The sequence below is a fragment of the Glycomyces rhizosphaerae genome, assembly GCF_042647865.1.
In the GTDB taxonomy this organism is placed as follows: domain Bacteria; phylum Actinomycetota; class Actinomycetes; order Mycobacteriales; family Micromonosporaceae; genus Glycomyces; species Glycomyces rhizosphaerae.
The window spans coordinates 111449-166386 of sequence record NZ_JBHRWO010000010.1 but is presented as its reverse complement, the minus strand read 5'-3'; the positions used below and the strand labels follow the sequence as shown (position 1 = coordinate 166386).

57 protein-coding genes and 2 pseudogenes (1 of these 59 cut by a window edge) are annotated in these 54938 nt (G+C 70.2%); 25 read left to right on the top strand and 34 right to left on the bottom strand.

Annotation, left to right across the window (positions count from 1 at the left end):
* Positions 1–360, bottom strand: the 5' portion of a protein-coding gene (locus tag ACFO8M_RS10395; protein WP_387974330.1) for an amidase. 1008 nt of this gene lie to the left of the window's left edge; the window shows 360 of its 1368 coding nt (coding positions 1–360); it begins with the start codon at positions 358–360; its stop codon lies off the left edge, out of view.
* A gap of 62 nt (positions 361–422) precedes the next feature.
* Complete coding sequence (locus tag ACFO8M_RS10390) at positions 423–1568, bottom strand: cystathionine gamma-synthase (RefSeq protein WP_387974328.1); 1146 nt, start codon at positions 1566–1568, stop codon at positions 423–425.
* 93 nt (positions 1569–1661) lie between these two features.
* Between ACFO8M_RS10390 and ACFO8M_RS10385 the strand changes: the two genes are divergently transcribed.
* Positions 1662–1925: a hypothetical protein gene (locus ACFO8M_RS10385; RefSeq protein ID WP_387974325.1), complete on the top strand. Its 264-nt coding sequence runs from the start codon at positions 1662–1664 to the stop codon at positions 1923–1925.
* A 94-nt stretch (positions 1926–2019) separates the two neighbouring features.
* Here ACFO8M_RS10385 and ACFO8M_RS10380 read toward each other — a convergent pair whose 3' ends face one another.
* Complete coding sequence (locus tag ACFO8M_RS10380; RefSeq protein ID WP_387974322.1) at positions 2020–2403, bottom strand: VOC family protein; 384 nt, start codon at positions 2401–2403, stop codon at positions 2020–2022.
* 65 nt (positions 2404–2468) lie between these two features.
* Between ACFO8M_RS10380 and msrA the strand changes: the two genes are divergently transcribed.
* The 5 genes and pseudogenes from msrA (at position 2469) to ACFO8M_RS10355 (ending at position 5218) form a co-directional block, all read left to right on the top strand.
* Entirely contained in the window at positions 2469–3074 is a 606-nt protein-coding gene (msrA, locus tag ACFO8M_RS10375) for a peptide-methionine (S)-S-oxide reductase MsrA (RefSeq protein WP_387974319.1), read from the top strand.
* Positions 3075–3247: 173 nt separating this feature from the next.
* Positions 3248–3500, top strand: a pseudogene (locus ACFO8M_RS10370) (sigma factor); the annotation flags it as partial.
* Positions 3501–3738: 238 nt separating this feature from the next.
* On the top strand, positions 3739–3963 hold the full coding sequence (locus ACFO8M_RS10365; RefSeq protein ID WP_387976323.1) for a fasciclin domain-containing protein: 225 nt from the start codon (positions 3739–3741) through the stop codon (positions 3961–3963).
* 45 nt (positions 3964–4008) lie between these two features.
* Positions 4009–4458: pseudogene (locus ACFO8M_RS10360) on the top strand (deoxyribodipyrimidine photo-lyase); the annotation flags it as partial.
* Positions 4459–4759: 301 nt separating this feature from the next.
* Positions 4760–5218, top strand: coding sequence for an FAD-binding domain-containing protein (locus ACFO8M_RS10355; RefSeq protein WP_387974316.1), 459 nt, complete (start codon positions 4760–4762; stop codon positions 5216–5218).
* Here ACFO8M_RS10355 and ACFO8M_RS10350 read toward each other — a convergent pair.
* Positions 5191–5694, bottom strand: coding sequence for a MarR family winged helix-turn-helix transcriptional regulator (locus tag ACFO8M_RS10350; protein ID WP_387974313.1), 504 nt, complete (start codon positions 5692–5694; stop codon positions 5191–5193). The two genes, ACFO8M_RS10355 and ACFO8M_RS10350, sit on opposite strands and share 28 nt — an antisense overlap.
* Before the next feature lie 105 nt (positions 5695–5799).
* Between ACFO8M_RS10350 and ACFO8M_RS10345 the strand changes: the two genes are divergently transcribed.
* The 4 genes from ACFO8M_RS10345 (at position 5800) to ACFO8M_RS10330 (ending at position 13474) form a co-directional block, all read left to right on the top strand.
* Complete coding sequence (locus ACFO8M_RS10345) at positions 5800–7893, top strand: MMPL family transporter (protein WP_387974310.1); 2094 nt, start codon at positions 5800–5802, stop codon at positions 7891–7893.
* 142 nt (positions 7894–8035) lie between these two features.
* Positions 8036–8272, top strand: coding sequence for a hypothetical protein (locus tag ACFO8M_RS10340; protein ID WP_387974307.1), 237 nt, complete (start codon positions 8036–8038; stop codon positions 8270–8272).
* A 28-nt stretch (positions 8273–8300) separates the two neighbouring features.
* Positions 8301–11438: an AAA family ATPase gene (locus tag ACFO8M_RS10335; RefSeq protein ID WP_387974305.1), complete on the top strand. Its 3138-nt coding sequence runs from the start codon at positions 8301–8303 to the stop codon at positions 11436–11438.
* A gap of 500 nt (positions 11439–11938) precedes the next feature.
* Complete coding sequence (locus ACFO8M_RS10330) at positions 11939–13474, top strand: multicopper oxidase family protein (RefSeq protein WP_387974302.1); 1536 nt, start codon at positions 11939–11941, stop codon at positions 13472–13474.
* Positions 13475–13568: 94 nt separating this feature from the next.
* Here the strand turns inward: ACFO8M_RS10330 and ACFO8M_RS10325 are convergent, their stop codons facing one another.
* From ACFO8M_RS10325 to larB, 4 genes are read right to left on the bottom strand one after another with little or no spacing between them, the layout of a single operon-like run.
* Positions 13569–13943 (bottom strand): PH domain-containing protein, encoded by a 375-nt coding sequence (locus ACFO8M_RS10325; protein ID WP_387974300.1) that lies wholly within the window; start codon positions 13941–13943, stop codon positions 13569–13571.
* Complete coding sequence (locus tag ACFO8M_RS10320; protein ID WP_387974297.1) at positions 13943–14317, bottom strand: PH domain-containing protein; 375 nt, start codon at positions 14315–14317, stop codon at positions 13943–13945. The genes ACFO8M_RS10325 and ACFO8M_RS10320 overlap by 1 nt, the downstream gene beginning before the upstream one ends.
* Positions 14318–14358: 41 nt before the next feature.
* Entirely contained in the window at positions 14359–15753 is a 1395-nt protein-coding gene (larC, locus tag ACFO8M_RS10315) for a nickel pincer cofactor biosynthesis protein LarC (protein ID WP_387974295.1), read from the bottom strand.
* A gap of 22 nt (positions 15754–15775) precedes the next feature.
* Complete coding sequence (larB, locus tag ACFO8M_RS10310) at positions 15776–16498, bottom strand: nickel pincer cofactor biosynthesis protein LarB (protein WP_387974292.1); 723 nt, start codon at positions 16496–16498, stop codon at positions 15776–15778.
* Between the two features lie 192 nt (positions 16499–16690).
* Here larB and ACFO8M_RS10305 point away from each other — a divergent pair, with 192 nt between their 5' ends.
* From ACFO8M_RS10305 to ACFO8M_RS10290, 4 genes are all read left to right on the top strand, one after another.
* A complete protein-coding gene (locus ACFO8M_RS10305; protein WP_387974290.1) occupies positions 16691–17422 on the top strand; it encodes a glycerophosphodiester phosphodiesterase in 732 nt (243 codons plus the stop codon).
* Positions 17423–17540: 118 nt separating this feature from the next.
* Positions 17541–17942 (top strand): ATP-binding protein, encoded by a 402-nt coding sequence (locus ACFO8M_RS10300; protein ID WP_387974287.1) that lies wholly within the window; start codon positions 17541–17543, stop codon positions 17940–17942.
* 243 nt (positions 17943–18185) lie between these two features.
* Complete coding sequence (locus ACFO8M_RS10295) at positions 18186–19535, top strand: glycosyltransferase 87 family protein (protein WP_387974284.1); 1350 nt, start codon at positions 18186–18188, stop codon at positions 19533–19535.
* A 55-nt stretch (positions 19536–19590) separates the two neighbouring features.
* The gene (locus tag ACFO8M_RS10290; RefSeq protein WP_387974282.1) at positions 19591–19845 is read left to right on the top strand and encodes a TFIIB-type zinc ribbon-containing protein; all 255 of its coding nucleotides are present in this window, start codon (positions 19591–19593) and stop codon (positions 19843–19845) included.
* Between the two features lie 43 nt (positions 19846–19888).
* On the opposite strand, the gene dnaB is transcribed toward ACFO8M_RS10290, so the two are convergent.
* Positions 19889–21370, bottom strand: a complete 1482-nt coding sequence (gene dnaB, locus ACFO8M_RS10285; RefSeq protein ID WP_387974279.1) for a replicative DNA helicase — start codon at positions 21368–21370, stop codon at positions 19889–19891.
* 301 nt (positions 21371–21671) lie between these two features.
* Here dnaB and ACFO8M_RS10280 point away from each other — a divergent pair, with 301 nt between their 5' ends.
* Positions 21672–22061 (top strand): hypothetical protein, encoded by a 390-nt coding sequence (locus tag ACFO8M_RS10280; RefSeq protein ID WP_387974276.1) that lies wholly within the window; start codon positions 21672–21674, stop codon positions 22059–22061.
* Positions 22062–22339: 278 nt separating this feature from the next.
* Here ACFO8M_RS10280 and rplI read toward each other — a convergent pair whose 3' ends face one another.
* The 4 genes from rplI to rpsF are packed head-to-tail and all read right to left on the bottom strand — an operon-like array spanning position 22340 to position 23958.
* Positions 22340–22801 (bottom strand): 50S ribosomal protein L9, encoded by a 462-nt coding sequence (rplI, locus tag ACFO8M_RS10275; protein WP_387974273.1) that lies wholly within the window; start codon positions 22799–22801, stop codon positions 22340–22342.
* A gap of 15 nt (positions 22802–22816) precedes the next feature.
* Positions 22817–23062, bottom strand: a complete 246-nt coding sequence (gene rpsR, locus ACFO8M_RS10270) for a 30S ribosomal protein S18 (protein WP_030160643.1) — start codon at positions 23060–23062, stop codon at positions 22817–22819.
* 53 nt (positions 23063–23115) lie between these two features.
* Positions 23116–23628, bottom strand: coding sequence for a single-stranded DNA-binding protein (locus ACFO8M_RS10265; RefSeq protein WP_387974269.1), 513 nt, complete (start codon positions 23626–23628; stop codon positions 23116–23118).
* A gap of 39 nt (positions 23629–23667) precedes the next feature.
* The gene (rpsF, locus tag ACFO8M_RS10260) at positions 23668–23958 is read right to left on the bottom strand and encodes a 30S ribosomal protein S6 (protein WP_270116453.1); all 291 of its coding nucleotides are present in this window, start codon (positions 23956–23958) and stop codon (positions 23668–23670) included.
* Positions 23959–24210: 252 nt separating this feature from the next.
* Between rpsF and ACFO8M_RS10255 the strand changes: the two genes are divergently transcribed.
* The gene (locus ACFO8M_RS10255) at positions 24211–25872 is read left to right on the top strand and encodes a fumarate hydratase (protein ID WP_387974266.1); all 1662 of its coding nucleotides are present in this window, start codon (positions 24211–24213) and stop codon (positions 25870–25872) included.
* Positions 25873–25973: 101 nt separating this feature from the next.
* Here the strand turns inward: ACFO8M_RS10255 and ACFO8M_RS10250 are convergent, their stop codons facing one another.
* The 4 genes from ACFO8M_RS10250 to ACFO8M_RS10235 all read right to left on the bottom strand — a co-directional run bounded on the left by ACFO8M_RS10250 (position 25974) and on the right by ACFO8M_RS10235 (position 29860).
* On the bottom strand, positions 25974–27203 hold the full coding sequence (locus tag ACFO8M_RS10250) for a glycosyl hydrolase family 18 protein (protein ID WP_387974263.1): 1230 nt from the start codon (positions 27201–27203) through the stop codon (positions 25974–25976).
* A 169-nt stretch (positions 27204–27372) separates the two neighbouring features.
* On the bottom strand, positions 27373–27774 hold the full coding sequence (locus tag ACFO8M_RS10245; RefSeq protein WP_387974260.1) for an ArsR/SmtB family transcription factor: 402 nt from the start codon (positions 27772–27774) through the stop codon (positions 27373–27375).
* The gene (locus ACFO8M_RS10240; protein WP_387974257.1) at positions 27771–28424 is read right to left on the bottom strand and encodes an SRPBCC domain-containing protein; all 654 of its coding nucleotides are present in this window, start codon (positions 28422–28424) and stop codon (positions 27771–27773) included. The genes ACFO8M_RS10245 and ACFO8M_RS10240 overlap by 4 nt, the downstream gene beginning before the upstream one ends.
* A 71-nt stretch (positions 28425–28495) precedes the next feature.
* Positions 28496–29860, bottom strand: a complete 1365-nt coding sequence (locus ACFO8M_RS10235) for a cystathionine beta-synthase (RefSeq protein WP_387974254.1) — start codon at positions 29858–29860, stop codon at positions 28496–28498.
* Between the two features lie 164 nt (positions 29861–30024).
* On the opposite strand from ACFO8M_RS10235, the gene gndA reads away from it, so the two are divergent.
* On the top strand, positions 30025–31455 hold the full coding sequence (gene gndA, locus ACFO8M_RS10230) for an NADP-dependent phosphogluconate dehydrogenase (protein ID WP_387974251.1): 1431 nt from the start codon (positions 30025–30027) through the stop codon (positions 31453–31455).
* A gap of 214 nt (positions 31456–31669) precedes the next feature.
* Here the strand turns inward: gndA and ACFO8M_RS10225 are convergent, their stop codons facing one another.
* The 6 genes from ACFO8M_RS10225 to ACFO8M_RS10200 form a co-directional block, all read right to left on the bottom strand.
* Positions 31670–32188, bottom strand: coding sequence for an NUDIX domain-containing protein (locus ACFO8M_RS10225; protein WP_387974248.1), 519 nt, complete (start codon positions 32186–32188; stop codon positions 31670–31672).
* Between the two features lie 10 nt (positions 32189–32198).
* The gene (locus ACFO8M_RS10220; RefSeq protein ID WP_387974246.1) at positions 32199–32717 is read right to left on the bottom strand and encodes an NUDIX domain-containing protein; all 519 of its coding nucleotides are present in this window, start codon (positions 32715–32717) and stop codon (positions 32199–32201) included.
* Positions 32714–33280 (bottom strand): NUDIX hydrolase, encoded by a 567-nt coding sequence (locus ACFO8M_RS10215; RefSeq protein WP_387974244.1) that lies wholly within the window; start codon positions 33278–33280, stop codon positions 32714–32716. Before ACFO8M_RS10215 ends, ACFO8M_RS10220 begins: the two co-directional genes overlap by 4 nt.
* Positions 33281–33319: 39 nt before the next feature.
* Positions 33320–33826, bottom strand: coding sequence for an NUDIX hydrolase (locus tag ACFO8M_RS10210; protein WP_387974241.1), 507 nt, complete (start codon positions 33824–33826; stop codon positions 33320–33322).
* 131 nt (positions 33827–33957) lie between these two features.
* A complete protein-coding gene (locus ACFO8M_RS10205; protein WP_387974238.1) occupies positions 33958–34377 on the bottom strand; it encodes a DUF6220 domain-containing protein in 420 nt (139 codons plus the stop codon).
* A complete protein-coding gene (locus tag ACFO8M_RS10200) occupies positions 34370–35374 on the bottom strand; it encodes a DNA-binding protein (RefSeq protein WP_387974235.1) in 1005 nt (334 codons plus the stop codon). The genes ACFO8M_RS10205 and ACFO8M_RS10200 overlap by 8 nt, the downstream gene beginning before the upstream one ends.
* Positions 35375–35596: 222 nt before the next feature.
* On the opposite strand from ACFO8M_RS10200, the gene ACFO8M_RS10195 reads away from it, so the two are divergent.
* A complete protein-coding gene (locus ACFO8M_RS10195; protein WP_387974233.1) occupies positions 35597–36784 on the top strand; it encodes a sensor histidine kinase in 1188 nt (395 codons plus the stop codon).
* Entirely contained in the window at positions 36781–37443 is a 663-nt protein-coding gene (locus tag ACFO8M_RS10190; RefSeq protein ID WP_387974230.1) for a response regulator, read from the top strand. Before ACFO8M_RS10195 ends, ACFO8M_RS10190 begins: the two co-directional genes overlap by 4 nt.
* Here ACFO8M_RS10190 and ACFO8M_RS10185 read toward each other — a convergent pair.
* The 5 genes from ACFO8M_RS10185 to ACFO8M_RS10165 form a co-directional block, all read right to left on the bottom strand.
* The gene (locus ACFO8M_RS10185; RefSeq protein ID WP_387974228.1) at positions 37440–38315 is read right to left on the bottom strand and encodes a YihY/virulence factor BrkB family protein; all 876 of its coding nucleotides are present in this window, start codon (positions 38313–38315) and stop codon (positions 37440–37442) included. The genes ACFO8M_RS10190 and ACFO8M_RS10185 overlap by 4 nt on opposite strands.
* A gap of 69 nt (positions 38316–38384) precedes the next feature.
* Positions 38385–38822: a DUF7144 family membrane protein gene (locus ACFO8M_RS10180; protein WP_387974225.1), complete on the bottom strand. Its 438-nt coding sequence runs from the start codon at positions 38820–38822 to the stop codon at positions 38385–38387.
* A gap of 167 nt (positions 38823–38989) precedes the next feature.
* The gene (locus tag ACFO8M_RS10175; RefSeq protein ID WP_387974222.1) at positions 38990–39580 is read right to left on the bottom strand and encodes an anthranilate synthase component II; all 591 of its coding nucleotides are present in this window, start codon (positions 39578–39580) and stop codon (positions 38990–38992) included.
* Positions 39581–39624: 44 nt separating this feature from the next.
* Positions 39625–39849, bottom strand: coding sequence for a hypothetical protein (locus tag ACFO8M_RS10170; RefSeq protein WP_387974219.1), 225 nt, complete (start codon positions 39847–39849; stop codon positions 39625–39627).
* Between the two features lie 67 nt (positions 39850–39916).
* On the bottom strand, positions 39917–40975 hold the full coding sequence (locus ACFO8M_RS10165; protein ID WP_387974217.1) for a class E sortase: 1059 nt from the start codon (positions 40973–40975) through the stop codon (positions 39917–39919).
* A 240-nt stretch (positions 40976–41215) separates the two neighbouring features.
* Here ACFO8M_RS10165 and ACFO8M_RS10160 point away from each other — a divergent pair, with 240 nt between their 5' ends.
* Entirely contained in the window at positions 41216–41479 is a 264-nt protein-coding gene (locus ACFO8M_RS10160; RefSeq protein ID WP_387974214.1) for a cell division protein CrgA, read from the top strand.
* Positions 41480–41672: 193 nt separating this feature from the next.
* Here the strand turns inward: ACFO8M_RS10160 and ACFO8M_RS10155 are convergent, their stop codons facing one another.
* Positions 41673–42830 carry a thiolase family protein gene (locus ACFO8M_RS10155; protein ID WP_387974211.1) on the bottom strand — a complete coding sequence of 386 codons (1158 nt, stop codon included), beginning with the start codon at positions 42828–42830 and terminating at the stop codon, positions 41673–41675.
* Positions 42823–43341, bottom strand: a complete 519-nt coding sequence (locus ACFO8M_RS10150) for a YbhB/YbcL family Raf kinase inhibitor-like protein (protein ID WP_387974208.1) — start codon at positions 43339–43341, stop codon at positions 42823–42825. The genes ACFO8M_RS10155 and ACFO8M_RS10150 overlap by 8 nt, the downstream gene beginning before the upstream one ends.
* A 345-nt stretch (positions 43342–43686) precedes the next feature.
* Between ACFO8M_RS10150 and ACFO8M_RS10145 the strand changes: the two genes are divergently transcribed.
* Complete coding sequence (locus ACFO8M_RS10145) at positions 43687–44808, top strand: aminotransferase-like domain-containing protein (protein WP_387974205.1); 1122 nt, start codon at positions 43687–43689, stop codon at positions 44806–44808.
* Between the two features lie 432 nt (positions 44809–45240).
* Here the strand turns inward: ACFO8M_RS10145 and ACFO8M_RS10140 are convergent, their stop codons facing one another.
* Positions 45241–45603, bottom strand: coding sequence for a hypothetical protein (locus tag ACFO8M_RS10140; RefSeq protein WP_387974202.1), 363 nt, complete (start codon positions 45601–45603; stop codon positions 45241–45243).
* Positions 45604–45719: 116 nt separating this feature from the next.
* Here ACFO8M_RS10140 and ACFO8M_RS10135 point away from each other — a divergent pair, with 116 nt between their 5' ends.
* Entirely contained in the window at positions 45720–46232 is a 513-nt protein-coding gene (locus tag ACFO8M_RS10135) for a peptidylprolyl isomerase (protein WP_387974199.1), read from the top strand.
* Positions 46233–46242: 10 nt separating this feature from the next.
* Entirely contained in the window at positions 46243–47211 is a 969-nt protein-coding gene (locus tag ACFO8M_RS10130) for a rhomboid family intramembrane serine protease (RefSeq protein ID WP_387974196.1), read from the top strand.
* A gap of 372 nt (positions 47212–47583) precedes the next feature.
* Here the strand turns inward: ACFO8M_RS10130 and mobA are convergent, their stop codons facing one another.
* A complete protein-coding gene (gene mobA, locus ACFO8M_RS10125) occupies positions 47584–48198 on the bottom strand; it encodes a molybdenum cofactor guanylyltransferase (RefSeq protein ID WP_387974194.1) in 615 nt (204 codons plus the stop codon).
* Between the two features lie 185 nt (positions 48199–48383).
* Complete coding sequence (locus ACFO8M_RS10120) at positions 48384–49433, bottom strand: DUF4192 domain-containing protein (RefSeq protein WP_387974191.1); 1050 nt, start codon at positions 49431–49433, stop codon at positions 48384–48386.
* 302 nt (positions 49434–49735) lie between these two features.
* Between ACFO8M_RS10120 and dnaE the strand changes: the two genes are divergently transcribed.
* A complete protein-coding gene (gene dnaE, locus ACFO8M_RS10115; RefSeq protein WP_387974189.1) occupies positions 49736–53278 on the top strand; it encodes a DNA polymerase III subunit alpha in 3543 nt (1180 codons plus the stop codon).
* Positions 53279–53450: 172 nt separating this feature from the next.
* Entirely contained in the window at positions 53451–53831 is a 381-nt protein-coding gene (locus ACFO8M_RS10110) for a hypothetical protein (RefSeq protein ID WP_387974187.1), read from the top strand.
* Between the two features lie 34 nt (positions 53832–53865).
* Here ACFO8M_RS10110 and ACFO8M_RS10105 read toward each other — a convergent pair whose 3' ends face one another.
* On the bottom strand, positions 53866–54735 hold the full coding sequence (locus ACFO8M_RS10105) for a hypothetical protein (protein ID WP_387974185.1): 870 nt from the start codon (positions 54733–54735) through the stop codon (positions 53866–53868).
* Positions 54736–54938: the final 203 nt, after the last annotated feature.

Genomic DNA, 54938 nt, shown 5'->3' with positions numbered 1-54938 from the left:
TCCGAATGCGACGATCACGGCGCCGGCGCCGCGGATGCGCTGCACCGCTTGGTGGTCGGTGTCGGCGATCGGGAGGACGGCGGCGTTCGAGCCGAGCCGCGGGGCGTGACCGGTGACCGCGAGCTGTTCGCACACGGCCACGGGAACGCCTGCGGCGGGCAGGGAGTCGCGGTTCTCGATCTCGTCGACGGCCGCGGCCTCGGCGAGCGATTCGATCTTGCGGACGCTGGTGAGGGCGCCTTCGGCCTCGCGGTGGTCCTCGATGCGGCGGAGGTGGTGGTCGACGACGATCGCGGCGTCGGCGTCACCGCGCCTGACCGCTTTGGCTATCTGCTGCGCGGTGGTTCCCGACCAGCTCACTGCACGTCCTTCTTTCTTGCGGGGGACAGGGCTTCTTGGCGACGAGAGGAGGCCGGTGCCGTCTAGCGCAGGGCCTGGCGCAGGTCGGCCAGGAGGTCGTCGGCGTCCTCGATGCCGACCGACAGGCGCACGAGGTCCGCGGGGACCTCGAGGACGCTGCCGGCGGCGGAGGCGTGGGTCATGCGTCCGGGGTGCTCGATGAGGGATTCGACGCCGCCGAGCGATTCGCCGAGCGTGAACACCTCGGTACGGGCGCACAGGTCGACGGCCGCTTGCTCGCCGTCTTTGTGGCGGAAGGAGATCATGCCGCCGTAGCGCTTCATCTGCTTGCCCGCCACGTCATGTCCGGGGTGGGTCGAGAGGCCCGGGTAGCGGACCTCGGCGACCTTGGCGTGCCCGGCGAGGAATTCGGCGACGACTTCGGCGTTGTCGCAGTGGCGGTCCATGCGGACTCCGAGGGTCTTGATGCCGCGCAAGGTGAGGAAGGCGTCGAAGGGGCCGGCGACGGCGCCCATCGAGTTGTGGTGGAACGCGATCGCGTCGGCGATCTCGCCGTCCTGCACGACGATCGCGCCGCCGACGACGTCGGAGTGCCCGCCGATGTACTTGGTCGTGGAGTGCACGACGAGGTCGGCGCCCAGCGCGAGGGGCTGCTGCAGGTAAGGGCTGGCGAAGGTGTTGTCGACGACGACGAGCGCGTTGCGGCGGTGGGCCAGGTCGGCGAGCTGCTCGATGTCGGCGATGTTGAGCAGCGGGTTGGTGGGCGTCTCGATCCACACCATCTTGGTGTCGGCGTTCATGGCCGCGGCGACGGCGTCGAGGTCGGTGATGGGGGCGGCCGTGTACTTGAGGCCCCAGCGGGTCGCGACCTTGTCGAACAGGCGGAACGTGCCGCCGTACGCGTCGTCGGGGATGACGACGTGGTCGCCGGGGGACAGCAGCGCCCGCAGGACGGTGTCCTCGGCGGCGAGTCCGGAGGCGAAGGCGAAGCCGCGGGTGCCGCCCTCGATGGCGGCGAGGCAGGTCTCGAGGGCGGTGCGGGTCGGGTTGCCCGACCGCGAGTACTCGTAGCCGCCGCGCAGGCCGCCGACGCCGTCCTGCTTGTAAGTGGAGGTGGCGTAGATGGGCGGGACGACCGCGCCGGTGAGCGGGTCGGGCTCCTGCCCGGCGTGGATGGCGCGTGTGGAGAACCCCTGAGCCTCATGCATGGTCCCTACGCTAACCGACGCGAGTACCACTGCCCATGGATAGGCACGCTATCGTGCAGACAACACTTTCCCACTTCAGTTAGGGGATGCCTCATGGGCTTCGAAGAAGTACACAAGATGGACATCACCGGTGACGGCGTCGACGAGACGGTCGGGGTGCGCCGCAACGAGGACGGCTCGGTCGAGTACCACGTGGACATCGACGGTGACGGCACCGCTGACATGCTGGCCGTTGACAAGGACGGCGACGGCGTGATCGACAGCGTCCTGCTCGACCACGACGGCGACGGCAAGTACGACGCGGCGGCGGTGGACGCGGACGGCGATGGCGTCATGGACGCCGTGGCCGAGAAGTAAGGCCCCTCTCCTCGGCAGGCTCCACCTTGAAGGGCGTGCTCGTCAGACTTCACGCCGCGAGCGCCCTCATACAGGGCGCCCGCGGCGTTGCTCGTTACTCGCCGCGCTCGGCCTTGGAGCGCTCGACGCAGAACTCGTTGCCTTCGGGATCGAGCATCGTCACCCAGCCGGAGCCGTCCTCCTTGCGGTGGTCCTCGAAGATCGTCGCGCCGAGGCCCAGGAGCCGCTCGACCTCCTCGTTGCGGGTGGTGTCGGGGCTGATGTCGAGGTGGAGGCGGTTCTTGATCGTCTTGCCCTCGGGGACGTTGATGAACAGGAGTCCGGGGTGCCCGCCGTCGGGGCCGATGAAGTTCTCCTCGTCCTCGGGTGCGTTCGGGTACCGGGGGTCTTCGATGTAACCGGTGACCTCCGCCCAGAACTGCGCGAGCGCGTACCCGTCCCGGGAGTCGAAGGTGACCTGGTTGATAGATGAAACCATGCGCATACGCTAACGTCCCGCTCCGACGGCTGGCGATCGTTATTCGCGCGTGACAGACTTGCCTGATGAGCACGACACACCCGATCCTCCAGCACCCCATCGAAGGCTCCCCCGGCCCCGGCGCGGAAACCGCCTACTTCGGCATGGGCTGCTTCTGGGGCGCCGAGCGCCTGTTCTGGCGGGTGCCCGGCGTGTGGACGACCTCCGTGGGCTACATGGGCGGCAACACGGAGAAGCCCTCCTACGAGGAGGTCTGCACCGGCCTGACCGGCCACGCCGAGGTCGTGAAGGTCGTCTGGGAGCCCGGCGCGGTGGCCTACGAGCAGCTGCTCAAGGTGTTCTGGGAGAACCACGACCCGACGCAGGGCATGCGGCAGGGCAACGACATCGGCACCCAGTACCGGTCGGTCCTGTTCACCACCACCCCCGAGCAGCAGACCGCCGCCGCGGCGAGCAAAGAGGCGTTCGAGCCGGTGGTGCGCGGGGCCGGGTTCGGCCCGATCACGACAGCGATCGTCCCCGCCGGTCCGTACTGGCTCGCCGAGGATTACCACCAGGCCTACTTGCACCACAACCCGAACGGCTACTGCAACCACGGCCCCAACGGCCTCTCCTGCCCCGTCGGCGTCGTCAAGGCGCAGGTCGAGGTCGAGCGACCCCATACCGCCTGAAAGAAATCCGCCTCGCGGACCCATCCGGCCGCGCCGCGGCTCCGAACACCCAGCGACCACCCGAGACGAGCACGGGAGCGTGAGGATGTTCGACACCGGCGCCGGGGCCGACCCCCGGAGGGAGCCGCGGCTGACCGCCGTACCCGGGCGAGCCGGAGAGCCCTGAGGCGCCGCTGCACCGCACGGCCCTCGGCGGGGACGCGGCCTTCGCGGCCCTCTACGACCTGATGTCCCCGCGCGTCCTACGCGACCCGGCCCAAGCCGAAGAGGTCGCCCAGGAGGTCCTGGTCGAGGTGTGGCGCACCGCCACCCGCTTCGACGCGCACCGCGGGTCGGCCGGCGCCTGGATCACCACCATCGCGCGCCGTCGACCGGGTCCGGTCCGCGCAGGCCGCCGGCGACCGCGAGCACCGCGCCGCCGCGAGCGGCGCCCGCGCCGCAGCCGCGGCCGTCGCCGCCGGATGCACGCTCGTCCTCGCCGCCCGCGGCTCCGAAGAGGATCCGTCCAGCGACGAGGCCGCGACGGAGGAGACCACCACCGAGACCGAAGCGGCCTCGGGCGAATTCGCCGCGGCCTGCTCGGCCGTCCCGGACGACGGCGAGGGCAGCTTAGGCGGCATGGCCGACGACCCGGTCGCCACCGCCGCGAGCAACAACCCCCGTCCTGTCCGCCGTCACGCTCACCGGGATCCTCACCTACCACGTCGTCTCCGGGCGGCTCGCCCCCGAGGACCTGCCCGGCGAGCACACCACGCTCCAGGGCGAGGCCCTCACGGTGACCGGCTCGGGCGAGGACTTCACTGTCAACGACCAGGCGGCCGTGGTCTGCGGCAACGTGCAGACCGCCAACGCGACCGTGTACATCATCGACACCGTCCTCATGCCCTGATCGCCTACGATCCCAGGGGGGCCGTCCGCATTGGACGACCCCCCCATGCCGCTCGGAGTCGCCATGCCCGACACTGCCCTGCTCCTGTTCACCGCCGACCTGCGCGTCCACGACAACCCCGCGCTCGCCGAGGCCGCCCGCGCCGACACGATCGTGCCGCTGTACATCGACGACCCGGACCGGCGCTCGAACCCGAACCGGCGCCGCCTCCTCCTGGACGCCCTCGCGGACCTGCGCGCCTCGCTCCGGGCCCTCGGCGGGGACCTCGCCGTCCGCCGCGGCGACGCCGTGGACCAGGCGATGGCCGTCCGCGCCGAGACCGGCGCAGACGCGGTCGTGTGCGCCGCGGACGTCGGCCCGTTCGAGACGCGCGTGCGCGAACGCCTCGCCGCGGCCTGCGCGGCCGACCGCGTGCCGCTCGTGCTCACCCCCGGCCCCTCCGTCGTCGAGCCCGGCCACCTCCTGCCCAGCGGCGGCGGCGACCACTACAAGGTCTTCACCCCGTACTGGCGCGCCTGGTTGCAGTCGCGCTGGCGCGACGAGGCGCCCGAGCCGGAGCGCCTGCGCGTCCCCGCCGACTTCCCGGCGAGCGACGACCTGCCCGAATCCGAAGGGGCCGCCCCGGACCTGCCCGAAGGCGGCGAGCGCGCGGCCCTCGCCCGGCTCGACGCGTGGGCGCCCGGCGCGGGGGACTACGCCGAACGCCACGACGACCTGGCCGGGGACCGCACTTCCCGGCTCAGCCCCTCTCGCCCTGGGCTGCCTCTCCGCCCGCGCGTTCGCCACCGACCCGCGGGTGCCCGAGGCCGCCGTGCGGCAGCTGTGCTGGCGCGACTTCCACCGGCAGGTCCTCGCCGCGTTCCCGCGCCTCGCCGACGCCCCGTACCGGCCGGGCGCCCGCGACGGCTGGGACCCCGACCCCACCGCCCTGCACGCCTGGCGGGAGGGCGCCACCGGGATCGGCATCGTCGACGCGGGGATGCGCCAGCTCCTCCAGGAGGGCTGGATCCACAACCGCGCGAGGCTCATCTGCGCCGGCTACCTCGTGAAGACCCTCGGGCTCGACTGGCGCGACGGCGCGGCCTGGTTCGCCCGCCACCTGGTCGACCTCGACGAGGCGAACAACTGGGGGAACTGGCAGTGGACGGCGGGCACCGGCAACGACACCCGCCCCAACCGCGGGTTCAACCACGCGCGGCAGGCCGAGCGCTTCGATCCGGAAGGGGCCTACCGGCGGCGCTGGGGGCCGTCGTGACCCCATTCGGCGCCGACCTCGCGCATCGCCTCCGTGCTCACTTCCAGGAAGCGGGCCACGACCTCCCGCTCGGCCGCGTCGAAACCCGTCCACGCCGCCGCGAAGGCCGCCGCGAGCGGCACGAACATGCGCCGCCCCTCCTCGAGCGCCGCCGCGGGGACCTCGAGCGCCACGCGGCGCCGGTCCCCGGCCGGGCGCGTCCGCTCGACGTGGCCGAGGGCTTCGAGCCGGTCGATGAGCGCCGTCGTCGCCGAAGGGCTCAGCCCCAGCTCCCGGGCGAGCCCCGTGGGCGACATCGGTTCGCCGCGGCGGGCGGCGTCGAGGATGAGCGCGAGCGCGTTCACATCGGTGCGGTGCAGGCCGTGCCGGGTGCCGAACCGCTCGGCGTACCGGTCGGACTCGACCGTCAGCGTCTGGAGCAGACGGGTGAGGTCGAGGTCGGTGAGCGGCTGCTCGTCGCCGATGTCGCGGGTCATGCGACCCATCATCCCCCATGATCCCGGCCACGCCGCCGAGAAATACTTTGATCATCAAACTATCCTGACGTGGAACCATCTGTTGCGACGCGAGGAGATCCGCACATGGCCGCCGACCGACCCGTACCTCGTCTGCGCTGGCTCGTACCGGCGCTGCTGGCCCTGGCCTGGCTCTCCCTCGGCGCCTTCGCAGGTCCCTTCGCCGGGAAGCTCAGCGAGGTCGCCTCGAACGAAGGCACCGCGTTCCTGCCGTCCACCGCGGAGTCCACCGAGGTCAACGACCTGCGGGACGCGTTCGACGACACCGGCGCGACCCCGGCGGTGATCGTCGCGGAACGGCCCGGCGGCCTCACCGGCGCCGACCAGGCCTACCTCGAATCGGCCGCCGCCGCGCTCGCGGCGCTCGAGTTCAACGCCGGGCCGCCGATCCCGCCGCAGCTCTCGGCCGAGACTCCGCCCGAGGCCGCGCAGCTCGTCGTCCTCATCGACGCCGCAGCCGAAGAGGGCGCGGTCGAGGAGATCCGCGCGGTCCTCGAGGACGGCCGCCCCGCCGGCCTCGACGTGCTCGTCACCGGCCAGGCCGCGCTCGGCGCCGACCTCGGCGAGGCCTTCGCCGGCGTGGACGGCCTGCTCCTGCTCGTGGCCGCCGCCGTCGTCGCGGTCATCCTCGTGCTCGTCTACCGCTCCCCGCTCCTGCCGTTGCTGGTCTTGCTCACATGCGGGTTCGCGCTCGCCGCGGCCAGCGCCGCGGTCTACGCCCTGGCCGACACGGGCGCGATCGACCTCAACGGCCAGAGTCAGGGCATCCTGTTCATCCTCGTGTTCGGCGCGGCCACGGACTACGCGCTGCTGCTCGTGGCGCGGTTCCGCGAAGAGCTCACCGCCGGCGCCGACCGCTTCGCCGCGGTCCGCCGGGCCCTGCGCGCCACGATCGAGCCGATCGCCGCTTCGGCGGGGACTGTAATCCTCGGCGTGCTGTGCCTGCTGTTCAGCCAGCTCGAGTCGAACCGGGGCCTGGGCCCGGTGGCGGCCATCGGGATCGGAGCGGCGTTCCTGTCGGCGGTGACGTTCCTGCCCGCGGTGCTGGCGCTGTGCGGGCGGGCCGCGTTCTGGCCGCGCCGCGTCAAGCCGGGGAAGGGCGCGGGCCGCTCCCGGCTGTGGTTTTCGGTCGCGGGGCTCGTGGCGCGCCGCCCGCGCCTGGTGTGGGCGACGACGGCGGCGGGCCTGGTCGTGGCCGCCGCGTTCATGCTGCAGCTCAAGGCGGACGGCACCGCGCAGACCGACGTGTTCCTCACCGAGGTGGACTCCGTCGCCGGCCAGGATGTCCTCGCCGAGCACTTCCCGGCCGGCTCGGGCGCTCCCGCGGTGGTCGTCGCCGACGCCGACGCGCTGGATGCGGTACTCGCCGCGACCGAAGTGGACGGCGTGGCCGAGGCGGCCCCGAAGACCGACGCCTCCGGCGCGGTGCTCGAAGCCGAGGGGTCGGTCCTGATCGAGGCGGTGCTGGAGGACGCGCCCGACAGCGATGCGGCAATGGACACCATTGAGCGCCTGCGCGACTCGGTGCACGCCGTGGACGGCGCCGACGCGAAGGTCGGCGGTGCCACCGCGATCCAGCTCGACACATTGGAGACCTCCGAAAGGGACCGTTCCGTGATCATCCCGATCGTGCTCGCGGTCATCCTCGCGGTGCTCATGCTGCTGCTGCGGTCGATCCTGGCGCCGTTGCTGCTCACCGCCACCGTGGTGCTGTCGTTCGCCGCCACGATGGGCGTCTCGGCGCTCGTCTTCAATCATCTCTTCGGCTTCCCCGGGGCCGACCCGACCGTGGTCCTCTTCGGATTCGTGTTCCTGGTGGCCTTGGGGATCGACTACAACATCTTCCTGATGACGCGGGTGCGCGAGGAGTCGGCGCGGCTCGGCACGCGCGCGGGGACACTGCGGGGGCTGGTCGCCACGGGCGGGGTCATCACCTCTGCGGGGGTGGTGCTCGCGGCGACGTTCTCGGCGCTCGCGGTCCTGCCGATCCTGTTCCTGGCGCAGATCGCGTTCGTCGTCGCCTTCGGGGTCCTCCTCGACACGGTGATCGTCCGCTCGCTGCTCGTCCCGGCCCTCACCTTCGACGTCGGCCGGGCCGTCTGGTGGCCCTCGCGGCTCGCCCGGGGTAAGGCCCTCACCGCGGCGAGGCCCCCGGAGTAAGGGCCTCAGCCCCTTACGGGCCCGGAACTAAGGCCCGTAAGGGCAGGGACTGCGTGGAAGCCTGATGTCCGCAGGCGGGCCTCAGCCGGAGCATTGGTGTCAGGCCGGAAAACCCCGGCCAACGACATCAAAGGAAGAGCAAATGAACGACTTCGACCTCCACTACCTCCACTTCGCCCGCTCCGAGGAGCTCATCAAGCAGGCCGAGAACGAGCGTCAAGCCCGTGCGCTCATCAAGGCCGCTAAGGAGACCCGCCGCGGCGGCACCCACGTCCGGCACCAGGGGATCGCGGCCCGCGTGGCCAAGGCCCTCAGCCGCGGCGAGCACCACGAGGAGTCGGCCGGCGAACCGGACACCCGGTTCCAGCCGGCGAAATGACAGGCGCGGAACGTCTTAGGCCCGTGTCATGATTGCTGACATGCCGCGCCTGGGTTCCGACCTCCCCCTGTTCGCCCGCGACGCCGAAATCGCCTCGCTCCGCGAGACGCTCGACGCCGCCCGGGCCGGGCGCCCCGCCACGGTCCTGGTCTCCGGCGACGCAGGAGTAGGGAAGACCCGGCTCCTCCACGAATTCAACGACAACGCCGGTGACGGTGTCCTCACCGTCACCGGCCACTGCCTCGACACCGCCGACTCCGCCCTCCCCTACCTTCCCTTCGCCGAGATCGGCGGCACCCTCGCGCGCGACAACCCCGAACTCGCCGCCGACCACCCCGGCCTCAGCCCCCTCCTCCCCGGCCACCCCACCCCCGCCGAAGGCGACCTCGGCCGGCTCGGCCTCTTCGAGGCCTTCCACGCCGCCCTCGCCGACCTCTCCGCCGCGCAGCCGATCGTCCTCACCCTCGAAGACCTCCACTGGGCCGACCGCTCCAGCCGCGACCTCCTCGCCTTCCTCACCTCCCGGCTCACCAGCCAGCGCGTGGTCATCCTCGGCACCTACCGCGCCGACGCCCTCCACCGCGGCCACCCCCTCCGCCCGCTCCTGGCCGAGCTCGTGCGCCTCCCCGCCGTCCACCGCCTCCACCTCGACCCCTTCGACGCCCAGCACGCCGCCGACTTCGTGCGCGAACTCAACACCGGGCTCGACGAGGAAACCGTCAGCAAGATCGCCGCCGCCTCCGAGGGCAACGCGTTCCTCGCCGAAGAGCTCGCCGCCGCCGAGACCCACACGGTCACCTTCGAACTCGCCGAAGTCCTCCTCGCCCGGCTCGAGCGCCTCCCCGAATCCGCGAAGCAGGTCGTGCAGCTCGCCTCCGTCCTGGGCCGCCGCTTCACCTACCGCCGCTTGAACGCCGCCGCCTGGAAGCTCCTCGACGACACCGGCCTGCGCCACGAACGCGAACTCGACGAGGCCCTCAGAGCCGCCATCTCCCACGGCATCATCGTCCAGAAGACCACCGAGGTCTACGCCTTCCGCCACGCCCTCCTCAGCGAAGCCGTCTACAACGACCTCCTCCCGGGCGAACGCACCCGCTACCACCAGCGGATCGCCGAATCCCTCGCCGACGACAACGGCAAGGGCGCCGAAGCCGAACTCGCGCACCACTCCTTCGAATCCGGCGACCTCCCCTGCGCGCTCGCGGCCTCAGTCCGCGCCGCAGAAGAGGCCGTCGAACTGGCCGCCCCCGCCGAGGCACTGCTGCACCTGGAACGGGCACTGTCCCTGTACGGCCGCGTCCCCGCCGACCAGCGTCCCGAGGGCCTCTCCGAACTGCGTCTCACCATCCGCGCCGCAGGCAATGCCGAGGCCTCCGGCGAGATCAAACGCGCCCAGTCCTACTCGGCCGCCGCCGTACGCCTCGCCGATGCTTCCGGCGACCACCTCATGGGCGCCTCCACCCGCCGCAAGTACGCCAGGCACCTGCTCACCATCGAAGGCGACGAGCAGGAAGCCCTCCGAGTCGCCTGGGAGGCATGGGAACTCGTGAAGGACGACGAGCCGCGCGCTGTGAAGGCCTTCACCCAGGCGACGCTGGCCCGCGCTCTGTACAGCTTCCGCAAGCACGAAGAGGCGTCCGTCTGGACGGCGCGGGCCATCGCCACGGCCGAAGCGGTCGACCACGACCCCGACGACGCCCAGTACGCCGCCAAGGCCGACGCGATCCTCACCGACAGCCTCGCCGCCTTCCGGCGCGGCGAACAGTCGCTCGACCAGACGCTCGCCCGTCAAACCGACGCCCTCGACCTGGTTCGCGGCAAAGACTGGCACGAGATCGAACTGCGCGGACACTTCAACAACGGCCTCGTCCTGGTCGAGACCGCCCGGATCGCCGACGCTGTCGCCCACTTCGACAAAGGCATGGCAGTGGCCCGCCGCTCCGGCCACAAATGGAGCGGCTTCGGCCTCGAGACCGCTGTCCGCCAAGTCATCTGCAACTACATGCTCGGCCGCTGGGACGAGGTCGACACCAACGGCGAGATGGCCTCCAGCGTCCTGCCCGGCGTCGTGCTCACCCGCCTCGCCGCCGCTGTGCTCCTCGTCGACGTCGCACGCGGCCGCTTCGAAGCCGCCGACCGGCGCCTCGACTACCTCGCCGACCGCTGGCAGCTCGACGGCCAGGTCCTGGCGCTCGCCGCCCTGTGCGGCGCCGAACTCGACCGCTGGCGTGACCGACCGGCCGAGGCGCTGCGCCGCGTCGAACGCGCCACCGAGAAGATGACCCGCATGCGCGGCTACTACCTCGCGGGGCTCTCCGTCTGCGCCGCCGGGGTCGGCGCCGCCGCCGACCTCGTCCACAGCCTGCGCCGCGAAGGGGACACGGCCGGAGCGAAGAACGCGCTCACCGCGGGCGAGCGCCTGGCTGAGCGGGCCCGGTTCTTCCTCGAACACGGCAGGCCCCTGTCCGGCACCCTCGGCCCCGAAGGCCGGGCCTGGGTCGCCCAGCTCGACGCCGAGGAATCCCGCCTCTACGGTGACGGCGACCCGGCCTTGTGGCGCGCGGCCGCCGCGGCCTTCGACTACCGCAACGCGGCCGACACACCCGAGACCGATGCAGCGCAGGCGAAGAGCGCCGCACCGGTGCTGGGCGAACAGGAGCGGCTGGAGCTCGCACTGCGCGATCCGGTGGCCTCCGAGACGCTGGCGCTGCTCGAAGCCGGCCTCGCCGGAACCGCGGACGCGCCGTACGACCAGAACTGGGGCGAGCCGTACCGGCAGGCCTATGCGCGCTGGCGGCTCGCGGAGGCGCTGCTGTCGGAGAGCGGGGCCGAGGCCCGGGCCGAGGCCATCGCGGTGTTCGCCGAGGCGAAGGCGACCGCGATCCGCCTGGGGGCGACGCCGCTGATGGACGAACTGTGCGCGCTCGCGGAGCGGGCGCGGCTGAACGTGGCGGGGCCGACCTCGACGCCGTTGACGCCGAGGGAACTCGCGGTGCTGCGGCAGGTGGCGCGCGGGCTGACGAACAAGCAGATCGGCGCGGAGCTGTACATCTCGGAGAAGACCGTGAGTGTGCACCTGTCGCGGGCGATGGCGAAACTCGAGGTCGCGGGCAGGGCCGCAGCGGTGAACGCCGCCCACCTGCGCGGCTACCTCGACCCAGCCTGAGGTCCCCGGAGGCCGTGGCCAGGCCGCCGGGAATCTGCAACGAACGACGCAGGACCTGGACGTATTCGGTGTGCTGGTTGGCGGAGGGTGGGCGCGGGGAGGGGAGGCCCCGAAATCCGTCCGCGCGCGGCGCGCGGCGCAGCCGGGAGCACGGCCCCGCCGCAATCGCTGCGGATACCGCCACTGAAAGTCGACTCAGCCGGTCGGCATAGCCCGCCCGCGCGGTGGGCAGCCGCCGGGACCGGGACCGGGGCCGCGCCGCACCACCCGGTCGCCAGGACCGCTACTGCAGGTCGACTCGACCGACCCCCGTAGTCGGTCGGCGCGGAGCGCGACCGGCAGCACGCCCCGCCGCAGCCGTCGAGGCCGCGCTGCACCTTCCGATCGTGGATACCGCTACTGGAGGTTGACTCCGCTCGCCGGTGTAGTCCCCGAGTGGTATGCGGATTGCCTTCCTCGGCCCGATGTAACGGGCGAGGCGCCGCACGAATATTGCAGACATGAAGCGGCGTAAAGCACTCAAGTGGACCCTCATCGGCGTCGGGGGCGGTGTCGGGGCGGTCGTGCTCGGCGGGGCCGGGACCGTCGGATACTTCTGGACCAAGTCCAAGCTCGACACCGTCGGCGAGGTCGACTTCGACACCCCCCTGGCCGTGCCCCCGCTCGCCGAGTCGACCCAGGACTCCTCGGGCGCAAGGGTCTTCAACCTCGAGATCCAGTCCGGCAAGATCGCCCTCAAAGACGGCCGCGAGACCGAGACCTGGGGCGTCAACGGCCCCTTCCTCGGTCCGACGATCCGCGCGAAGCGCGGCGAAGAGGTCGCCTTCGCGGTGCACAACGGCCTCGACGAGGGCACCTCGATCCACTGGCACGGCATGCACCTGCCCTCCGTCATGGACGGCGGCCCCCACCAGGAGGTCGAACCCGACGGCGTCTGGGCTCCCCAATGGACGATGAACCAACCCGCCGCGACCCTCTGGTACCACCCGCACCCGCACGGGCGCACCGGCAATCACGTCTACCGCGGCCTCGCCGGCATGTTCATCGTCGACGACGACGAGTCCGCCGGTCTGAACCTGCCCTCGGAGTACGGCGTGGACGACGTGCCGATGATCGTCCAAGACCGCAAATTCAACGGCGACAACCAGTTCGACGACAACGCCTCGTTCATGAGCATGCAGGGCATCCTCGGCGACGAGATCATGGTCAACGGCACCCTCGGCCCCTACTTCGACGTCACCACCCGCCTGGTGCGCCTGCGCCTGCTCAACGGCTCGGTCTCGCGCCTGTACAACTTCGGCTTCAGCGATGACCGGCCCTTCAGCCTCATCGCCACCGACGGCGGCCTGCTCCCCACCGCCTGGGAGACCGACCGCCTCCAACTCTCACCGGGCGAGCGCGCCGAGATCGTGGTCGCCTTCGAACCCGGAGAGACCCTCACGCTCCGCTCCAACCCGGCCGACGAGGGCTACGAGGGCCCGCTCGGGCGCTTCAACGGCGGCGACGACCTGCTCGACATCTGCGAATTCCGAGCCGCGGACACCCTCGCCGACACCACCGAGATCCCCGAGACCATGGGCACCGCGCCGGATCTGGCCGAAGCCGAGATCGCCGCGGAGCGCTCCTTCTCGCTGTCGGGCTTCAACCAGATCAACGGCGAGTCCATGGACCCCATGCGAATCGACTTCGGCGTCCGCGAGGGCACCGTCGAGGTCTGGGAGGTCGAGAACGCGGACGGCTTCATGCACAACTTCCACGTCCACGACGTGCAGTACCAAGTACTCACTGTGGACGGCGAGGAGCCGCCGCCGCGCCTGCGCGGCTGGAAGGACACCGTGCAGCTGAACCCGCAGACGAAGTACCGGCTCGCGATGCGCTTCGCCGACTACACCGACCCGAACCTGCCGTACATGTACCACTGCCACATCCTCGTCCACGAGGACTCGGGGATGATGGGCCAGTTCGTGGTCCTCGGTGAAGGCGAGGAGATCGGCGCGGTCCCGGCCAGCGCCTCGGCGAACGCCCACGGGCACTGAGCCACTCCCGGGCCGCACGGGCCCGGGGATGAAAGCGACGCCGGGCCGGTCTCCGTAGGCACCACGAGACGACCGGCCCGGCGTCGCATCCTCCCTAGAGGACGTACATGCCGATGACGTTGGCGAGGGTCTTGATGTCGCACCGGCCCTTGAACTCGAACCGCACCTTGCCGAGGCCGCTGAACCACAGGTCCAGCTCGGCGTCGAGGTCGAGGGTCCCGGCCGTCTCCACCGAGAACGCCTGGACCTTGCTGTAGGGCAGCGAGGTGTAGTCGCGCTTCTTGCCGGTGATGCCCTGCACGTTGACGGCGATCACCCGCTTGTTGGTGAACACCACCGAGTCCCGCACGCCCTTGAACGCGGACACCAGGTGCTCGCCCTCCACGAGCAGCGGCTGCAGTTCGCCGGCGATGCCCCCCGGGTCGACCTGCTGGAGCTTGAAGAGCGAACCGTTCGAGAAGTCGATCATCAGAGCGAGCAGTTCGCCAGGTGCTTGGCGATCGCCGGCAGGTCCACGTTCTCCTTGAACTCGAAGCGGACCCGGCCGAGGCCGCTGAACCACAGGTCCAGCTCGCCGTCGTTGTCCATCAGGCCGTCGGTCTCGATCGAGTAGGCCTGGACCTTGTTGTAGGGCAGGGAGGTGTAGTCCTTCTTGCGGCCGGTGATGCCCTGCACGTTGACGGCGATGACGCGCTTGTTGGTGAAGGCCACGAAGTCCCGCACGCCCTCGAAGGTCAGTGCGACCTCCTCACCGTCGGCCAGCAGCGGCTGGACCTCGTCGCGGAAGCCGGGGTCGTCGGTGAGCTTGAGCTTGAAAAGCGAGCCGTTCTCGAAATCAATCATGCGGGCAGGATATCGGTAGCGCCCCCGCCGGTGCGGTCCCGCTAATACTGTTCGGCCGCAAGCGCAGTGGCCTGGGCGATCACCACTTTGAGCGGACGCCCCAGACTGAGGGCGGCGGCGGCCGCGTCCTCGTACTCGACCGACGCGTTCACGACCTCGCCCCGCTCCAGCGCGATCTTCACGCCGATCTCGTGACCGTCCACATTGACGTGCGTGTAGCGGCGTTCGAGCGCGTACTTCTCGATCGCATAGGAGCGCATGCCGATCGTCGTGGTGTGCCGCACCAGCGCCGACCGCACCGCCGCGATCGCCTCAGGCCGGCACAGCACGTGGACCGTGTGGGCCGGGCGGCCCTTCTTCATCAGGATCGGCGTCAACCACGCGTCCGAAGCCCCGGCGTCGAGCAGCGCCGCCAGCGCCGCAGGCCACAGGCGCGGGTCGAGATCGTCCACATTCGTCTCGATGACGACCGGCTTCGCACCCGCCGCGGGAGCCTGGGTCTCGGCGTCACGGTGTGCCTGTGCCGCAGGCGATGCGTGCTCATGGTGGTCGTGCCCCGTCGAGGACTCGGGCCCGAGGTGGTGCTCTACCGGGGACCCGGACCCGTAACGGCTGTGCGAGGCGACGAACGAGTTCCCGTTCGCAGTCGGTCCGACGTGACCATGATCGTGGCTTCGATGCACATGCGCCGCACCGGTTCTGCGCACCGGAGCGATCTCGCGGCCGATGACGAGCCGCAGCAGGTTCGCGCGTTCCTTCGGATCCCGCCCTCCCGCGCCCACGCCGATCCGCTCGACCACCATCTCCGGCATCGAACCGTACGAACCCGCGGCCGCAGCCGCGATGATCGCCGCGCCCGTCGGCGTGCACGCCTCGTACGGCACCGCGCCAACCACCGGCGCACCCGCGTCGGACAGCACCCGCAGGACCGCCGGGGCCGGCAACGGGATCGACCCGTGCGAACCGCGCGTCGTGCCCCCGCCCACGGTCACCGTCGAAGCGGTCAACCGAGTGATCCCCAAGGACGCCAGGCCCGCTGCAGCCCCCACGATGTCCGCGATCGAGTCCAGCGCGCCGACCTCGTGGAAATGCACGTCCTCGGCGTCGATGCCGTGCGCGGCCGCTTCCGCTGCCGCCAAGCGTGCGAACGCGTCCAGCGCCGACTGCCGGGTCGCCTCTTCCAGATCGGCGCCCTCGAGCATCACCCGGATCGCGCGCCAACGCCGGTCCGTCGCGACCTCAGGGGCCTCGACGTCGACCTTCGTGCCCACCAGGCCGTGGCGCGTCGCCCTATTGGCGCGCAAGCGGATCGGCTCGGTCCCGAGCGCGTCCACCGCCGCCTGCATGAGCGCCAAGTCCACCCCGGCGTCGACGAGCGCGCCGAGGAACATGTCGCCGCTCGCGCCCGCAGAGCAGTCCAGCCAAGCGATCGTCACTGCGCCTCCCCCACTGCCGCCCTCACGATGCCGCCTTCACGCCGAGGATCCGGGCCGCGGCCATCGCCGCGCCGAACCCGTTGTCGATGTTCACCACGGTCACCCCCGGCGAGCAGGAGTTCAGCATCGTCAGCAGCGGCGCCAACCCGCCGAACGCCGCCCCGTAACCCACCGAGGTCGGCACCGCGACCACCGGCGCGCTCACCAGACCCGCCACCACCGAAGGCAGCGCCCCGTCCATGCCCGCCACCACGATCACGCAGGCCGCCTCCCGCAGATCGGCGACCTTGTCGAGCAGCCGGTGCAGTCCGGCCACACCAACGTCGGCCACCAAGCGCGTGTCGATCCCGTTGGCCCGGGCCACGATCTCCGCCTCATGGGCCACCGGCAGGTCAGAGGTCCCGGCGCACACCACCGTGAGCAGCCCCGACTCGGCGTCGGGGAACGCGCCGACCGCGCACACCCCCGCCTCGACCAGCACCGCGTCACCGAACGCCTCACGCACCGCCGCCACGCACGCCGCGTCGCAGCGCGTCGCCACCGCCACCCTCGCCGGGTGCGCCTCGCGCAGCGCGGCGAGCGCCCCGACGACCTGCTCGGGCGTCTTTCCCGCCGCGTACACGGCCTCGGCCGTCCCGGTCCTGGCCGGACGGCCGGTGTCGATCTTGGCCCAGCCCAGATCGCGGTAGGCCCCACCGGGCTCGGCGAACGCTCGCGAAGTCGCATCTTGGTCGTCGGATTGCACGCATCGATCCTCCCACCCGGGCCCTCGCACCGGCCACCCGAATCAATGCCGTCCCGCCCGCGCCAGACCCCGACGCAGCCGCATCCCGGCCGTTCACCTGAGCCGCGCCGATCGAGGGACGTTCATCACCACCACCCGAACCGGACACCGCTGTGCGGCCCGCCTGTCAGCCCCAAGGTCTATCGTCAAAGGGTGTCCCAGCCGCTGATCGCCGCCCACCGAGGCGCGAACGAGTTCCTCCCGGAGCATTCCCTCGCCGCGTTCCGACAGGCGATCGTCGAAGGCGCCGACGGGTTCGAATTCGACATCCGCCTCACCGCCGACGGGCACCTCGTCCTCCACCACGACCGCACCGTCAAACGCACCGCCGGAGCCAAAGGCGCCGTGGCCGATCTCACCCTCGCGCAACTGCGGGACTTGAACTTCGCGCACCTCTACCCCGACTGCGCCGGCAACCCCGAAGCCGAGCGGATCCCCACCCTCGAAGACCTATTCGGCCTCGTCGTCGACTCCGGCAAAGACCTCAAAATGTTCGTCGAGGCCAAGCACCCCTCCAAGTTCGGGCCCCGGCTCGAACTGCGCCTGTGGGAGACGCTGCGGCGCTGGCCCGGGCTCGACGTCACCGTCATGTCCTTCTCCCGCGCCGCCCTCAAGACCTGGCGCGGACTGGATACGGACACGCCGCTCGTGTGGATCTTCGAGTACCCGTTCCGCCGCCCGCCCGAAGGCGTCCAAGTGCTCAGCTCGCGGGTCGACTACATCGATTCGACCCCTGATTTCGTCGAACGCAGCCATGAGGCGGGGTACCAGGTGTACACCTGGACCGTCAACGACCCCGACACCGCTCACCGCATGGCCGGACTGGAGGTCGACGTGATGTTCACCGACCGCCCGGCCGCCATCCGGCAGACCCTCGCGGGCTGAAGCACCTGCCTCCTTGGGACGGACCCGGGGTCCGTCCGTAATGCTGGCGTCATGCGGAGCTAACAGGTAGGTTGCTGTATAGCCTCCCCCACGGCACGGAGGAAGGAAGGGGACCGTGATGCCTGCTGCGATACCGGCACCAGAGCGGCTGCGCGTCCCCCACCAGTCCGGGGCCGCCAGCCAGGTGCGCCGGTGGCTGCGCGACTCGCTCCCCAACCTGCCCGACGAGGTCCGCGACGACCTTCTCGTGTGCGCGACCGAACTCGTCTCCAACGCCGTCCGCCACGCCCGGCCGCTCTCCGGCGGGGACGTGTGCGTGACCTATGAGCTCGGCCCCACCGACGTCGAGGTCCGCGTCATCGACGGCGGCTCGCGGACCCACCCGCACGTATGCGCCGTCAACCTCGACTCGGCCCACGGACGCGGCATGTTCATAGTGTCCAAACTGTCCACTGATTGGGGCGCCCGCACCCTCGGCGACGGCACCCAGGAAGTATGGGCCCGCATCCCCGTCCGCTGAAAGCGAACACGCCGCCCCGGCGGCGCCGAATCGTCGTACCCCCGGGGCACCCTTGTATACCGGGGGCCCGGAAATCGCGTCGGGAGGCGCTGTCTCGCTGCCTGTGAACCGATCCGCCCAACCTGGCTGAAATGTCGTACCCGCAAGGCACCCTTGTGATCGGGGAGTCGAACCGCGAAACACCCGACCTCGGGGAACGGCCACCCTCCGGCCCGACTCGCCTGCCCCCCGTACGCTGTCCGGGTGTCCAACCGTCCGCTCATCATCGACCTCGCCTTCTACGGCCTGGCCGCGCTCTTCGCGGGCGCCACCGCGCTGTGGACCACGCTCGACTCGCACGCCCAGTGGGGTGCGATCGCCTTCGGCGGCTACCTTCCCGCGGCGATCTGCGCCGCGATCCTGCTGACCCAGCCCGGCGCGATCTGGCGCCGCCGGGCCTTCGTCGCCGTCGGCGCCGCCCTCGCCGTCACCGCGATCCCCTTGGTGTTCATGGCGATCGACCGCGCCGCCGGCCTCAGCGGCCGGGCCCAGGAAGAGGTCCTCGTCGTCGAGGCCTCCGGCGCGCGACTCCTCGAGACCGGCAGTCCTTACCTGCACGCCGACACGATCGCCGCCCTCCCCGAGCCGCTCCTCGGCTACAACCCGTACCAGCCGGGCATGGCCGTCTTCGGCATCCCCGCCGCGATCTTCGGCGAGCACTGGTGGACCGACGCTCGGATCTACTTCCTCCTCGCCGCCGTCGCTTGCGCGATCGGCGCGGTCCGGCTCCTTCGCGGTGGCCCCGACAGCGCTGCCGACCACACCGGTGCGGGCAAGGGCCCGCTGCTGCGCGCCGTCCAGGCGACGTTCGTCTTCCCCGTGTGCGCCTTGACGTTCGCGACCGGCGGCGACGACATGCCCGTCGTCGCGCTCATGGTCCTCGCGCTCGTCTTCGCCCACCGCGAGCGCCCTTTCGCCGCGGGACTGGCGATCGGTGCGGCCGCGGCGCTCAAGCTCTTCGCCTGGCCCGCCGCCGTCGTGATCTTGTTCCTGCTCTGGAGAAACGGCGGGATTCAGTCTTGGCGAGGCTTGCGAGCCACAAATGTGCAGAGATACCTGGCGGGCTTCGCCGTCCCCGTCGCGGTCACGATGCTGCCGGTCCTGGCCGTGGACGCCCGCGGCTTCTTCGACAACGTGATCGCGTTCGGCCTCGGCCGCGGCGTGGTCACCTCGCCCGCGCAGTCGCCGCTGCCCGGATTCCTTGTCGCCCAGCACGTTCCCGGCGGGGAGATCATCGCCCCAGCACTCCTGGGACTCGCGGCCCTCGTCATCGCGGTGCTGTTGTGGACCCGGCCGCCGGTCACGGCCGCGTCGGCGGCGCTGTGGTGCGCGGCGGGGCTCTCGGCGGCATTCCTGCTCATGCCGTCGACGCGTTTCGGGTACCTGCTGTACCCGGTGGTGCTCCTCGGCTGGTGGCTGCCGCTGCGAGACGCGGTGGCGGGCACCGCCACCGGCACGCTCTTCCAGGGCCTGGTGCAGGACGACGAAGTGGTCGACGAACTCGAAGCGGAGACGGGCCCGGGCCCGTCGCTGGCCGTGGAATGGTGGCGCTGAGCGTCGCTCGCGAGCGGAACCGCATGGGGCGGCGGCGAAGTGTACGGTGACGGGCATGCAACTCACCTGCCCCAAGTGTGCTGCCCTCATGCGCCAGTACGAGCGCAACGGCATCGTCGTCGACCAGTGCTCGGCCTGCCGCGCGGTCCTGCTCGACCGCGGTGAGCTCGAGCACCTCATCGACACCGAGAAGTGGGTCAACGGCGCCCAAGAAGGATCGGCGACGACCCCGATGCCCACGTACGGGAACGGTGAGACCTCGAAGGTCCGCGAGCGCCGGACGCTCCTGCAGATCCTCTTCGGCGACTAACGCAGCCCGAACGCCTTGCGGCGCTTGCCCTTGGACGGCTGCGCTAGACCGCCATGTCGACGAAGCGCGAGAGGTGCAGCTGGGCCGCGACGGTGATCGTGTCAGTGGCGCCGTTGCGGTGCTTGGCGACGATGAAGTCGGCCTCGCCCGCGCGCGGGGACTCCTTGTCGTAGTAGTCCTCGCGGTGCAGCAGGATGACGACGTCAGCGTCCTGCTCCAGCGAACCTGACTCGCGCAGGTCGGAGAGCTGCGGGCGCTTGTCGGTGCGCTGCTCGGGACCACGGTTCAGCTGCGCGACCGCGATGACCGGGCACTGGACCTCCTTGGCCAGCAACTTGAGGCCACGGCTGATCTCCGAGACCTCCTGCTGGCGCGACTCGGTCTTCTTCGGCGAGGTCATGAGCTGGAGGTAGTCGACCACGATGAGCTTGAGGTCGTGGCGCTGCTTGAGGCGCCGGGCCTTGGCCCGGATCTCCATCATGGTCATCGACGCGGTGTCGTCGACGAACAGCGGCGCTTCGGAGATGTCGCCCATGCGCTTGGCCAGGCGCGTCCAGTCGTCGTCGGACAGATCGCCCGAACGCAGGACGTGCATCGGCACCCGCGTCTCGGCGCTCAGGAGGCGCATGACGATCTCGAGCTTGCTCATTTCGAGGCTGAACAGGGCCGCGGCGTGCCGGTGGTGGAGCGCGGCGTGCCGCATGAAGTCCATGGCGGCCGTGGACTTACCGGCACCGGGGCGCCCGGCGACGATGATGAGCTGCCCGGCCTGGAGGCCCGAGAGGAGCCGGTCGAGGTCGGCGAAACCGGTGGGGATGCCGGTCATGAGGCCCTGGCTGGCGCCGATCGCCTCGATCTCGTCCATCGCGGGCTGGAGGAGGTCGGAGAGGATCGCGAAGTCCTCGGTCTGGCGGTTGTCGGTGACCTCGTAGACGGCCTGCTGGGCGAGGTCGACGAGGTCGTCGATGTCGCGGCCGCCCTGGCCGCCGCCGTAGCCGTACTGGACCACTTTGGTCCCGGCCTCGATGAGGCGGCGCAGGATCGCCTTCTCCTTGACGATCTTCGCGTAGTACCCGGCGTTCGCGGCCGTGGGCACGGCGTTGAGCAGGTCGTGCAGGTACGGTCCGCCGCCGATCTTGGCGAGATCGCCCGAGTCGGCGAGGGCCGCGGCGATCGTGACGGCGTCGGCGGGCTCGCCGTTGCCGAACTTGTCGATGATCGCGTCGAAGACCATGCCGTGCTTGGGCTGGTAGAAGTCGCCGTGGCCGAGGACCTCGATGACGTCGGCGATCGCGTCCTTGCTCATGAGCATGCCGCCGAGGACCGACATCTCGGCCTGGGGATCCTGGGGCGGGGTGCGCTCGTAGGTGCGGGCGTGGCCGCCGCCCCCGCTGCCGTTGCCGCCGCCTCCGGCGAAGGGGTCCTCGGGCGGGGTGTCGAAATAGGAACCGTTGGCGCCGTTGGATCCCCGTGAGAAGACGCCTTCCGTCGACACTTCGGTCATGCCGTCCACCCCCTCGGTCACCGTGCGTTCATGGTGAATGTACCGCCTGCATACGACAGAAGAGCGGCGTCAACGACGCTATGTCGCGCCGGGCACGGTTGCAAACGGGTCTGTGGACAACCTGTGGACAAAGCTGTGGATAACCTGTGGATAACCGGGCTCGGCCTGTGGACAACCTGTGGACAAGAAGGTGATCGGGGCTCGAATCGGGGTTGCCACCTGTGGCGACGCTGTCCACCGCCTGTGGACGGAAATTCGTTCGTGCCAACTTGCGGCTAAGGTGAAGGGCGACCCCGGCACGGATCAGAGGAGCGCGAGTCCCATGAACGCCCCCCGGCAACCCGAGCGCAGACCCCGGCTCGACCCCGACGGCGACGACCGCCCGGGGGAGCGGGCGTTCACCCCGACGTTGCTCGTGACGCTCGCCTGGTACGCGGTGCCGATGGCCGTGTATCTGGCGTGGGTGCTGTCGCAGGCGCCGGTGGACCAGACGTGCGCCGAGAGCGGATGCACCGTGGGCGGGCGGCTGTCGACGGCGATCGCGGGCGGCTGGGCGTGGACGCTGTCTGCGCTGACGGCGAGCCTGCTGGTGGCGGTGCTGCTGCGGCTGCCGCGCGCGGGATGGCGGGCGGGCGTGGCCGGTTCGGCGGCGGCGATCCTCGGCGCGGGCCTGGTGACGGTGGTGCTGCGGACCGCCGGCTGGGTGATCTGAGCTGGGACGGGGCCGCGGGCGGTCGCGGCGCGGCCGTCGGCCGCGAGGCCGTACGGGTGGCCCCGGGTACCCGCCCGTTCCCACCTTCACCACTACCAGTGAAAAGGACACCCTCCCATACGGGTACGACAAAGGCCCGCGACCTGCGGAAACAGGCGTGGGCTCTCGTTCGCTGACCACAAGGGCCTGTGATCCGTTCGAGTGCGGGCCCTCGTTCGCTCATGAGAAAGGCCCGCGATCAGCAGATCGCGGGCCTTTCTTGTGTTCGCTTGCGCGTCCTACTTCTTGCGGCGCTTCGCCGGGGTGACCTGAAGCTTGAACTTCGCGGTCACCTCCGGGTGCAGCTTGACCGACACGTCGTAGGTCCCGATCGCCTTGATCGCGGCGGGCAGCTCGACGCGGCGGCGGTCGATCTTCGGACCCCCGGCCTCGTCGACGGCCTTCACCACGTCGACCGCGGTGATCGAGCCGAAGAGCCGGTCCCCGTCGCCCGTGCGGGCGACGATGTGGGCGTCGGTCTTCTTGAGCTGCTCGGCCACGCTGCGGGCCTGGTCGAGGTCGTGGATCTGGCGGGCCGCACGGGCACGCTGGATCGAGTCGACCTCCTTCTGACCGCCCTTGGTCCAGGCGATCGCCAGGCCCTGCGGCAGAAGGTAGTTGCGGCCGTAGCCGTTCTTCACCTCGACCACATCACCGGCCGAGCCGAGGTTGGGCACCTCATGAGTCAGGATGATCTTCATAAGCGCGCTCCTTCCTTATCGGGTCTGGCTGGTGTACGGGAGCAGAGCCATTTCGCGGGCGTTCTTGACGGCCGCGGCGATCTGGCGCTGCTGCTGGGTGGTCACGCCGGTCACTCGGCGGGCACGGATCTTGCCGCGGTCGGAAATGAACTTCCGCAGCAGCGCCGTGTCCTTGTAGTCGACGTACTCGATACCCTCTTTTTCAAGCGGGTTCGGCTTCTTCTTCGGCTTCCGCAGGGGAGCCGATTTCGGGTTGGCCATGTTGTGTCTTGCCTCTTACTCGAGATCGTGCCGGGCTGTTGAACAGTGCCCGGTTAGAACGGCGGGTCCTCGTCGAAGCCTCCACCGCCGGCGGAAGCGCCGGCAGGGGCGGCCGAGGCCCAAGGGTCGTCAGGTGCAGAACCGCCACCGGTGTTGCCGCCGCCCCCGAAGGAACGACCGCCGCCACCGCCGCCGGTACCGCCACTTGACTTGTTGAGCTTCGCCGTGGAAAAACGCAGCGCGGGGCCGACTTCGTCGACGTCCAGCTCGTAGACAGTGCGCTTCTCGCCCTCGCGGGTCTCGTAGCTGCGCTGCTTGAGCCTGCCCTGCACGATCACGCGGGTACCGCGCGACAGTGACTCGGCGACGTTCTCGGCGTACTGACGCCAGACGCTGCAGGTGAGGAACAGGGCCTCACCGTCTTTCCACGCGTTCGACTCGCGGTCGAACGTGCGCGGGGTCGATGCGATTCGGAACTTCGCGACGGCGGCACCGGACGGCGTGTAACGCAGTTCGGGGTCGTCGACGAGGTTGCCGATAACCGTGATGACTGTCTCTCCTGCCATGACCTCTTCTCCCTAAGGTCTCGCAGTTACAGGGTCGGGTTACCGAAGCTCCGGTCGCAGCACCTTGGCGCGCAGCACCGACTCGTTGAGTCGAAGCTGGCGGTCCATCTCAGCGACGGGACCGGGCTCGGACTGCAGGTCGATGACGGCGTAGACGCCCTCGTTGCTCTTGTTGATCTCGTAGGCGAGACGGCGCCGACCCCAGACGTCGATCTTGTCGACGGTTCCCCCGGCGTCCTTGACGCCCTTCAGGAACTTGTCCAGTGTCGGGCTGACCTGGGCTTCCTCGATGTTCGGTTCGAGGATCACCATGAGTTCGTAATGCCGCAAGATAGCTCCACCCCCTTTGGTCTCAACGGCTGCGGTCTCTCCGCAGCAGGAGGAATCACTTGCGCGTGCCGCTCCGTCCCGTGACCGGGCCGGCGCGAACAACCGGGCAATCGTACCTGCTTACAGGCGGTGCGCCAGAGTCGCGCCGCCTGGATGTGACGCTACCGGGCGGGTACGACAATCCAGGGCCCGACACCTACTGAGCTTCGCCTCACACCCGACCCGGTCACGCTGCGCGCTAAGTTGGAACGCGTGACATCGGAGTTCCGCTACACCGACCTGCTTCCCGTCGGCCCCGACACCACCGAGTACCGCCTGCTCACCAAGGACGGGGTGAACACGGTCGAAGCCGCCGGACGGCGGTTCCTCACCGTAGAGCCCGAGGTCCTGACGCAGCTCGCGACCGAGGCCGTCAAGGACATCTCCCACTACCTGCGCCCGGCGCACCTCTCCCAGCTGCGCTCGATCCTCGACGACCCCGAGGCCAGCGGCAACGACCGCTTCGTGGCGATGGACCTGCTCAAGAACGCGAACATCGCCTCCGGCATGGTCCTGCCCATGTGCCAGGACACCGGCACCGCCATCGTCATGGGCAAGCGCGGACGCCACGTCCTCACCGACGGCCGCGACGCCGAGCACCTCTCCCGGGGCGTCTGGCAGGCCTACCACGACCTCAACCTGCGGTACAGCCAGATGGCGCCGCTGACGATGTGGGACGAGAAGAACACCGGCTCGAACCTGCCCGCGCAGATCGAGCTGTACGCCGAGGGCGACGACGCGTACAAGTTCCAGTTCATCGCCAAGGGCGGCGGCAGCGCCAACAAGTCCTTCCTGTTCCAGGAGACCAAGGCGATCCTCAACCCCGACGCGATGATGCGGTTCCTGGAGGAGAAGCTCCGCCAGATCGGCACCGCCGCGTGCCCGCCGTACCACCTGGCGATCGTCATCGGCGGCACCAGCGCCGAGTTCGCGGTCAAGACCGCGAAGTACGCGTCCACGAAGTACCTCGACTCGATGCCGACCGAGGGCTCGCCACTCGGCCACGGCTTCCGCGACGTCGAGCTGGAGCAGGAAGTGCTGGAGCTGACCCGCCAGTTCGGGATCGGCGCCCAGTTCGGCGGCAAGTACTTCTGCCACGACGTGCGCGTCATCCGGCTCCCGCGCCACGGCGCCTCGCTGCCGGTGGCGCTCAGCGTGTCCTGCTCGGCCGACCGCCAGGCGATGGCCAAGATCACCGCCGAGGGCGTGTTCCTCGAGCAGCTGGAGACCGACCCGAGCCGGTACGTCCCCGACGTGCAGGAGGACGACCTCGACGAGGACGTGGTCCGCGTCGACCTCAACCGGCCGATGGCCGAGATCCGCGAGGAGCTCTCCAAGTACCCGGTGAAGACCCGCGTCTCGCTCACCGGCACGCTCGTGGTCGCCCGCGACATCGCCCACGCCAAGATCAAGGAGCGCCTCGACGCCGGGGAGCCCATGCCGCAGTACCTGCGCGACCACGCGGTCTACTACGCGGGCCCGGCCAAGACACCCGAGGGCTACGCGTCCGGATCGTTCGGCCCCACCACGGCCGGGCGCATGGACACCTACGTCGAGCAGTTCCAGGCCGCGGGCGGCTCGTTCGTCATGCTCGCCAAGGGCAACCGCTCCGACCAGGTGACGAACGCCTGCAAGGCCCACGGCGGCTTCTACCTCGGCTCCATCGGCGGCCCGGCCGCGAAGCTCGCCCAGGACAACATCAAGTCGATGGAGGTCCTGGAGTACCCCGAGCTGGGCATGGAGGCGGTCTGGAAGATCGAGGTCGAGGACTTCCCGGCGTTCATCGTCGTGGACGACAAGGGCAACGACTTCTACGCCGAGACCCGCAAGCCGGTCCTCACGGTGGGCCGCAAGCCGAAGATCAGCATCGGCTAGCAGCACGCTTCGCCTTGGGGCGGGCCGCTGCCGGCCTCAATGACAGTGCGGGCCCGGACGGCGCGGAAGCGTCGTCCGGGCCCGTTCAATGTTTCGAGCGGTTACGCGGGCAGCGATCCGAAGTGGCCCGCCACGGTGTTCGCGAAGTTGTAGCCGCTGGTCTTGTCCCAGTTGATCGACCAGGTCATGGCCCCGCCGATCCCGGGGTAGGCCTGGTCGGGGGTGAAGTCGCCGCAGTTGGCGAGTTTCGTGAGGCAGTCGAGGGCGTCGTTCACCATCGTCGGGTTCACGTAGCCCGAACCGGCGGCGCTGGACACGGCCGGGAGACCGAGGCCGACCTGGCTCGGGTCGAGTCCGGCTTCGAGTTGGATGCAGGCCAGGGCAGTCAGGAAGTCGACGTCGCCCTGGGCGTAGACCTGGCCGTCGCACCCGAGCATCGAGCCCGAGTTGTAGTACTGCATGTTGACGATGGTCAGGATGTCCTTGGTGTTGATCGCCAGCTTGGCGTATTCGGTTCCCGTGGACTGGAAGTCGATGGTCTGCGGGGCCATCGTGTACGTGAAGCCGGGTGCTTCGGCGGCGACGGCGCGCAGGGCGGTCTCCATCGCGGCGGCGTTGATGCCGTGCTCCAGGTCGATGTCGACGCCGTCGAACCCGTACTCGCTCATCAGCGCCAGCACGGAGCTGGAGAACGCGGAGGCGGTGGCGGCGTCGTTGACGGTGACGTTGCCCTTCTCGCCGCCGACCGAGATCACGACGTTGCGGCCCTCGGCCTTGAGCGCGGTGATGTCGGCCTTGAACTCGGCCTCGGTGTACCCGGCGCCGGTGAGGCTCGCGTCGAGGGCGAAGTCGACCTGGCCGGGGGTGGCGGTGGATTCGGCGAAAGCGATCGCGACGATGTCGTACTCGGCGGGGATCGCGTTGAGCTCCATGACGCCCGAGCCGTTGTCGAAGTTGTGCCAGTACCCGGTGAGGTGCGCGTTCCCTTGACTCGGTTCGCCGGTGGGCTCCTCCGTGGGCTCGTCGGTCGGCTCCTCGGTGGGCGGGGTGGTCGGCTCGGCGCCGTCGCAGGCGCCGAGGTCCTCCCAGACGCCCCATTCACCGGTGGTGCCGGGAGTCTCACCGGTGGTCCACCACTTGGCGCGGTACTCGCGCCCGTCGTGGCTGACCAGGTCGCCGCCGACGTAGACGTCACCGGACGTCCAGGCCGCTCCGGCGCAGGCGGTCTCGGCGGAGGCGTTGCCGGCCAGGGCGATCGGCAGCGCGATGGCGGTACCCGCCGTGGCGAGTGCGGCGGCGGCGATGATGGCCGCTCTGCGGTTGCGTCCCAAGGGACCTCCAAAGATAAAGAATCCTAAATATATTCATCTCATGGTGTCCGGACGCGGCACGATTGTCAAGGCAACTGGGCAGAAAAATCCGACTCGCCCGGTTTGCGCACAGCCTTCGCAAGGCCCGCAACCGAACGAGTCGGGGACTTTCCTATTCGGATCGACCGGTCTACGCGGCCCCTCTGCGGCGACGCGATCGCGCCGGGTGTTCGGCCTGTCGCCGTTCGCGTTTGCCGCGGGCCAGTTCGGTCTCCAGCGCGTCGAGCGGCCCGGCGAACCCGTCCGCGAAGTGCTCCAGCCAGAGCCGCACGGCGTCCAGTCCGTCGGCGTCGACGCAGTAGATGCGCTTGTTCCCTTCGGCGCGCACGGTCACGAGCCTGGCCTCGCGCAGCACCTTCAAGTGCTGGGAGACCGCGGGCTGGGAGATTCCGAAGTGGCCGCCGAGGACCTCGGCCACCGCCCCGGCCGGCCGTTCGCCGACGCTGAGCAGCTCCATGATCCGGCGCCGCACGGGATCGCCGAGGGCGTCGAATGCGGCCTCGGCCGATGCGCCGGACGCTTCCCCGCTCACGCTTCCGGCTGCTCCGGCTGCACCGTGTAGAACGCGACGACCGCGTCCACGGCGGCCTTCGCCGCCTCCGGGTCGTCGCCGTCGGCGATCGCGGCCGCGCCCCATGCGTCGCCGAGGAGGCGGGCGTACGCGACGCCTTCGGGGCCGGTCATCCACTGCTCCCACTCGGCGGGGTCCAGCGACGAGGCGGTCGCGAGGTAGTAGCCGAAGCTGTGCAGGAGCCCGTCCCAGCCGATGCCGACCGCGCCGGGACCGTACTGGGCCCACATGTCCGGGTCGACCGGGGCCTCGTGGACGAGTTCGAGGACCGTGGCGTCGCCCTCGTCCTTCAGATGCACGTCGAGCCAGGACATCCCGCCGCCGAACTCCCAGGTCACCGACAGGTGCTCGGGGGCGTCGCAGCGTTCGATGAGGCCGCCGGCCTGGGCTTCGAACTGGTACCGGCCGCCGACCTCGAGGTCGCCGGTCACCGGCTGGAACCAGCGCGGCAGCCGTTCGGGGCTGGTGAGCGCGTCCCAGACGTCGGCCCGGTCGGCGCGGTAGGCGCGGCGCGCGACGAGGACCTTCGTCGCGGCGCCGTGGCGCTCGCCGGTGCGGATCTCGCGGGCCACCAGTCCGGCGGACGCGATCGGGTCGTTGGGATCGGTCATGACACCCTCCTAATATAAGTTAAAACTTATATTAGGAGGGTGTGGCGAAGCGCGTCAACGATTCCCGGAAATCAGTGCTCGACGTAGCTGAGCAGGTCCTGGCGGGTGAGCACCCCGACCGGCTTGCCCTCGGCGAAGACCATGAGCGCGTCCCGGTCCTGCAGGGCCTGGACGGCGCGCTGAACCGGCTCGCCCGAGCCGATCGTCGGCAGCGGCGAGCCGATGTGCCGCTCGATCGGGTCGTGCAGCGTCGCCCGCCCCGAGAACAGGGCGTCCATGAGGTCGCGCTCGGCGACCGCCCCGGCCACCTCGCCGCTGGTCACCGGCGGCTCCGCCTTGAGCACCGGCATCTGGCTGACCCCGTACTGGCGCATGATGTCGATCGCCTCGCGCACCGTGTCCTGCGGGTGCACGTGGACCAGCTCGGGGATCTCCGCGCCCTTGCTGCTCAGCACCTCGCCGACGGTGGTCTCGCCCGAGCCGCCCATGAAGCCGAACTCGGTCATCCACGCGTCGTTGAAGATCTTCGAGAGGTACCCGCGCCCGCCGTCGGGCAGGATCACGACGATCACGTCGTCAGGGGAGGCGTCGCGGGCCACCGCGAGCGCCCCGACCACCGCCATCCCCGCCGAACCGCCGACGAGCAGGCCCTCTTCGCGGGCCAGGCGGCGGGTCATCGCGAACGACTCCGCGTCGGTGACCTCCACGATCCGGTCGGCCAGCTCGCGGTCGTAGTTCTCCGGCCAGAAGTCCTCGCCCACGCCCTCGACCAGGTAGGGCCGGCCGGTCCCGCCCGAGTACACCGAGCCCTCGGGGTCGGCGCCCACGACCTGGACCTTCCCGCCCGAGACCTCCTTGAGGTACTTGCCGATCCCGGTGATGGTGCCTCCCGTGCCGACCCCGGCGACCAGGTGCGTGATCTTCCCGTCCGTCTGCTTCCACAGCTCGGGGCCGGTCTGGTGGTAGTGCGAGGCCGGGTTCGCGGGGTTGGAGTACTGGTCCGGTTTCCAGGCGCCCTCGATCTCGTGGATGAGCCGGTCGGAGACCTTGTAGTAGGAGCGCGGGTCTTCGGGGTCGACCGCGGTGGGGCACACGACGACCTCCGCGCCGTACGCCTTCAGGACGTTCCGCTTGTCCTCGGAGACCTTGTCGGGGCACACGAACACGCACTTGTAGCCGCGCTGCTGCGCCACCATCGCCAAGCCCACGCCGGTGTTGCCGCTGGTGGGCTCCACGATCGTGCCGCCGGGCCTGAGCGCGCCGGAGGCCTCGGCCTCGTCGATCATGCGCTGGGCGATGCGGTCCTTGATGGAGCCGCCGGGATTGAGGTACTCGACCTTCGCGAGCACCGTCGCGGCCAGGCCCTCGGTGACCTTGTTGAGCTTCACCAGCGGGGTGTTGCCGATGAGGTCGAGGACGGATTCGTAGTACTGCATGCTCACAGCCTAGGCCCGACGCGTGTGCGACCGGAACAGTCCGCCGCCGTGTCCCGGCCCGTCCATCCCGCAGCGTGGATACGATCGGCCGTGGTACCGCCCGCGCCGGGCCGACCGGCGAGAATCGGGTCGCACACCTCTTTCGCAACGTAGGGAGACTGGGTATGAGCACCGCCGACATCGGCGTGGTCGGGCTGGCCGTCATGGGCTCCAACCTCGCACGGAACTTCGCCCGCCACGGCTTCACCGTCGCCGTCTACAACCGCACGCACGCCAAGACCACCGAGCTGATCGAGGCCCACGGCGACGAAGGCGACTTCGTCCCCTCCGAGGAGCTCAAAGACTTCGTCGCCTCCCTCAAGCGCCCCCGCAAGGCCATGATCATGGTCCAGGCCGGGAACGCCACGGACGCCGTCATCGACCAGCTCGCCGCGCTCATGGAGCCCGGCGACATGATCATCGACGGCGGCAACGCCCACTTCGAGAACACCCGCCGCCGCGAGGCCGCCCTGCGCGAGAAGGGCCTGCACTTCGTCGGCACCGGCGTCTCCGGCGGCGAAGAGGGCGCGCTGCTCGGCCCCGCGATCATGCCCGGCGGTTCTGAAGAGTCCTATGTGACCCTCGGCCCGATCCTCGAAGCCATCAGCGCCAAGGCCCCCGACGGCACCCCGTGCTGCTCGCGCCTCGGCCCCGACGGCGCCGGGCACTTCGTCAAGATGGTGCACAACGGCATCGAGTACTCCGACATGCAGCTCATCGGTGAGGCCTACGACCTGCTGCGCCGCGGCGTCGGCATCGAGCCGGCCGACCTCGCCAAGACCTTCTCCGAGTGGAACGCCGGCGAGCTCGACTCCTACCTCATCGAGGTCACCGCGGAGGTCCTCGGCCACGTCGACGCCGCCACGGGCAAGCCGCTCGTCGACGTCATCGTCGACCAGGCCGGCCAGAAGGGCACCGGACGCTGGACCGTCCAGATCGCCCTCGACCTCGGCGTCCCGGTCACCGGCATCGCCGAGGCCACCTTCGCCCGCGCGCTCTCCAGCGGCACCAAGCAGCGCGAAGGCGCCGTCGACGTGCTCACCGGCCCCACCGCGAAGGTGGACTTCCCCGAGCACTTCGTCGAGGACGTCCGCCAGGCGCTCTACGCCTCCAAGATCGTGGCGTACGCGCAGGGCTTCGACCAGATCGCCGCCGCCAGCGCCGAATACGACTGGGACATCGACCTCGGCTCGTGCTCGGCCCTGTGGCGCGCGGGCTGCATCATCCGGGCGCGCTTCCTCGACCGCATCACCGAGGCCTGGCGCTCGAACCCCGAGCTGCCGACGCTGCTTGCGGCGCCGGAGTTCACGAAGATCGTGACGGACGCGCAGGACGCCTGGCGCCGGGTCGTCTCGACCGCCGCCCTGGCCGGTATTCCGACGCCGGGCTTCTCGTCGGCGCTGGCGTACTACGACGGTCTGCGTTCGCGTCGCCTTCCGGCGGCGCTGATCCAGGGACAGCGGGACTTCTTCGGGGCCCACACGTACAAGCGCGTGGACCGCGAGGGCACGTTCCACACGGACTGGTCGGGCGACCGGTCGGAGATCCAACTCTAGGACAGTTCTTGCGGCGCCGCCCCTGCTGGTACGAGCAGGGGCGGCGCCGTTTCCGTTCGCCGCCATGAGGGAACGGCATGACGGCGATCACTTCTACACTTCTCGGTTCCCTTTTTCAGCGGACCGGTGTAATCGGGGCCCTGCCGATCAGCGACGGGGACCTGGCGGCGCTGGCTGGCGACGGGGTGCGGATGTTCCTGCGGCTCTTCGGGTCCTAGCGGCCCCAGCGCGGGCTGTAGGTGCCGCCGAGGTCGACCGGTTCGGCGGGGAGGTCGCCGTCGCGCAGGCGTTTGACGAGCGCGACGGTGCGGTCGGGCAGGATCGTGCCGTCGGCCGCGCCGCACTGCTCGACGGGCAGCCAGGCGAAGGCGAACCGCTGCTCGTAGGCGTCGCCGCCGGTGATGCGCGGCTCGAACCGTTCGACGCGGTGGAAGAAATACCAGTTCTTCTGGACGAGCAAGCGCCCCTTCGGGAACGCGGTGAACACCCCGAACGCGACCGGCCCGGCGAGCGCCTCGGGGTCGATCGCGTAGCCGGTCTCCTCGGCGGCCTCCCTGATCGCGGCCGCGCGGAGGTCCTCGCCCACTTCAACGCCGCCGCCGGGGGTGATCCAGCGCGTGACGCCGTCGAGGCAATGGTCGCCGCCCATGTGGAGCACGGTGTCGTGCTGGTCGAGGAAGAGGACGCGGGCGGCGGTGCGGAAGACCGCGCCGGTCTCGGATTCGATGCTCAAGGGGTGCTCCTCAGGCCGCGTCGAGCTGGCGGCCGATGGTTTCGAGTTCCACCGGTTCGGCGGGGATGTCGCCGCCGATCAGCTGCTTGACCAGTTGCCGGAGCGGCTCGACCTGTTCGAAACCGTCGGTGGTGAGGAACTCGTCCACGGGGATCCAGTTGAACTGTAGGTCCTGCTCGTAGGCGTCGCCGCCGGTCACCCGGGGTTCGAACCGTTCGACGCGGACGAGGAAGAAGTGGTTCTCCTGCGTGAACGTGCGGTCCGGGTGCACCTTCCGGTAGTGCTGGCGGGCGACCGGGCCGATCAGGTCCTCATGGCTCACGCGCAGGCCGGTCTCCTCGTACAGTTCGCGTGCGGCGGCGTCCCGCATGGTCTCGCCGGGGTCGATCCCGCCACCGGGAAGGATCCAGCGGGCGGGCCGGTCGGGGGTGGCGTATCCGCCGATGAAGAGGACGCAGTCCTGTTCATCCACGATGATGCCCCGGGCTCCTCGCCGGTCGATTCGGGTGGGTTCGTTCGTCGCGCTCACCGGTCAAGTATGGTGGCACGCTCGGTGACCGTCCAGTCCCTATCGGCGTCCCATCGCCAGGCGCCCCATGGAAGCCGAACGGGCGCAACGGGTACCGCACCGGCGAGGAGTCCCTTGAGCAGGTGGGCGAGCCGTGCGGGGAAGATCCGGTCGTCGGTCGCGGCCACTTGATCGAGGGTGAGCCAGCGGGCCGCGGTGAACTCGGCCTGCTCGACTTGTTCGAGCCCGTCGCGGACCGGGTCGAAATGCGGCACGCGCAGGAAGAAGTAGGCGTCGCTGGAATGGATCACGAGCTCGGGGCTGTCGGACCAGTCGCCCTCGGACTCGGCCACGACCGGCCCGAGCGCGCCGGGGTCGATGCGCAGACCGGTCTCCTCGAACACCTCGCGCACCGCCGCCTCGACGAGCGTCTCGCCCTCGTCGATCCCGCCGCCCGGCGTCACGTAGTACTCCACGCCCGGTCCCATGTAGTCGCGGCTGTAGAACAGCAGCACCCGGTCGTCCTCGTCCGCGAGCAGCACCCGCGCACACCGCCGACGCAGACATTCGGGTTCAGCGCTCACCCGTCGAGTATGAGCGGAGGGTACGACAATCGCAATCCGCTACAGGTCGACCCAGGGCAGCTCGATCGGGGCTTCGGGTCGCTCGCCTGCGAAGAGGCGCTTGAGGAGGCCCGGGAGGCCGATGGGGAAGACGATCGCGTCCGTCGCGTCCAGGTCGGCGAGCGACAACCATGCGCACCGGGCGACCTCGTTCCGCTCGCCCGCCTCGAGGCCGCTCAGGTCGGGCTCGAAACGGTTGACGCGCAAGAAGAAGTAGTGCTCCTCCGCCCGGTACCGAATGCCGTCACCAGCGATCCACGGGCCTTCGCGGCGCGCGACCTCCGCGCCCAGGGCCTCCGGTGCGACCCGCAGGCCGGTCTCCTCGAACACCTCCCGCACCGCGGTCTCGGGGAGCGACTCGCCCGCTTCGACGCCGCCGCCCACCGTGAAGTAGGAGTCGCCGCCCGGCACCACCGAGCCTTGGTTGAAGAACAGCAGCACCCGGTCGTCGCCGTCGACGAGGAGCACGCGCGCCGAGCGCCGGACCGGGTCTGTGGAGTTCGCCATGTACGCCAGCGTAAACCGGTCGGCAAGCCGTTTCCGCGCCCCGAACCGTCAGCGGCCGTCCCGAGGGCCGCTGAACACGGAACGGCCCGCGGCGGGGTGTCGCCGCGGGCCCGGTTTCCTGGTTCCAGAACTCAAGCGGTCGCGGGGGCCGCCTCGGTCGGGGTCGGCTTGCGGTCCTCGATCAGCTGCTTCGCCAGCCGACCCGAGGCCTCCGCCAAGCCCATGATCATCAGCGCGTTGATCGCGTGGAAGCCGAAGATGATCTGACCCGGCGTCGTCCCCGCCACGCTCACCAGCGCGATCACCGACTGCAGCAGCACCAGGCCGAGCACGCCGGCCGACATGCCCACCAGCTTTCCGCCGGCGCGCGCCAGCGCCGCGAACAGGATCCCCAGCAGCGCGACCACCGCGATGACGCGGCCGTTCATGATGTGCAGCGAGAACGACTCGTCCGGCGAACCGGACCCGATCGCCCCGTACCCGGCCAGGAAGAACTGCAGACCGATCAGCACGTGCAGCACGTGCGTCCAGGCCCGGTAGAACTTAAGCATCGATGCTCCTCGTCTCGATCTCGTCCTGAAGGGCGTCGACGCCCGTCATCGTGCCGTAGGCGAGCAGGTGGACCACGCAGTGATCCGAGTGCCTCTCGCCCCGCCATGCATCTACAAGGGACTCATTGACGGCGGCGGGCGCGAGCGCCGCCGCCACCGCCAACCGGGCCCCGAGCGCCGCCCCGGCCTCCAGGCCCTCGCCGTCCACCAGCTCCGGCAGGCCCGACGCCGCCGTCCCCTCCCGGACGCCGATCGTCCGCGCCACCGCCTCGGCCGCGTCCGCCCCGAGCAGTCCCGTCCCCGCCGAGGCCAACGCCCGCAGCGTCCCGTACGCGACCCCCACCGGCGAATCCCCCGCCCAGCCCGGCACGCGCACCCGCACGTCCCGCGCCCAGCCCGGCAGCCGCTCCAGCAGCGCCAGGCTCGTCCCCGGCTCCAGGTCCGCCGCCACCGCCGCCCGCAGCGTCCGCGAGGCCACCGAACGACCCAGCCGCGTCGCCGTCACCGGATGCGGCGACTCGTTGTGCGCCAGCACCTGCACCAGACGCGTGATGAACTCGAACACCAGCGCCGTCCCGATGAACCGCGGCGCGGCCTCCGCCGGGAACGGCCCCTCCGGGCCCGGGTCGACCGCCCACGCCGCCAACGGCGCCCACTCCCGCGGCGGCTTCCCCGCACGCAGGCCCTCGGCCAGCTCCGCCTCGCCCAACGCGTGCAGCAGCACCGTGTGCGCGTCCGTGCAGAACCGGCAGCCGTTGCGCACCGCGATCGCCGTCGCCACGACCTCCTTCGCCAGACGCTCCTGCGGCCCGCCGACCATCAGCGCCTCGCGCAGCAGCGACCACATCGCCGCGAGCAGCTCCGGTGCGGGCGAGAGCATCTGGAACGGCGCGCCGATCGCGCCCAGCTCCCGCTTCGCCTGCTCGTACACCTCCGCAACCGCGCCCTCGGCATGTCGGGCATCGACCGGTGCGATGTATCTGATCTGGGGTGGCATGGGGGTTCTCCTCGATTCGCCTCTCGCCGAGCGGATCTCGCGGCCCGGCGCCGCATGCCCTCCAGCCTCCCCGCGCGGGCCGCGCGGCGCGTCGTCCCTGCGCTGGCATTCCGCCCCGCAACGAGCAGCGCATTCGGGGCCGCCGTGTACACCCTGCGCCGTACACCGGCGCTGCACCGCGGGCCGACGCCGCACCCGGGACGCCGCCATAGGATTGGCCCCATGCCGACTCCCTCCGAAAGCCGCCTCAAGGGGCCGCGGCTCGACCTGGTCGTCGCCTTCCTCATGCTGAGCGACACCCTCCTCTCGGGCGTGGCCAAGGCCAGCACCGACGGCCTGGCCTGGTACGGCTGGCCGCTCCTCGCACTGGGGCCGTTGGCATTCCCGCTGTGGCGGCGCTACCCGCGCGCGGTCCTGCTCGTCACCGTCGGCGCCCTGGTCGCTTCCGGCCACCTCGGAGTCGGCCCCCTCGCCGCGGTCCCGGCGCTGGTGGCGATCGCCGTCGCGATGTACCGGGGGCACCGCAGGCTCACCGTCAGCCTCGTCCTGGTCGTCTCCGCCGTCACGATGCTCGGCAACTGGAGCGCGGCCGGATTCCACTTCACGGGCGCGGTCATGGAGCAGTCCATGCTCGTCATCGGCTGGCTCCACGTCGCCCTCATCTCCGGTGAGTCGCGGCGCCAGAGGGACGCCTACATGGCCGAGGCCGAGCACACCCGCGAGGAGGCGGTCAAGCGCAAGGCCGCCGACGAACGCGTCCGGATCGCCCGCGAACTGCACGACTCGCTCACCCACTCGATCTCGGTCATCCGCGTCCAGGCCGGAGTGGCGCTCCACCTCGCGCGCAAGCGCGGCGAGGACCCGCCGCCGGCGCTCGTCGCCGTCGAGGAGGCCGCGAAGGACGCCACCCGGGAACTGCGCGAGACCCTGACGATGCTGCGCGACGACGAAGGGCACCGGCTCTCCCGCGTCAAACCCCTCGCCGACCGCTACCGGGGCCTCGGCTTCACCATCGAGCTCGAATGCGAAGTGGACGAGACCGCGGTGCTCGACCAGGAGGTCGACCACGCCGCCTACCGGATCGTGCAGGAGGCGCTGACGAACGCGGTGCGCCACTCCAGCGGCGACCGGGTGCGGGTGCGCGTGCGCCGCGGCGAGGACGCCCTCCTCGTCGAGGTCGCCGACAACGGCCGCCCCGGCACCGTCGTGCCCGGACGCGGGATCACCGGCATGCGCGAACGCGTGGACGCCCTCGGCGGCGCCCTCGATGTCGGACCCGGCGAGTACGGTTTCACCGTCACCGCCCGGCTCCCGATGCCCGCCAATGTCATCGCCGACCGCGCAGTGCCCGAACCTGAACCGCCGATCCCGGCCCCGACCGCCGCCACGGAACTGGGGAGGACGCGATGATCCGAGTGCTGCTCGCCGACGACCAACCGCTCATGCGCGGCGGCTTCCGCGCCCTCATCGACGCCGAGGACGACATGACCGTCGTCGCCGAGGCCGCCGACGGCCCCACCGCCGTGCGCCTCGCCGGCGAGTACCGGCCCGACGTCGCCCTGCTCGACGTCGAGATGCCCGGCGGCGACGGCATCAGCGCCGTCCGCGCCATCGCCGCCGACCCGCACCTCGACGCCCTCCGGGTCGTCATGCTCACCAACTACTCCTTCGACGCCTACGTCTTCGACGCCCTGCGCGCCGGAGCCGCCGGCTACCTCGTGAAGGACACCGAACCCGAAGAGCTGCTGCGATGCGTGCGCGCCGCCGCGGCCGGAGAGACCCTGCTGTCGCCCCAGATCGCCGCGAAACTCGTGGCCGAATACGTGGCGCACCCGCCGTCGCGCCTGTCGGGGAAGGTCGAGGGCCTCACCTCGCGCGAGACCGAGATCGTGGCACTGGTCGCCCGCGGCCTGACCAACGGCGAGATCGCCGAACGCCTGTTCATCAGCCCCGCGACCGCGAAGACCCACGTGCACCGGGCGATGATGAAACTCGCCGTCCGCGACCGCGCGGGCCTGGTGGTCTTCGCCTACGAATCAGGCCTGGTCCAACCCAAGAGCACCGGCTAGGACCCCGCCTGCCCGGCGCTCGGCTCGCCCGCCTCGCCCTCAGCCGTACCGGCCGTGTCCGCCTCCGGCTCCGCGGTCGCGTTGTACTCCGAACCGAACAGCAAGGCCGCGTTCGTGATCCACAGCCATACCAGGAACACGATCGCGCCGCCCAAAGCGCCGTACGTCTTGTCGTAGCTGCCGAAGTTCGCCACGTACAGCCCGAACGCCGCCGAAGCCGCGAGCCACAGCACCACCGCCAGCGCCGCGCCCGGCGCGCGCTGGCGCAGACGCGAGCGCTTCGCCGGGGCCAGCCAGTACAGCAGTGCCACGATCACCACCACCAGCACGATCACCACGGGCCATTTCACCCAGCCCCACACCGTGACCGCCGTGTCGCTCGAACCGAGCGCGTCGCCGATCGCGCGTGCCACCGCCCCGCCGGTGGCCGCGACGATCGCGCACACCGCCGTCAGAAGGCCCACCACCACGGTGAGTACGACCCGCACGATGAGGACGGTCCACCATTTGCGCGTCTCGTCGGTGCCGTTGACCGCGTTGAGGGCCCGCGAGAACGCCGCCACGTAGTTCGACGCGGCCCACAGCGCCGCGACCAGGCCGACCAGGGCCAGCAGGCCAGCGGCGGCCGGGTTCATCTGGAGGCGCGCGACGGCGTCCTCGATGATCGCGAAGGTGTCGGGGGGCGCGAGTGAGGCGACGCCGTCCAGGAGCGCCTCGGTCGCGTCAGGGTTGAGCAGGCCGATGATCGAGGTGCCGACGAGGATCGCGGGGAACAGCGACAGTACCGAGTAGTAGGTGAGCGCCGCCGCGGTGTCGCCGCGGCTCGCCGCGCCGTACCGTTTGGCGGCCTTGACCAATGATCGGGCGCCCATGCCTTCACCGTGCCAGGCGGCGTGCGGGCCGGGGCGGGTTCGGGCGAACTCGGCACGCGGCCGGGCGCGCTAAGGCCTGAGGCGGTCGGACTCGTCGTCGCGCGCGCGGGCGCGGGTGGCGAGCTCCCAGATGACGAACACGTCCACCGCGATCACCAGCGAGGACCACAGTGGATATTGCGAGGCGAGGAAGCACTGGTTGATCGCCGAGACGGCCGCGACCAGCAGCGCCGGCGTCGGATGCGCGCCCCATCTGGTCAACCGCCGCCCCAGGCCCAGCTGCCCGAGCCCGATCACGATGGCCGCCAAGCCGACCGCGATGTTCACCCAGCCCCAGCCGGTGTTGTCGCCGCGGTACCAGTAGCCGCCGCCGGTGAAGATGAACGCACCGCCGCCGGCTATCGCGAAGCCGATGAAGACCTGCCAGGCGCCCACGAGCAGGAGCAGGACCCCCGCGAAGGCGGAACCGCCCTCCCTGCGGCGAGGATCCCAGTCCTCTCGAGTCATGCGCGGTCCCCCGGGGTGCTGCCTGACGGCGCCGTCGGCGCCGCTTGCGCACACAGCTTAGGCGACGGGCCGTCCCGATCGCGGCTCCCGCGCGCGGCCGCCTCGCGCCGAGCGCCTGCGGCAGGTCCTCGACCAGGCCGTACCAGCGCCGCTTGGCCCGTTCGGCCTCAACCTTTGGCCGGACCTTCGAGGCGACGAAGCCAGTTGGCGAGCAGCGCGCTGCCGTCCTCGGTGAGGATCGACTCGGGATGGAACTGCACGCCTTCGACGTCGACGACGCGGTGCCGCAGCCCCATGATCGTCCCGTCATCGCTGTGGGCCGTCACCACCAGGGGCTCGCGCACGCTCCCGGGCTCGACGGCGAGCGAGTGGTACCGCGTGGCGGTGAACGGGTTGGCGAGCCCGGCGAACACGCCTTCGCCGTCGTGCCGGATCGGCGAGGTCTCGCCGTGCCGCAGCTCGGCCGCGCGCGTCACCACCGCCCCCCAGTGCTCGGCGATCACCTGGTGCCCGAGGCACACCCCGAGCACCGGCACCTCCCCCGCGAAGTGGTCGAGCAGCTCATGGCCCAGCCGGGCCTCGTCGGGCCGGCCCGGACCGGGCGACAGCAGCACGCCCGCAGGGTGCAGCCGCACGGCCTCGTCCACATCGGTCCGGTCGGATCGGCGCACCTCCACCTTGGCACCCAGCGCCCGCAGGTAGGAGACGATGGTGTGGACGAACGAGTCGCGGAAGTCGACGACCAGCACGCTACCCATCGGTGTCTTCCATCAGCGCCCCCACCAGTGCGATCGAACCGTGCCTACTCCCCGTCAGGGGACTCCGCGGTCTGCCAGTCGTCAGAGTCGAAGCCCGTGCCGGGGCAGTCCACGCCGGGCACGCACGTCTCGCCGTCGGCCGGTGCGCCGCTCTCGTCGCCGTTCTCGACGTTCACGCCACCGGCCGGGTCGACGTTGCTCCACGGCATGTGCGGGTGCACCGCGGGGAACACCACGAACCACAGCAGCGCCAGCATGCCGACGGTCAAGGCGACCGAGCCGATCAGTTTACCCGGAAGACCCCCGGGGATCTTCCTCCAGATCCACGAGTACACGTCAGGCCTCCGTGTCGACTGCTGCAGGGGGCAGGTCGCCCTCGGGGTCGCGCTCGATCGTCTCCACCAGTTGGCTGTAGACCACGTATCGCTCGTAGTTGTCCCACCGCGGGTGGCAGGTGAACAGGGTCAGCCAGTAGTCCCCGTCGCCCGGCTCCACGCCGGGCTCGCCCGGCACCGGAGCGGTGATGTCGATCTGGGTCTCGTTGACGACCTCGTGCTCCTGCACCTCGTAGATGTAGAAGTTCTCCTTCGTCTCGATGACCACCTTGTCCCCGGGTTCGAGGGAGCGGATCTCCGAGAAGATCGCGGGCACGTTGTGGCCCGCGAGCGTGAAGTTGCCCTGCTCGCCCGGGTAGGCGCCTTCGAGGAAGCGGCCGGGCGCGTACTCGATGTCGGCCGGTTCGGTGCCCTCGACGAGCGTCCAGGACTCGGCCCGGATGTCGGGCGCCCACATGCGCGCGAACGCGTCGCCGAGCTCGGGCACGGGCGCGCCGTCGACGCTCTCGCCTTCGACCTCGCCGCCCCAGATCGTGTCGAGGTCGGTGGAGAGCGTCTCCTGCTCGTTGTTGATCGCCTCGGAGACGCCGAAGACCTCGTACCCGGCGTACAGCAGGACGATCGCGCCGAGGGTGATGAGCACTTCGCCGAGGCCGCGCACGGTGCCGCGCAGCCCGCCGTCGTCGCGGTGGCGTTTGACGGAGCGCTTCTTGCGGGCCGCGCTGTCGGCGCCGGGCGGCGCCGGCGTCTCGTCAGCGGGGATGACCGGGAGGATCGCGGTCCCGTCGGGCTCGGGCACGAGCGAGGCGCGCTGTGCCTTCGCGAGGCCGGGCGGGCGGAGCGCGGTGGTCCTGTCGGGGTCGGGAGTCGAGGAGGGGCGGGGGTGCGGGGAGGGGACGCCGGCACGGCCGGGGATCTTGGCGGCGCCCGCGGCCGGTCCCGGGGAGGGACGAGGGCGAGACGGAGACTCGTTCGCGAAGGGGGACCAGTCCTGATCGCTCACCTGGAACTTCGCCTCCATAGTGCCGGTGTACTTTTCGTAGGGGGATCTCGTAACCATAACGCGCGAGGCGATCCTAGGGTTGTGCCGCGAACCCAACTATCAACCGAACGGGCAGGTCTGCGCAGGCACGGCGCCTACGGGAGCCGGCTCGGTCTCTGTCCGCGCGTGTCGCTGAGCCTTCCAGACGCTTCGGCAGCTCACTCCCGGGGTGTGAGCTACGCGATGCCGCGCGGACGGCGCGTCACCGGCGGGCGGTACCCTGGACGTCGGACATGTCCCTCAGTTGGAGAGTCGTCGATGCCGAAGTCACGTGTGCGTAAGAAGAAGGTCTACTCGAGCTCTGGCGTGAGCAAGAGTTCGACCTCGGGCGAGAGCTACGAGCCGAGCCCGATGTGGGTGCCGATCACCGCTGTCGCCCTCATCGTGATCGGCATCGGATGGCTGACCCTGTTCTACCTCTCCGGCATGGCCTACCCGGTCGCGTCGTGGGAGTACTGGAACCTGGCCGTCGGCTTCTCCTGCATGGTCGCCGCCCTGCTCGTCCTGTCGAAGTGGCGTTGACCCGGACCCCTTGAAGGCGAGTACCCCTCGTCTCCTGTTCGAATTGAGCGATGTCGGACCCCGGCGTGCTTTTGAGCCGTGCAGATTCACGGCTCGCAAGCATCGCCGAGGCCGGATCCCCAAGGGCGGGTAAATCAGGATATTTCCTGATCCGCCCCTTTTTAATGCCTATCGGCGTTCGGGCAGCGTGCCCTCACAGGAGCTCGAGCACCGTCGCGTTCGCCATCCCGCCGCCCTCGCACATCACCTGGAGCCCGCGCCGGGACCCGGTGTCCCGCATGTAGTGCAGCATCGTCGCGGCAAGCCGCGCCCCCGAAGCCCCCAGCGGATGGCCGAGCGCGATCGCCCCGCCGCGCGGGTTGAGCCGCTCCTCGTCCGCGCCGGTCTCGGCCAGCCACGCCAACGGGATCGCCGCGAACGCCTCGTTCACCTCGAACACGTCGATCTCGTCCAGATCCAAGCCCGCACGCCGCAGGATCTTCGCGGTCGCCGGGATCGGCCCGTCCAGCATGAGCACCGGGTCGGAACCGACCGCGCACGCCGCCGCGATACGCGCCAGCGGCCGCACCCCGAGCCGCCGCGCGTGCTCATCGGTCGTGATGACCAGCGCCGCCGCCCCGTCCGAGATCTGCGACGACGTCCCCGCCGTCACCGAACCATCCACAGTGAACGCCGGCTTGAGCCCGCCGAGCTTCGCCATGCTCGTGTCCCGCCGGATGCCCTCGTCGGCCGCCACGCCCGCGACAGGCGCGATCTCGTCCGCGAACGCGCCCTTGTCACTGGCCGCCGCGGCCTTCTCGTGGCTGGCGAGCGCGAACGCGTCCATCGCCTCACGGCTGATCCCGTAGCGCTCCGCCACCAACTCCGCGGCCAAGCCCTGGTTGAACAGCACCGGCGCCGTCGCGTCCACGTTCGCGGCGTACCGCTCGCGCACCACCGGGCCGTACGGCTCGCCCACACCGGAACCGACGCTCGACCCCATCGGGACGCGGCTCATCGACTCGACCCCGCCGGCGACGACCACGTCGGCGTGCCCGGCCAGGACCGCGGCCGCCGCGAAGGACACCGCCTGCTGGCTCGAACCGCACTGGCGATCCACAGTGGTGCCGGGGATGAGGTCGGGCCAGCCCGCGGCCAGGACGGCGTTGCGGGCGACGTTCCAGGACTGCTCGCCCACCTGCGAGACGCAGCCGAGCATGACGTCGTCGACCGCGTCCGGTCCGAGACCGGAGCGTTCGAGCGCCGCGTTCATCGCGTAGGCGGCGAGGTCCACGGCGTGGACGCTGGCGAGCACGCCGCCGCGCCGTCCCAGCGGCGTGCGGGCGGCGGCGAGGATCACGGCTTCAGTCATTGCGGTACACCGGCGCGATGACGGCCCGCGCGATCGCGTTGAACGTGAGGTGGATGGCCCCCGCCGCCACCGACGCGTCCGGGTCGACCTTGACCGGGGCCTTCAGGGCGTGGACGGCGAACAGGTAGCGGTGCTCGGGGTCGCCGGGCGGCGGGGCGGCACCGGCGTAGCCCACGGTTCCCGAGTCGTTGCGCAGCTGCACCGCACCCGCGGGCGGCGCGGCGGCCGCGCCGGTCGGCAGCTCGGTGACCGATGCGTCGAGGCCCAGGAGCATCCAGTGCCACCAGCCGGAGCCGGTGGGCGCGTCCGGGTCGAAGCAGGTGACGGCGAACGCGGCGGTCTCGGCCGGAAAGCCCGACCAGGCCAGGTGCGGGGAGACGTCCTGCCCGGCGACCTGAGCGGGATCGAGCCTGACCTTGTCGGCCACGTCGTCAGAGACCACCGTGAACGACGGGAGCGGGGGCAGGAAATCGTAGGGCCAAGGGGCCCGTGTGCGGTCGAGCGACGTCATCGTTCTCCTCAACTTCCCGGCCCGGCCCGCGGCGCCGCCCTCCCCGCCCGCGCGGGGCGGCGAAGCGGCTCTCGCTTGCGGGGCCGCATGTCCTACGTCAAGTGCCTTGCGGGGGCGAAGAACCCCACATCTGCACCGTATCGCGGCAGCGGCCAGACCACGAGCGGGCCGCACCGCCGACCGAGGCGAAGCGGGGTCCGCCCAGCCGCGCGGCGCCGCCGTCCGCATCGTGGACAAGGGCGCGTTCCCCGGTGCCGCGGCGTGAGGCCATGTGCCCGAACCTGACCCGCGGTGCTGCCGGGTGAGGTGCGCCGCCGGCGGCGCATATGCCGCTCGACGTCCACCGTGCGGGCCGCTTACGCTGGTGTCATGCCGAACACCGACGTCATCTCTTTCTCCAGGGGCGCCCCGTCGCTCGACATCGTCGACACCGAAGGGCTCAAGGCCGCCGCCGTCGCCGCACTCGACGCCGATCCGGCCGGGGTCACCGGCTACGGCACCTCGGTGGGCTACGGTCCGCTGCGCGAGTGGATCGCGGCCAAGCACGGCGTCAAGGCCGAGAACGTGCTGGTCACGAACGGTTCCATGCAGGCCGACGCGTTCCTGTTCGACGAGCTCGTCAAGCCCGACTCGCCGGTGATCGTCGAGCGCCCCACGTACGACCGGACCCTCCTGGGCCTGCGCAACCGTCGCGGCGAGCTCCACCCGGTGCGCCTCCAGGCCGACGGCATCGACGTGGACGAACTCGAGGCCCTCCTCAAGGGCGGCGTGCGGCCGACCCTGGCGCACATCATCCCGAACTTCCAGAACCCGGCGGGCGTGACGCTCTCGGGCGAGAAGCGCACCCGGCTGCTCCAGCTCGCGAACGAGTACGAGTTCACGATCTTCGAGGACGACCCGTACTACGACATCCGCTTCCGCGGCGAGCAGTTCCCGACCATGCTCGAGCAGGACGAGACCGGCCGCGTCGTGTACGCGTGCTCGTTCTCCAAGACCGTCTGCCCGGGCCTGCGCACCGGCTACCTGGTCGGCCCGGCCGACATCATCGCGAAGATCGCCGCCGCCGCCACCAACACCTACATCGCGCCGAACATGTTCGCGCAGGCGACGATCTACCAGTTCGCGGCCTCCGGGGCGCTGGACCGGTCGATCGCGACGGTCAAGGCCGCCCTGGAAGAGCGGGTGGACCAGCTCTCCGCCTCCTTGCGCGCGCACCTGCCGAACGCCGAGTTCATCGTTCCCGACGGCGGCTACTTCCTGTGGGTCGACCTGGGCGAGGGCGTCGACTGCGCGAAGGTCGCGGCCGCGGCCGCCGACGAGGGCGTCCAGGTCGTCAAGGGCACCGACTTCGTGCTCGAAGGCGGCGAATCCTGCCTGCGGCTGGCCTACTCGGCCGTCAAAGCCGACCGGATCGACGAAGGCGTGCGGCGCCTCGCGAGGGCCGTCGAGGCCTCCAAGAGCCTCTGACGTCACGACCCGTGATCGACTGAGAACGTTACGCCGACAATGGATGGCGGTTATGCGACATGGCGTATAACCGCCACCGCGACGCCCTTCCCAGAACGGATGCGGGGCGCAAAGATCGGTGCGTGACCGCGGTTCGCCGCGGAGCGGCCGTTATCCCGCCCCCATTGACGCCGGATCGGTGAACTCGCCCACTCCCCCCGAGGCGAGGCACCGGTCCGGCGTTGCCCTTCCCCGCGGTGCGGGCATGCTTTCGGGGACCCGCGTCGCCGCGAATCCCCGATCAGTACGCCGCCGGTCCCGCCCGGCGGCCGTACTCGGACCCTGGCCGGCCACGTTGCCGACCAGTCCCCCCGATATTCATTTCACGCGGCCCCGCTGCTGCGGCTTCACCTCAGGACGAACCGTCCGGCTCCGCCGCGATGCCTCCCGGCATCAGCGGGAGACGCTGTCGACCAGTTCCTCGGTGATCGCCCGGTCGTTGAGCTCGCTGTCGTCGAGGAGTTCGTCCGCGAGGAGCGCCTCCCCGATCGACTCCGTCCGCTGCCGGTACCAGAAGTACGCGGCGGCGCCCCCGAGCGCGAGCCCGGCCCCGATCGCCCCGACGACCCACGGCCACTTGGGGGCCGGGGGCTTCCGGAGCCCGACTTTGGTCAGGACGACGTTGACCTTCGGCACGGCCGCCTCCTTCGTACCCTTGGCCGCAGCGAAGCTCGCGTTCTTCAGCGAGGTCACACCCTGCGTGAAATGGTCCACGGCCTCCTTGGTGGGAGTCGTGGCATGTCGGCTGAAGCCCATAGTGAATGCCTCCTCTAGGTGCCTTTAGGTCTCATCGTGCCCCGGCCTGTGACACCCGTCGAGGGAAACGGGGGAGAAAGTTGGACGAACCTCGGCCGTCTGGCACCATGGACGCCATGACGAAGGCGACGCTGAAGACCAATGCAGGCGACATCAAGATCGAACTGCTCGACAACCACGCGCCCAAGACCGTGGCGAACTTCGTGGGTCTGGCCGAGGGCACCAAGGAGTACACCGACCCTGAGACCGGCAAACCCGGCTCGGGCCCGTACTACGACGGTGTCATCTTCCACCGGATCATCGACGGCTTCATGATCCAGGGCGGCGACCCGACCGGCACCGGCCGCGGCGGACCCGGCTACAAGTTCGCCGACGAGTTCCACCCCGACCTTCACTTCGGCGAGCCCTACCTGCTCGCCATGGCGAACGCCGGGCCCGGCACCAACGGCTCCCAGTTCTTCATCACGCTGGGCCCGACACCGCACCTGAACTTCCGCCACACCATCTTCGGCAAGGTCGTGGACGAGGACTCCAAGGCCGTCGTCGCCCGCCTCGGCAAGGTGCCGACCGGGCCGATGGACCGCCCGGTCGAGGACGTCGTCATCGAGTCCGTCGTCATCGAGAAGTAACGACGCCTCAATGAGCGAAGAGCAGTCGGCCCCCACCTGCTATCGCCACCGGAACCGCCAGACCTACCTGCGATGCGTTCGCTGCGACAAGCCGATCTGCGCCGACTGCCGCATCGACGCTCCCGTCGGGTTCCAATGCCCTGACTGCGTGGCCGCCGGCCGCCGGACGATGCGCAAGACGCGCTCCTCGTTCGGCGGCGGCGCCCGCGCGGGCGCGGCGGGCACCGTCACCAAGGTGCTCATCGGCATCAACGTCGCGGTGTTCCTGCTCGCGGTCATCACGGCGGGCAGTCTCGCCGCGGCGACCGGCTCCGGGTCGACGCCGCTCCATTGGCTCGGCGCCGAGATCGGCTATCTTCCCGGCTACCAGCTCGGGGCCCCGCTCCCGGCGAACATGGGGTCCGTGACCGACACCGTCGCCGAGGTGGAGATACTCGGCACGACGGTGACCTCGCCGTTCCTCGCCGGTGGCGGGTACTTCCGCATGATCACCGCCATGTTCCTGCATTTCGGCGTCATCCACCTCCTGTTCAACATGGTGGTGCTGTGGATGCTCGGGCGGATCCTCGAACGCGATCTCGGGCCCGCGCGGTTCCTCGCGGCCTACATGCTGTCCGGTCTGGCCGGATCGGTCGCGGTCTACCTGTTCTCGTTCGACACCTCGACCGCGGGCGCCTCCGGTGCCGTGTACGGCCTGTTCGGTCTGATGATCCTCATCAACCGCAAGCTCAAGCGCGACAACCAGGGCCTTTACATCCTGCTGGGGCTCAACCTGGTCTTGACGCTCTTCTTGGGCTTCAGTTTCGCGGGCCACGTGGGCGGCCTGGTCGGCGGCCTCATCTGCGGCGCGATCCTGACGTTCACGCCGCGCGAGCGCCGCTCCCTCCACTGGGTCGGGTTCGCCCTGTTCCTGGTGGTGCTGGCGGCGGTCACGTTCTTCCAGACCGGCGTGCTCGACAACCAGTTCGACATCGTTTAACGGGCCGCCGTCAGGCGGCCCGGCGGGTCGACACGTCGATACCGAGCCGCCGCTGCGGCTCTTCAGCCCGAGCGCTTGCGCTCGGGCTTCGTCGTTCGCACATGGTGCGCGGCGGCTTGCTCGGTGGCTGATTGGAGGGCGTGGCTTCTTCTTGCCGGCCGGCCTTGGGGCCCCTCCCCCCGCCCCCACCCCCTCGCCCACCCGCCCTGATGTCGATGTCGTGCACGGAGTGTCGGGCCGTCGCTTTCGCGCGGCCGACGGTCGTCGTTGACCGTCCGGGCGGCGCCAGTGCGGTCCGCGCCGATGGGGCGCGTTCAGGTTGGCGCAGGTGCCGCCGATTGCGTGGGAGGCGCCAGGCTTCGCTTGCCGGAGCTACTTGAGGTCGGCGACCCAGGTTCGGGCCTGCTCGAGGTCTTCCGGTGTGTCGCAGTCGAACCACGGGGGCGGACTCGCGTCCTCCCAAGCGATGGTCTCGACGTCGATCCCGGTGAACAGGAGCCTCGCCGGGTCTCCGGGTTCGATCTCGGCCGCGTTCCGCCGCACCAGGTCGATCGGCCACAGGCCGCACAGCCACTGCCGGCGACCCGCGTTGTCGCAGAACACCGACCCGTAGGTAGGGCCTGCTGCGTCCGCACGGTCCTGGAGCAGCTGCAGCGCCTTGGAGGTCAGGAACGGCAGGTCACCGCCGAGGATCGCCACCCGCTCGTTGCCCTCCGGCACCTGTGCCAGACCGGCCCGCACCGACCAAGCCGGTCCGGAACCCGCCGGATCCTCCAAGAGCTGGAGCACCCCCTCCGGCAGGGGTTCGGACCCGGCGGGCCGCGTGCCCACCACCACCCGGGCCGTGGCCGCCTCGCAGCCCGACAGCATCCGTTCCAGGATCGTCGCGCCGCCGACGACCAGTTCGCTCTTCGCGCGCCCCCCGAATCGCCGCGCCTTGCCGCCGATGAGGATGATCGCGGCGAAGTCGCCAGGGTGCTCAACCATGACCCCAGCGTAGCGATCACTCCTCGATCGTGGGGTGCCGCTGAGCGGTCGCGCAGGTTCGGTTTCAAGCGGCGTCTATTGGTCATCCTTTGCCTTCCTCCCGTTTGGGTTTCGTTGGGGCTATAGCCATCAGGTGGGGCCGGTGGGTCGGGAGCGGGGTGGGGCGGGTCTGGGCTCGGTGTCCTTCATTCCTCGATCGCCGCCTCCTTGCACTCCGTCTGCTCCGATTCCTCGAGTGCTGCTTCCTCGGTTTCGGCCTCTGCGACCTCGGCTTCATCGCGGTCGCCGCAGCCGATCCTCGACAGCGCGCCCGGCGGGATGCCCGCCTGCAGCGCCGCCATGAGCATCTGCGCGAGCCGGTAGTGCGGGCTCGACCTCAGTGCCAACTCGAACGCCTCGAGCGCGAGCACACCGTTGCCGAACCGGTAGGCGGCGAAGCCCGCCACCGTCGCGGCCGGGGCGACCAGGTCTTCCTCGAGATGCCGGGCCACCCAGATCCACAGGTCGACCCGGTTGCCCTTGAAGCGGCCCGAGTTGATGCGCCGCAGCGCGTAGTCGCGGATGTCAAGGTCGCCGAGGGCGAGACCGACCGTCGCGATGTCGTCCGGACCCGGCAGGGTGCCGACCCCCATCCAGTGGTCGATCGCGTGGAGATCGAGCGAGCGCTGGCTGCCCCAGTCGAGCTCGGCATCGGCCCTGAGCGCTGCCGCGACCGCGTCAGCCACCGCCGCGCGCCGACCCGCCGGAGCCGGGGCGAGCTGGGCGGCGATCGCGCTCCGGTCCGCCTCGGCGTAGCAGCCCGCGACCGCCACCTCGCAGGAGGCCGCGGAGGTCTCCGGGATCGGTGCGCCCTCGGGCGGGCAGCAGGGCTTGCCGCAGGTGAGGCTGAACCAGCGGCCGTCGGCCACCCGCAGCAGGTCGAGCGGTTCGATCCCGGCGGCGTGGAGCCGGGCGGCCACACGCTCGGTCGCCGCCTTCGCGAGGTCGGCCTCGCCGTAGACGATGACCACGCAGCCGTCGCACTCGTTGAGGCTCAACTGAGCGGTGAGGTCCGGCAAGTGCTCCAAGTGGTCGGCCGAACCGGGCAGGTCCGCCCGGAAGGTGCACTGGAGTTCACCGCCGATGAGACCGACCACGACGAGGCTGTGGTCGGGGTGGAAACCCAGCAGCAGCGGGACGGTCGTCAGGAGATCTGTGGGGCCGTTGAGGCTGATTCTCGCTTGTGTCGTGTGCATGTATCAACTGTCCGTTGCATGTCCACTACAGGCAAGAATTATTTTTCGACCTGTGGATAACCGAATCGGGCCTGTGGATTGTTTGTACCTGTTCGGGAAGTGTGATAGCGGCGTGTCGGAGCCCCGTCGTGCCGGCTTTCAAGGGCTGAGGCGATGGGCATGGCGGGTGCGGAGTCAGCGCGGCCGCGCGGAGCGGGGCGATAGGGTGGAAGGTCTGAACCGGGCCGCCCGCGCCCGTGCCGCCACAGCGCCGCGCAGGGGCCCGCAGCGGACGAAACCACAGGTCAAAGCGGGAGCGAAGCGTGTCGAACCAGTACGTCCACCTGCACGTGCACACCGAGTACTCGATGCTCGACGGGGCCGCGAAACTCAAACCCCTGTTCGCGGAGGCGGAACGGCTGGGCCAGCCCGCGATCGCCATGACCGACCACGGGAACATGTACGGCGGCTACGCCTTCTACCAGCAGGCGAAGAAGACCGGCGTCAAGCCGATCATCGGCATCGAGGCGTACCTCGCGCCCCACGACCGCTTCCACAAGAAGCCGACCTGGTGGGGCGAGCCGTCCCAGCGCGGCGACGACCTCTCGGGTGCGGGCTCGTACACCCACATGACCATGGTCGCGAAGGACTCCACAGGGCTGCGGAACCTCTTCCGCATGTCGAGCCTCGCCTCCTTCGAGGGCTACTACTACAAGCCGCGCATGGACCGCGAGCTCGTCTCCCAGCACTCGCAGGGCATCGTGGCGACCACCGGCTGCCCTTCGGGCGAAGTGCAGACGCGCATGCGCCTGGGCCAGATGGACGAGGCCTACCAGGCGGCCTCCGACTACCGGGACATCTTCGGGGCCGAGAACTACTTCCTCGAGATCATGGACCACGGCAACGACATCGAGCAGCGCGTCAAGAACGAGCTGTACGAGCTGGGCAAGAAGATGGGCATCCCGCCGCTCGTCACCAACGACTCCCACTTCGTCACCGAAGCGCAGAAGGACACCCACGCCGCGCTCCTGTGCGTCCAGTCCGGCACCACACTGGACGACCCGAAGCGGTTCAAGTTCGACGGCCAGGGCTACTTCCTGCGATCCGCCGAGCAGATGTACGGCGTCCGCCCCGACGAGATGTGGCAGGAGGGCTGCGCCAACACGCTCCTCGTCGCCGAGATGGTCGAGTCCTACGACGAGATCTTCGCCGTCCAGGACCGGATGCCCGTCATCGACGTCCCCGAGGGCCACGACCAGGGCACCTGGCTGCGCAGTCTCGTTCTGGACGGGCTCAAGGAACGCTTCCCCGGCCAAGAGGTCCCGGCCGACTACCTCGAGCGCGCCGACCTCGAACTCAACGTCATCATCAACGCCGGGTACCCCTCGTACTTCCTCGTCGTCGCCGACCTCATCAGCCACGCCCGCTCCATCGGGATCTACGTCGGCCCCGGCCGCGGTTCGGCCGCCGGCTCGCTCGTCGCCTACGCGATGAAGATCACGAACATCGACCCGATCGAACACGGCCTGCTGTTCGAGCGGTTCCTCAACCCCGAGCGCGTCTCGATGCCCGACATCGACATCGACTTCGACGACCGCCGCCGCGGCGAGATGATCACCTACGCGACCGAGAAGTACGGCAAGGAATTCGTCGCCCAGGTCATCACCTTCGGCACCATCAAGACCAAGGCCGCGATCAAGGACGCCGCCCGCGTCCACCACGGCCAGCCCGGCTTCTCCATCGCCGAGCGCATCACCAAGGCACTCCCGCCGCCGGTCGCCGCCCAGGACATCCCGCTCTCGGGCATCCTCGACACCGAGCACCCGCGGTACAAGGAGGCCGGTGAGGTCCGGACCCTCATCGAGAGCGACAACGACGTCCGCCAGATCTTCGACACCGCGCTCGGCCTCGAAGGCCTGATCCGCAACGCCGGCGTCCACGCCTGCGCGGTCATCCTCTCCTCGCAGCCCCTCATCGACTGCATCCCCATGTGGGCCAGGCCGGACGGTTCGATCATCACCGGCTGGGACTACCCGTCCTGCGAGGACATCGGCCTCCTCAAAATGGACTTCCTGGGCCTGCGCAACCTCACCGTCATCGGCGACGCCATCGAGGCGATCAAGCTCAACCGGGGCGTCGACATCGACCTCGACACGCTCGCCACGGACGACCCGAAGGCGTACGAGCTGCTCGCGCGCGGCGACAGCCTGGGCGTGTTCCAGCTCGACGGCGGGGCCATGCGCGAACTGCTCAAACGCATGCAGCCCACCGAGTTCAACGACATCATCGCGGTCAACGCGCTGTACCGGCCCGGCCCGATGGCCGCGAACTCGCACAACAACTACGCCGACCGCAAGAACAAGCGCCAAGAGGTCATCCCGCTCCACCCCGAGCTCGGGGAGGCACTCGAGGAGATCCTGTCCGAGACGTACGGCCTGATCGTCTACCAAGAGCAGATCATGCGCATCGCCCAGAAACTGGCGGGCTTCACGATGGGCCAAGCGGACATGCTCCGCAAGGCCATGGGCAAGAAGAAGATCGACGTCCTGGAGAAGATGTACGCCGACTACGAGGCGGGCATGCTCGGCAACGGCTACTCCAAGGACTCGATCAAGACCCTGTGGGACATCATGCTCCCGTTCGCCGGATACGCGTTCAACAAGTCGCACGCCGCCGGCTACGCCCTCGTCGGGTACTGGACCGCCTACCTCAAGGCGAACTACCCGGCCGAGTACATGTCCGCGCTGCTCACCTCCGTGGGCGACTCCAAGGACAAAGCGGCCATCTACCTCTCCGAATGCCGCCGCATGGGCATCACCGTCATGCCGCCGGACGTCAACGAGTCGCGCCACATGTTCCACCCGGTCGGCACGGACATCCGCTACGGCATGGGCGCGGTCCGCAACGTCGGCGCGAACGTCGTCGCCGGGATCATCGAGGCCCGCGAGGAGAAGGGCGCCTACGCCGACTTCAAGGACTTCCTGCAGAAGGTGCCCGCGCCGGTGTGCAACAAGCGCACCATCGAATCGCTCATCAAGGCCGGCGCGTTCGACTCGCTCGGGCACGCCCGCCGCGGCCTCGCCGAGGTCCACGAGAAGGCGATCGACGCGATGGTCTCCATCAAGAAAGAGGAGGCGCGCGGCCAGTTCGACCTGTTCGGCGGCATGATGGACGACACGACCGAGACCCTCGGCGTCGACCTCACCATCGCCGACGACGAATGGGAACGGCGCGACAAGCTCGCGTTCGAACGCGAGATGCTCGGCCTCTACGTCTCCGACCACCCGCTCAACGGCTTCGAGCGGCTCCTCTCGTCCAATGCGGACCGCCCGGTCGCCGCGCTCCACGGCGAGGAGATCGCCGACGGCGCGAACGTGCGCGTCGCCGGGATCCTCCAGAACGTCGCCAAGCGCGTCACCAAGCAGGGCAAGCTGTGGGCCTCGGCCACCCTGGAGGACCTGGCCGGCTCGATCGAGGTCCGGTTCTTCCCCAACACCTACGAACTCGTCTCGGACTCGCTCGCGGACGACCTGGTGTGCTGCGTCAAAGGCAAACTCGACCGCCGCGACGGCACCGCCCAGCTCATCGCCCAGGACCTCGCCGTCCTCGACACTTCGACAGGGCCCGAAGCGAACTCGGCGCCGATCACGCTCGCGCTGCGGGCGGCAGCGGTGAACCAGGACCTCATCGAGAAGCTCTCCGACACCTTCAAGACCCACCGCGGTGAGGCCCAGGTGCGCGTGCAGCTCGCGAACGGACCCAAGACGACGATGCTGGCACTGGGCGACCAGTGGCGGGTGCGCCCCTCGGTCGAACTCTCGGCCGACCTCAAGGCGATCCTCGGCGTCGGCGCCCTGGTCGGATAGCGGACCGCGCCACCGCACCGAGCGGACACACGCAGACGGCCCGGCCGCTTTCCAGCGGCCGGGCCGCATCGTTCCCGGTAAAGGCGACGGCGGAAGCCGTGCCGCCGGGAGCGGCGGCGAACCGGGCCCGACCGATCGATCGGTTCCCGCCGCCCTGCGCCAAGATGACCGCATGACCCCCGTTCACGAAATGGGCGCGGCCTCGCCCACCCGGCGGCGGGCGGCCCTGCTGCGCTTCGCCACCGAAGTCGGCGCCTGGGCCGCCATCGGCACGGCCCTCGCCCAGATCTCCCTGCCGCTCGCCATCAGCGTGGTCCTCGCCTCCGTCGCCGTCCCCGCCGTATACGCCACCCCCGGCGACAAGCACCAGACCCTCATCCCCGTGCCCGGCTGGGTGACCATCACGATCCTCGCCGCCACCATGGCCGGCGGCGCCACCGCCGCATGGATCGCCTGGCCCTGGTGGGGCGCCGCCGCCTTGAGCGCCTTGACGATCGCCGGCGCCATCGCGGAACTGCCGCGATGGCGCTGGCTGCTCACCGTGCGAGGCTGAGCCGTCAGGGGTCGAAGCCGCTACCCCGGAACGGTCAGTCCTTGAAGTTGCCGTGGTTGTCGATCGGGCAGGCGTCCTCTTGCGCCATGCGCGCCGGGTCGAACGAGTAGCCCGGGATCTGATCGGTGAGGAAGGCGCCCGTGGCGTTGAATGCGTTCAGCCCGTGCGGGGCGCTCGCTGCGCCGTACGTGTTGGCGCCGGGCGTGGTCAGGACCTGGGTCAGTGTCGGGTCGGCGGCGGAGGCGGTGTCGTAGTAACCGGGCACCACTGTGGCGTTGAAGCGGTCGGTCCGGGCGACGCCGGTGAGCGCCCAGGACGCGTCGGAGGCGTTGCGCCAGTAGCCGGGCGAGCACCAGGCGCCCTCGCCGGTCATTTCCTGGCAGCCGTGGCTGACGACGAGGTTGACCTGCTTGAGGCTGGTCGGCTTGATCCCCGCGGTGTTGAACGTGGCGTGGACGGGCAGCTCGAGCAGGTCCTCATACGCGTAGTAGTCGCCGGCGAACTTCCACGTCCCGCCGATCTTGACCATCGGGACTTCGCCGTCAGGCAGGTGCAGGGTCACGCCGCCGCTCGGGTTGGCGTTGAGCGTGAGGACCCAGACGAGGTAGGACTGCCCGGCCTCGTACGACCGGCCCGGGCCGTTCCAGTCCGCGAACAGGCCGGTGCCGCCGTCGTCGGCGTCGTTCTGGCCGGTGAGGCCGCAGCGCTCGTCCTTGAGGTTGGGTGTGCCGTCGGTGTCGACGATGAAGCCTTGGCCGGTGTAGGCGACCGTGGGTGCCGCCGCGGAGGCGGGCCCGGCGAGTGCCAGGGCGAGGGTGCCCACGGCGCCGAGGATCAGTGCGGTCAGGGTCCGCTTCTTGACGGCGGGCAGCCAGTGGCGGGCGGAGATGGTGTTGCGTCCCATGATGAGTTCGCTCCTGCTTCAGAAGAAGGGGTTGATGGTCCGTCCCGCTGCGGGGCGGTGATCGAGTCTGCGGAGGGCATGGCGAGGACGCGGCAGCCCTTGGATCGCCGGTGGCTGCCGGATGACCGGCGAATGGGAGTGCGGACGAGGCGTCGGTCGCCTCGATCGGCGCCGGCTGCATGAGCGGGCGAGCGCTTGGGTAA

Excerpts from the sequence above, each read along its gene's own strand:
- ACFO8M_RS10390 (WP_387974328.1), bottom strand. The coding sequence starts at position 1,568 with ATGCATGAGGCTCAGGGGTTCTCCACACGCGCCATCCACGCCGGGCAG.
- ACFO8M_RS10385 (WP_387974325.1), top strand. The coding sequence starts at position 1,662 with ATGGGCTTCGAAGAAGTACACAAGATGGACATCACCGGTGACGGCGTC.
- ACFO8M_RS10380 (WP_387974322.1), bottom strand. The coding sequence starts at position 2,403 with ATGGTTTCATCTATCAACCAGGTCACCTTCGACTCCCGGGACGGGTAC.
- msrA (WP_387974319.1), top strand. The coding sequence starts at position 2,469 with ATGAGCACGACACACCCGATCCTCCAGCACCCCATCGAAGGCTCCCCC.
- ACFO8M_RS10350 (WP_387974313.1), bottom strand. The coding sequence starts at position 5,694 with ATGACCCGCGACATCGGCGACGAGCAGCCGCTCACCGACCTCGACCTC.
- ACFO8M_RS10345 (WP_387974310.1), top strand. The coding sequence starts at position 5,800 with ATGGCCGCCGACCGACCCGTACCTCGTCTGCGCTGGCTCGTACCGGCG.
- ACFO8M_RS10340 (WP_387974307.1), top strand. The coding sequence starts at position 8,036 with ATGAACGACTTCGACCTCCACTACCTCCACTTCGCCCGCTCCGAGGAG.
- ACFO8M_RS10335 (WP_387974305.1), top strand. The coding sequence starts at position 8,301 with ATGATTGCTGACATGCCGCGCCTGGGTTCCGACCTCCCCCTGTTCGCC.
- ACFO8M_RS10330 (WP_387974302.1), top strand. The coding sequence starts at position 11,939 with ATGAAGCGGCGTAAAGCACTCAAGTGGACCCTCATCGGCGTCGGGGGC.
- ACFO8M_RS10325 (WP_387974300.1), bottom strand. The coding sequence starts at position 13,943 with ATGATCGACTTCTCGAACGGTTCGCTCTTCAAGCTCCAGCAGGTCGAC.
- ACFO8M_RS10320 (WP_387974297.1), bottom strand. The coding sequence starts at position 14,317 with ATGATTGATTTCGAGAACGGCTCGCTTTTCAAGCTCAAGCTCACCGAC.
- ACFO8M_RS10300 (WP_387974287.1), top strand. The coding sequence starts at position 17,541 with ATGCCTGCTGCGATACCGGCACCAGAGCGGCTGCGCGTCCCCCACCAG.
- ACFO8M_RS10290 (WP_387974282.1), top strand. The coding sequence starts at position 19,591 with ATGCAACTCACCTGCCCCAAGTGTGCTGCCCTCATGCGCCAGTACGAG.
- ACFO8M_RS10280 (WP_387974276.1), top strand. The coding sequence starts at position 21,672 with ATGAACGCCCCCCGGCAACCCGAGCGCAGACCCCGGCTCGACCCCGAC.
- rplI (WP_387974273.1), bottom strand. The coding sequence starts at position 22,801 with ATGAAGATCATCCTGACTCATGAGGTGCCCAACCTCGGCTCGGCCGGT.
- rpsR (WP_030160643.1), bottom strand. The coding sequence starts at position 23,062 with ATGGCCAACCCGAAATCGGCTCCCCTGCGGAAGCCGAAGAAGAAGCCG.
- ACFO8M_RS10265 (WP_387974269.1), bottom strand. The coding sequence starts at position 23,628 with ATGGCAGGAGAGACAGTCATCACGGTTATCGGCAACCTCGTCGACGAC.
- ACFO8M_RS10240 (WP_387974257.1), bottom strand. The coding sequence starts at position 28,424 with ATGACCGATCCCAACGACCCGATCGCGTCCGCCGGACTGGTGGCCCGC.
- ACFO8M_RS10235 (WP_387974254.1), bottom strand. The coding sequence starts at position 29,860 with ATGCAGTACTACGAATCCGTCCTCGACCTCATCGGCAACACCCCGCTG.
- gndA (WP_387974251.1), top strand. The coding sequence starts at position 30,025 with ATGAGCACCGCCGACATCGGCGTGGTCGGGCTGGCCGTCATGGGCTCC.
- ACFO8M_RS10210 (WP_387974241.1), bottom strand. The coding sequence starts at position 33,826 with ATGGCGAACTCCACAGACCCGGTCCGGCGCTCGGCGCGCGTGCTCCTC.
- ACFO8M_RS10205 (WP_387974238.1), bottom strand. The coding sequence starts at position 34,377 with ATGCTTAAGTTCTACCGGGCCTGGACGCACGTGCTGCACGTGCTGATC.
- ACFO8M_RS10200 (WP_387974235.1), bottom strand. The coding sequence starts at position 35,374 with ATGCCACCCCAGATCAGATACATCGCACCGGTCGATGCCCGACATGCC.
- ACFO8M_RS10195 (WP_387974233.1), top strand. The coding sequence starts at position 35,597 with ATGCCGACTCCCTCCGAAAGCCGCCTCAAGGGGCCGCGGCTCGACCTG.
- ACFO8M_RS10190 (WP_387974230.1), top strand. The coding sequence starts at position 36,781 with ATGATCCGAGTGCTGCTCGCCGACGACCAACCGCTCATGCGCGGCGGC.
- ACFO8M_RS10185 (WP_387974228.1), bottom strand. The coding sequence starts at position 38,315 with ATGGGCGCCCGATCATTGGTCAAGGCCGCCAAACGGTACGGCGCGGCG.
- ACFO8M_RS10180 (WP_387974225.1), bottom strand. The coding sequence starts at position 38,822 with ATGACTCGAGAGGACTGGGATCCTCGCCGCAGGGAGGGCGGTTCCGCC.
- ACFO8M_RS10175 (WP_387974222.1), bottom strand. The coding sequence starts at position 39,580 with ATGGGTAGCGTGCTGGTCGTCGACTTCCGCGACTCGTTCGTCCACACC.
- ACFO8M_RS10165 (WP_387974217.1), bottom strand. The coding sequence starts at position 40,975 with ATGGTTACGAGATCCCCCTACGAAAAGTACACCGGCACTATGGAGGCG.
- ACFO8M_RS10160 (WP_387974214.1), top strand. The coding sequence starts at position 41,216 with ATGCCGAAGTCACGTGTGCGTAAGAAGAAGGTCTACTCGAGCTCTGGC.
- ACFO8M_RS10155 (WP_387974211.1), bottom strand. The coding sequence starts at position 42,830 with ATGACTGAAGCCGTGATCCTCGCCGCCGCCCGCACGCCGCTGGGACGG.
- ACFO8M_RS10150 (WP_387974208.1), bottom strand. The coding sequence starts at position 43,341 with ATGACGTCGCTCGACCGCACACGGGCCCCTTGGCCCTACGATTTCCTG.
- ACFO8M_RS10140 (WP_387974202.1), bottom strand. The coding sequence starts at position 45,603 with ATGGGCTTCAGCCGACATGCCACGACTCCCACCAAGGAGGCCGTGGAC.
- ACFO8M_RS10135 (WP_387974199.1), top strand. The coding sequence starts at position 45,720 with ATGACGAAGGCGACGCTGAAGACCAATGCAGGCGACATCAAGATCGAA.
- ACFO8M_RS10130 (WP_387974196.1), top strand. The coding sequence starts at position 46,243 with ATGAGCGAAGAGCAGTCGGCCCCCACCTGCTATCGCCACCGGAACCGC.
- mobA (WP_387974194.1), bottom strand. The coding sequence starts at position 48,198 with ATGGTTGAGCACCCTGGCGACTTCGCCGCGATCATCCTCATCGGCGGC.
- ACFO8M_RS10120 (WP_387974191.1), bottom strand. The coding sequence starts at position 49,433 with ATGCACACGACACAAGCGAGAATCAGCCTCAACGGCCCCACAGATCTC.
- ACFO8M_RS10110 (WP_387974187.1), top strand. The coding sequence starts at position 53,451 with ATGACCCCCGTTCACGAAATGGGCGCGGCCTCGCCCACCCGGCGGCGG.
- ACFO8M_RS10105 (WP_387974185.1), bottom strand. The coding sequence starts at position 54,735 with ATGGGACGCAACACCATCTCCGCCCGCCACTGGCTGCCCGCCGTCAAG.